We start from the raw sequence: 56,218 nt of genomic DNA, 5'->3' as shown, positions 1-56,218 counted from the left end.
CGCTAGTTGGCCTCAAGTGTGTGAACTACGCCGAAAACTTGCTCGCGCTGGATCATGCCCGGCGCTCCGGAGCGACGACTGCCCTCTTTCTCAATACCCACCGAGTGGTGTGTGAGGCGGCGACCGCCAATTTGTTCATCGTTTCCCGAGGCGTCCTCCGAACGCCATCGCTGAATTCGGGCTGTCTGCCGGGAACGGCTCGTGAGCGGGTGATGGAACTGGCGAGGATGCTGGGGATCGAAGCCGAGGAGGCGACCTTGAATTTGGATGACGTGGAGTTTGCCGACGAAGTGTTTTTGACCTCGGCCATTCAGGGCGTGGTGGCCGTGACGGAGCTGGATGGTCGGGCAATCGAGGCAGGCAGGGTCACCCGCAGTTTAAGGGAGGTCTTCAATGGAAAATAGTCTGAGCTGCATGGAAGATGTCGCATTTTAGGGGTCAAATATGGATTTTGCCGTGGTCTCGATGAAAGACCCAAGACTAAGCTCACGCATCCTTTTTCAACCAAGCAACCCATAGAAATCATGCCACGTCCTGTTACACTTTTTACCGGCCAGTGGGCCGATATTCCGATTGCCGAGCTTTTGCCCAAGGTCAAGTCCATGGGCTTTGATGGAGTGGAACTCGCCTGCTGGGGAGACCATTTCGATGTGCAGGCAGCGCTCACTCAAGAGGACTACGTCGAGAGCGTCTGGGAGCTTTTGAAGAAGAACGATCTTGTTGCCTATTCCATCTCCGCCCACCTGGTGGGCCAGGCGATCTGTGATCCGATTGATTCGAGGCATCAGGCGATCTTGCCGCCGCATGTGTGGGGCGATGGCGATGCCGAGGGCGTGCGTCAGCGTGCCGCGCAGGAAATGATCGATACAGCAAAGGCCTGCCGCAAGTTTCTCGATGCCGGGAAAGCCTATATGGCTGACAAGCCGGCGGGCACCGGCAAGGCGGTGGTGAACGGATTCACCGGTTCGTCGATCTGGCACGCGCTCTACGCCTTTCCACCGACGAGTCAGGAGTATCTGCAGGCGGGATTTGATGACTTTGGGAAACGCTTCGCTCCGATCCTTGAGGCGTTTGAGAAAGAGGATGTCTACTTTGCGCTCGAAGTGCATCCGACCGAGATTGCCTTTGATATCGCGAGCGCCGAACGCGCGATTGAGGCGGTCGGTGGCCACCAGCGCTTTGGCTTCAATTATGATCCTTCGCACCTAGGATATCAGGGCGTGGACTACGTGAAGTTCATCCGCCACTTCGCCGAGCGGATTCATCATGCGCACATGAAGGACGCCTGGTGGGGACACGGAAACGGTGACGTCGGAGTGTTCGGCGGGCACACGGATTTCTGTGACGCGCGGCGCTACTGGGACTTCCGTAGCGTGGGTCGTGGTGACGTGAACTTCGGAGAGGTGATTGTTGCGCTCAATGACATCGGCTATGCCGGACCGCTCTCGATTGAGTGGGAGGATGGTCGAATGGACCGCTTCCACGGTGCAACCGAGAGCTGCGCTTACGTCAAGGATCTCGACTTTCCCGTGAACCAGGCGGCGTTTGATGCCGCCTTCGACCGCGCCAACCAATAATTATGAAGCCGACGTTGATTCTTCCTCTGGCCTGTTGTGTGGCGGCGGCCTTCCTCGTGGCTGCCAAGCCAAAAGGCGAAACCCTGCCACCGGGTGCCGGCGAAAAAATCGCTGAAGCTTTGCCCGAAAAGGCCTATGCCGAGCCGAGCAAGAAGCGGACGGTACTGGTCTTTTCCAGAACGTTGGGTTTCCGCCACGCTTCGATCATCACCGGCAAGCTGGCGCTTTCCGAAATGGGTAGGGAAACCGGGGCGTTCGAGGCGGTGGTCAGCGACGATCTTTCGAATTTCGAGCCGGGAAAGATCGAGCAATTTGATGCGATTGTCTTTCTCAACACCACTCAGGATGTCTTCAAGGGCAGCGACAAACCCGAGGTGCTGCAGCAGAGCCTGATGGGATTCATCAAGGGTGGGAAAGGTTTTATCGGCATTCACTCTGCCACCGATACCTTCTACAACTGGCCGGAATATGGAGAGATGATGAATGGCTACTTCGACGGTCACCCATGGGGTGCCGGAACACGCGTCCACATCGACATCGAGCCGGGCAAGGCCCAGCACCCGCTGGTGGCAATGTTTGAAGGCAAGCCGCTCGAATTCAAAGAAGAGATCTATCAGTTCAAGGATCCCTATGATTCGAAGAAGGTGGAGATGCTGCTGCGTCTTGATCCGGCGAAGAGCGGCAAGGGCAAAAATCCCAAGCGCAAGGACAACGACTACGGCGTTGCCTGGGCGCGACATTGGGGTGATGGCCGCGTCTTCTACTGCTCGATTGGCCACAATCACGAAATGTTCTGGAATCCGAAGATCCTGAAGCACTACCTCGCCGGAATCCAATGGGCGATCGGCGACTACGATGTCGAAGTCTAGAAGTAATGCCCGGGTTCTGATACGGACCCATTGATCGAATCAACCAATAACGATAACCCCAAGAAATACCATGTCCCCAAGACCTCTTAAAGTCGCCATGATCGGTGGCGGAGCCGGAGCCTTCATTGCCAATCCGCATCAGAAGGCCATTCACTTCGATGGCACGCGCAAGGTGCATTCGGTTGCCCTGCATCCGGATCCCGAAATCGCCATGAACGAGGCCAACAACTGGCCCTATCCGGTGAAAGGCTACGTCTCATATGACGAGTTGTTTGCCGACCAGGCCAGGCTGCCCGAAGACGAGCGCGTTGATTACGTCCTGATTGTCACGCCAAACTTCGTCCACTTCGATCCGGCGATGAAAGCCCTAGAGCTTGGTCTGCCGGTGATGTGCGAGAAGCCGCTCACCGTTGATCTGGAGCAGGCGGACAAGCTGGTGGCAAAGGCCCGCGAAAAGAAGGTTCCCTTTGCCGTGGCCCACACTTATCTCGGTCACTGGTCGAGTTGGTTCAGCCGCTTCATCGTGCAGAGCGGTTTGATCGGAGAAGTCCGTTGGGTGGATTCCTACTACATGCAGGGTTGGCTTGCCGACAAGCTTGAGGACTCCGGCCAGATGCAGGCTTCCTGGCGCACCGATCCGAAAAGGGCAGGTGGCAGCGGCTGCGGTGGTGACATTGGAACCCATGCGCTGATGCAGTTGCGCTTTGTCACCGGACTCGACGTGGAGAAGGTTTCGGCGCGTCTTGAGATGTTCGTTCCGGGTCGTCCCATCGATGACCATTTCACCGTCTACGGAGAGCTGAGCAATGGTGGCAAGTGTCTGGTTCGTGCCTCCCAAATTTGCATCGGCCACAAGAACGATCTCGGCATCATGATTGCCGGAACGAAGGGAGCTCTCAAGTGGAGTGCGGAGGATCCTGAGAAGGTCACCATCCTCTTGCAGGATCAGCCCGATCGCACCTATTGGCGTGGAGCGGTCAGCGCCAACGATGGATTCCTCGGCGATGTGCCGGATTGGTTGCTCAAGGAGCCGACGATTCCCGCCGGTCATCCGGAGGCTTTCCACGATGCCTACGCCCGTCTTCACCGGGAGTTCGAGAAGGATGTCCGCGCTTTTCAGGCTGGTGAGGCATGGAGCTGCGATGGAAGCAAGTATGCCAATATCGATGACGGCCGGATGGGTCTTTCCTTTATTGATGCCTGCCTGAAGTCCAGCGCCGCCGACGGTGCCTGGGAGCCGGTCAGCAAAGGCTGATTCGGGATCACTCCATTTCAGGGCGTGGCCGGAGTCGTTCGGTCGCGCCTTTTTTTCGGGTCGAGACCTGCTGCGAATGACCCCTTGCTCAGTTGGCCGGCGGCATCACCACTCGCTTGCGGGGCCCCTTGGTTGGGTTGGCGTTCGAGGGTTGGGTTGCCGGCGGGGAGGTCGCGCCACGTGGTGGTGAAAGTCCGGGCATGTTGGCTCTTCCCGCAGCGGCTTCTTTCAAAAGTTTCTGGTCCATGCCTACCGTTCGGAGTTGGTAGGTGGGGTCGAGTGTTGCGACGGCTTTTCGCAAGGCGGCGAGCATACTAGAGTTGCCGTAGAAAGGGCCGGAGCCGGAACCGCCACCGGTGTGGGTTTCGATCAGTGCCAGTTCCCCTTTGCTGAGGAGAAAGCTGGGATTGCCTGAGTCTCCTGAAACCAACTTCTTCGATTTCGATGGATCGAGGTCGGTGTCGTAGCGGAAGCCGAGACCGGAGCCGAAGACGAGGCCGATCTTGTGGAAGAAGAGTCGACGGTGCTGGTCGGTGATCAATGCGTGGGCGCCTGCGAGTTCGGGGGGTTGCTCGTCCTTGACCTCCAGGATGGGGTAGTTTCGGATCGATTCCGGGAGCGGGCGATCCAGCAGCCCGACGGCGACATCGCTCTGCAGACCCACCTCGGAGGTCGGGATGATTTTGATCACCGTGCGTTGATGGGCTTTGCCCCTTCGATCGTGAAAGACCGCCGTGCTGCCGACTTTTCGTTGATAGTGATTTGCCATGACGACATGGCGCGGAGTGATCGAGGTGGCGGTGGTGGGCTGGTCCCAGGCGATGCCGGTGAGATCGAACATCCACGGCCAACTCTGGTTCCAGCGAACGGGTCCGTTGGGGTTGTAGGAAAGGAAGACGTTCGGGTTGGTATCTCCGCTGCGCGCGGTTCCCGCCAGGCTGAGGTCCGGATGGTGGAGGGAGGGGGCCGAAGGTGCGGCGCATGAGGCGAAGAGAAACGCGAGGAGGCTGAAGCGAAGAGTCACGTGGAAGACTCCGACACCTTGGCGCGGATGTCAAATCGGGAGAGGAGCTGGGAAGATGGACAGGATGTCCATGAGCCGCAGCGTTCAGGATGAACGCGCTCCGTGTCCCTACTCCTCTTCGATGACGATTCTTGGAAAGACCGGCTTCGGTTTGCCGGTCTGGTGGCCGTCGGGGATCAGGCCCCACTCGAGTTGGTCAAGTTTCATGTCGAGCAGGCTGTCGAGGCGGAGCTGGTTGGCGAGTCGCGCTGCAGGCTCGGGAAGGAAGGGGGAGAGGAGCAGTGTGAGTTGGGCGAGGCTTTCGACGAGATGGGCGAGGACCGTTTCCAGACGCTGCTTTTGCTCGGGATCCTTGGCGAGGGCCCACGGAGCATTCTGCTCGGTGTAGGCATTGCAGTGGGAGACGTGGGCGTTGATCGCTTTCAGGGCGGCTGCGGTGTCGTAGGCATCCATCGCCGTGCGGTAGGCCGCGGTGGCGTTGACGAGGGATTCGCGCAGCTCGAGGTCGGTCGGCGTGGGCTCGTGGTTGGTGGTGACGGTGCTATTGCAAAAGCGACCCGTCATGTTGAGGGCGCGGTTGCAGAGGTTGCCGAGTTCGTTGGCGAGCTCCTGATTGTAGAGCATCACGAGCCGCTCGAGATCGAAATCGGAGTCGCGGCCGATGGTGATGTCGCGGACGAGGTAGTAGCGCAGGGCATCGACGCCGAACTTGTCGGCGAGCTCGTCGGGATCGACGACGTTGCCGAGGGATTTTGACATTTTTTCGCCGCTGATGTTCCACCAGCCGTGGACAAGGATTTGCGGGATCTGCTCGTCGGTGAAGCCGATGGCGTGAAGCATGCAGGGCCAGTAAACGCCGTGGGCGGGAACGAGGATGTCCTTGCCGATGATGTGCAAGGGGCGGGCAGTGTTGCCGCCGGGCTGGGGCCAGAGCTTTGAGAAATCGGGAAGCCCTGAATCGGCGACGGCCTTGTAGCCGGCGAAGGAGATGTAGTTGATCAGGGCATCGAACCAGACGTAGGTGACGAAGGCGGTGTCGAAGGGCAGTTCGATGCCCCAGCGAAGCCGCTCCTTCGGGCGTGAGATGCAGAGGTCCTGTTCGCCGGCGCGGTCGAGGGCTCCGATGAGTTCGTTCCGGCGGAAAGAGGGGACGACGCAGTCTTCGGTACTGGAAACGTAGTTTTTCAGCCAGTCGCTGTGCTCGGTGAGCTTGAAGTAGTAGTTCTCTTCGTCGCGCTCCTCGACCTGACCCCACTCGGCACCGAATTCGCCGTCCTCACCACGTTCCTTGTCGGTGATGAACTGTTCCTGGCGAACAGAGTAGTAGCCCTTGTATTGCTTTTTGTAGATCTGGCCGCGGTCGAAGAGGTCCTGAAGGATCGCCTGGACGCAGGCCTTGTGGCGCTCGTCGGTGGTGGCGGCCCAGCCGTCGTATTGGAGGCCGAGTTTTTTCCACAGGTTGAGGAAAAGCTTGGTCTTCTTGGCGGCAAAGGTGGCGGGGTTGATGCCTTCCTTTTCTGCGGTCTGCTGAACCTTCTGGCCATGCTGGTCGACCCCCGTCAGGTAAAAGACCTCGGCTCCGAGAACGCGCTCATAGCGGGCGAGGACGTCGGCGAGGACCTTTTCATAGGCATGCCCGATGTGGGGTGCGCCGTTGGTGTAGTCGATGGCGGTGGTGATGAGCATGGCTTGTTAAAAAAGCTGAAAGCTGAAACGCTGAAATACTGAAAGGCGATGTCGGCGGGGTCAGGCGTCGCGGACGACCTTGCCGCCGAGTGAAAGGATCCGGGCGTTTGCTTTGGCGGCTTCGGCTTCGGGGATGTTGCCGTCGCGGACATACATCTGCGAGAGGGAGGTCCAGGCGAGAAGGTCGTTGGGACGAAGGGTAACGGATTTCAGGCCGCAGCCGATGGCTTCCTTATACTCGTCGAGCTTGAGCAGTGCCATGCCGAGGGCGTGCCAGCCATCGAAGAAGTCGGGATCGATTTCGACACAGCGGCGATAGAGCCCGGCGGCCTCTTCAAGTTCGCCGAGCGCGAGGGCTCCATTGGCGTCGTCGAAGAGATCGTCACGTTCGGACATCGGAGTGATCAGCTTTTGGTGAGGTCGCGAACCTCGGCGTTCTTGAGTTGCTGGGTCAGCCAGGCGTCGAAGGCGCGGTTGGCATTGTCGGTGGCCAGCCGGTTCATGGCGGCGTCGATCTGCTGTCCGCGATTGTCGTCCTTGATGATCAGGCGCTTATTGACGCAGAGAATGATGGCGCGGTCCGCGGTGTAGATCGGCTTGGCGATTTCACCCGGATTGACCGTTGAGGCGGGGGTGAATAATTCACTCGCCGTGAAGCCGTCGCTGAGGGTGTCTGAGGGGCCAAAGGGACCCAGGTCGGTCACGCTCAGACCTTCCACTTTGGCGGCTTCGGTGAAGGTTTTGCCGTCAGCCATTAATTCCTTGAGTGCCGTGATCTCGGCCTCGATATGTTCCTTGAGGACTTCGTCGGCCTTTTCGTCGATGTAGCGCTGGGTGATCTCCTCCTTTGCTTCTTCGAAGGTCTTGACGCGGGGTTCTTCGAGTTCGTCGAGGCGGGCGAGGAGCCATTGGTTTTCTCCGACGGCGATGGCCTTGGAGAAAGGTGCGAGGGCATCGGGTCCAGTGGTGAGAGCGAAGAGCTGATCGACGACCGACTTGCCGGCGGATGTGGCACGCGGCTGGATCTTGAGAGCTTCGGGCAGGGTCGAGCGGGTGAACCAGTCGGTGGTGACGAGCTCCCAATCGCTTTCCTCGATGAGGGTGTCAAAGTTGGCGCCGTCGGCATCGGTGAGGGTATTGAGGAAGCTGTCGACTTCGATGGCGAGTTGCTTGTCGGCAGCCGCTTTGGCTTCGATCTCTTCGGCTTCCTTCGCAGCCTTGGCGTCGGCAGCGGCTTGCTTCTCTTCTTCGGTCTGCTCCTTGTCTTCTTCGACTTTCTCTTCGGGTGCAGGCTCCGGGTAGGTGGGTGCGGCGATGAAGTAGCTGACCTTGATGCGTTGGTCGGTCATGTAGCCGTCCTTCACTTCGTCCCAGAAGGACTTGAGTTCTTCGTCGGTCGGCTTGATGGCTTCCTTGAAGGGCTTGGTTTCGAAGGACACGACGCTGACTTCAACTTGCTGGGCGTTGACGATTGAAGTGGTTTCGGCGAAATCGCGGCTGACGGTCAGGCCATCTCCGATGATGTTGCGCAGCTTGCCGGTGGCGATGACGTCCCTCACGAGCGCCTGCAGATCGCTTTCCTTGAGCCCGAGTCGACCGATGAAGTTATCGATGAAGTTGTTGTAGGCGACCTGATCGAACTCCCCGGTGGTGGATCCCGGTGGGGATCCGGGGGCGGGACGGACCTGGAAGCTTGAGAGCCCTTTGATGAATGCCTCGATTTCTGCCTGAGACGGATGGACACCGAACTGGTCGAAAGCTTCCTGAAGGATCATGCGCGAGGCGAAGAAGTTCTGGGCGGCGGCTTCTTCGGTCTGGGCACCCGACATCAGGGTGCTGGTGAACTGCATGATCTCGATGCCATTCTCGTCAAAGCTGCGGATGCTCTGGGCGAGGTTCATGGGGTTTTTCCCGAGCTTGTTGAAGTCGGACTGGGAGTAGTTGCGCCCGTCGATCTGAATGAAGTCGCCTCCACCGCCTGCTCGTTGTGTGAACAGTCCGCTGGTATCCATGAAGATGAAGCCAAGGACGAGGACAACGATGACGACGATGATGAGGCCGGTGTATTTGCGGATGTTCTCGATCATGAAAAGACAGCCCGCTTGCTCGCGGGCGCGGAAGTAAAGGGAGCCGCAAGGTCTCCATCAACCCTTATTCGCGCAAGAATTGGGGTGTCTCGTCCGACGGCGGGTCGAGGCGTTTCGGGCGCGGCTGCCGATTGGCCGGATGAATTCGCCGGTGGTCCTGATTCTGACGACCGGAGAAGCTTGGATTCGGGCAAAAAAATGCCGCCGAGGAGCACCCACTCCCCGACGGCGAAGCTGTCCACCCAAACGACCCGAAAGCCGAGAAAGTTGACAACTGCTGTTCACCCTTACATGAAAACTGCACTTTCGCGCTGCTTTCAAAAGAGTCTGACCTGTGCGGAGGGGCTTTGTTCAAAGAATTTGGAAGAATTCTTGAGAAAGCGTCATTGGGAGCTTGCGGGGATCGCCGGGAAACGTGTGGTTTGTCGGCGTGACGGGACGCGAAATCCGCGAGGCGCTTGAAGAGGCGGGAGTGCGGCCGAATCGGCAGCTGGGTCAGAATTTTCTGGTCGATCCGAACGTGTGTCGTTGGATCACCGATCAATTGGAGGTCGAGGAGGGCGATGCGGTGGTGGAAGTGGGGCCGGGGACGGGTGCCTTGACCTCGATGCTGCTGGGGAAAGTGAGACGGCTGATTTTGATCGAGTTCGATTCCCGTTTGGTGGCGTGGTTGAAGGAACACTTCAAGGACGAGCCGAGCGTTGAGATTCACCATGCGGACGGGGCGAGATTTGATCCTCGGGTGCTGTGGAAGCATCGCCCGCTGAAGTTTTTGGGCAATCTTCCCTATTCGTCCGGCGGCGCGATCATGCGCAATTTTCTGACGAGGCCGCATCCCTTCGAGCGGGCGGTGATCATGCTGCAGAAGGAGGTGATCGATCGCTTGGGAGCAGGGCCGGGGACCAAGGATTACGGGATTCTTAGCTTACGGATTCAGAGTGGGTGGAAGGTGCTTCCTCTCAAAGTGGTGCCGCCTCAAGCTTTTCACCCTCAGCCAAAGATTGATTCATCGGTGGCGGTCTTGGAGCCTTTGCGAGACGAGCTTCCTCTGTTTGACGGGAGGCGTTTCGACGAGCTGATCCGCCGCGGTTTTTCCCAGCGTCGCAAGCAATTGGGCAAGCAGCTTCCGGCTGATCCGGCATGGTGCGGGGTGGCGGAGAAACTCGGGCTTTCAGCGCAGGTGAGGGGGGAGGAACTGACGCTGCAGCAATGGGTCGCGGTGACACGCGCCTACGATCTTCATCCGCTCAAGGACGTGCCTCAGAAAGGCGGGGAGTTGTTTGATGTGGTGGATGCGGAGGATCAGGTGACTGGGACCTCGACCCGGGCCGAGGTGCATGCGAAGGGCCTGCTCCATCGAGCGGTGCATCTTTTCGCGATCAATCGGCGCGGGGATCTGTTGCTGCAGAAGCGTTCCCGGCTCAAGGATGCGCATCCGGGCGTTTGGGATTCCAGCGTTTCGGGTCATCTGGATGCCGGGGAGGACTACTTCGACGCGGCCCGCCGGGAGATGGAGGAGGAGATGGGCATTGAAGGGGTCGAGCCTGAGGAAATTGCCCGGCTGGGTCCCAGCGAAGCGACCGGGTGGGAGCACGTTCGGCTTTATATGGTGCGCTGGGATGGGACGCCGAAGTTTCCCTATTCTGAAGTGGAGTCGGTAATGTGGATGCCTGCTGCCGAGATCGATGCCTGGATCGAACGTTGCCCTGAAGATTTTGCGAGCGGCTTCATGGAATGCTGGAAGGCTGCTCGCGGAAGGGATTGAGCCCGTTTCGATGCTTAAGCGAGCTTGATAGTCTGAAGTTTCTGCTTGTCCGAGCTTTCGGGGTGCCTATTTTGAAAAGGCTTCCCCGGCAACAATCAACCTGAATTCAGCCATGAAAACATTCATGCGCGCCGGGAAGCTCCGACCTTGTCGGAGATTGGAGCTCGCGCGCCCTTTTCGATCCCGTCGTAGCCTTGGCCTGAGTCTCGTGGAGATGTCGGTCATCATTTTCGCGCTTGTTCTTTTGGCGACCCTTCTTCTGACGACGGCGCGAGCGTGGCTTCAAGGATCGGACCGCGCGATTTGCATCGCCAACATTCAGGCGGTCCAGAAGGGAGTCCGGGGATTCGCGAACATGTCAGGTCTTGGGCCCGGAGAAACGGTGTCGGGTCTTGAGGCGAAGGTGGTGGGCGCTGGGAATTTTTTTGTCGAACTGCCTGTTTGTCCCGCCAGCGGGACCTACACCTTGGGGGGGGATCAAATTCCAGATCTGGGAACGCTCTACATGACTTGTTCGTTCGAGCCGACCTTGAATCACGTGCCCGAGGATATTATCGGCTGGTAATGGTTTCTTCGCGGAGTTGTTGGAGGATGGAGGCAGGTTTTCGAATCGAGGGTTGATAGATACTTAAGTTTAGTTAAGATTCGAGCTGATTCGTTGAAGCATGAAACGCGCGACTGCCAGGCCCTCGGGCTTTCTCCCGGGGATCACTTTGATCGAAAGTGCGCTGGTGCTACTGGTGCTCCTTTCCCTGGTGTCGATTCTCTTTGTTTCATCGCGCCGCTGGAAGGAGGGATCGGATCGGACTTTGTGTGTCTTGAGCCAGCAGCAGGTCCAGCAGGCGGTGCGAGGTTTCGCGAATCTCCACGGTCGGGAAGAAGGGGATGAGGTGCCGGGACTGGCTTTCCTGATTTTCGGTGAAGGGAAATACATCGAAAAGACTCCGAAGTGTCCTTCCGGAGGCCTCTATTCCTTCGGCGGAAACGAGGTGCCGCCTCGAGGTTCCCTGTACATGAAATGCTCGTTGGCCGAAACCGGTGGGCATCTTCCCGATCAGGCCGCCGGATGGTAGGCCGAACTCACAGAATATCTCGTATTGCAGGTGCTGCGGTTAGGGTGGATGGTCTCGCCCATTCCAAGGATGAATCCTCCCGCCGCCATTGAACGAAGCGACGCCCGACTTTGGTTGTCGGCGGTGCTGGCGTCGGTCGTGCTGAATATCCTGCTCGTCGTGATTTATTTCGAAATCGAGCCGCTGCTTGTTCATAGAACGCCTCCCACTCCGGCAAAACCCGAGGCTCGCTCGGTCATGATTGTGCCGGTAATGCCGGCGGCGGAACCGGTTCCCGAGCTTGAACCTGAGCCAGAAAGCGCGAGGTCCTTTGCTCGGTCGAGTCCAGATCAGGCGTCCGAGGCTCCCGAGAATCCTTCGTTCATCGGCGAGCGGGATACGATGGCGACCAGTGATGCGACGCCCGATGCGAGCGCGCCGGAGATGCCGAGCCAGAGTGGGATCAAGCCCGAGTATGGCGAGGTGGAAACGACCGAGAGCAATTACCAGGACGGGGATCTCGCTCACGATCGTGAAGGCGCTCCGGGTGAGGCACCTTCGCCTTTGATGAGGGAACAGGCCGAGCAGGTGGAGGCGGTGGCGACTGAAGAGGCGGAAATCGGAGGAACCAACGAGATGGTGGCGAGGGAGGATGATCCCGCGCCACCGGCTGAGACTTTGGCAGAGACGCCTTTTCCTGTGGAACGACCGGTGCTGCCGATGAAGACGGAGGAAGAGCCGAAGTCGGCACCGGAAGAGATTCGGGAAACGGCTGAGAAAACGGAGAAGAAAGAGGAGGTCGCCGAGAAGCTCAAGGAGGCTCAGGCGTCTTCCGCGGGCGATCAGGGTTTCAGAGGACACCAGCGCAAGACCGAGCTGAAGGGTTCCATTACACGAGGTGGTCGCGCCGCGCTCGACATCAAGGCCGGCGCTCTCGGGAAGTACCACGCGGCGATTAGTCGAGCGATTGAGCAGTCGTGGCAGCGCAAGGTGGTGCAGAACCTCGACTACATCAAACCGGGGGTGATCCGGGTGAGGGTCGTGCTTGATCCGAAAGGCAAGGTGCGCTCGGTGGGGACGGTCGATGAGTTCGGGATCGGGGCGATCCAGAAAGGTTTTACACACAGTGCGATTTACGATGCTCCCTTGCCGGCGATGCCCGCCGAGGTGAAGCGCGAACTCGATGGCGAACCGCTTGAGTTGCTTTACAACTTCATTTTCTAACTCTTACTAAGGCCCGACTTTCCATCATGACCGAAACCGTTTCCCTCATTCTGGCCGATGCCGCACCAGGCTGGTTCGAACACACCACGCTCTTCTTTAAAGAGGGCGGGGTCTTCATGCTGTTGCTGGCACTGACTTCAGTGGCCGGACTGACCGCGATTCTGTTCAAGTTCCTGTCGCTCACCCGGAGTCGCGTGATCCCCGATGAGCTGGCGGGCAAGGTGGAACGCTTTGAGGAAACGATTGCCAACGGTGGTGCGGAACCAGTGCTGGCGGAGTTCGAACGAGGGCAGAGCGCTTTGGCTCGACTCTGCGCGATCTCTGTAGGTCAGCGGGGGAGACCACAGTCGGAGATTGCTGAAGCGGTGCAGGCCACGGCGAGACAGGAAATCGTCCACCTGCAGGCGGGAATGACCGTTATTGATGTGGTGATCGCCGTGGCTCCCTTGCTCGGCTTGCTGGGAACCGCCTCGGGATTGGTCGTGGTCTTCTCCGGTCTGGAAGCGGAAGCCGACCGGGTGACGATCGCACTCGGAATCGGACGTGCCTTGAAGACGACGATCGTGGGGCTGGCCATCGCGGTGCCCGCGATCATCGCGCATGGCTATTTCCAACGACGGATCGACATGCTCGCGGCACGGCTCGAAGTGCTGCTGACGAAGCTCGCGCACGTTTGCGAACGCACGGCACGACCTGAAAGTGGATCACCTGTTCTGGCACCCAAAGGCTGATGGAATTCGACCGTCCCATGCAACGCACGCGACAGGTGCCGATCGTTTCCTTGATCGACATCCTCTTCATCGTGCTGATTTTCTTCATCGTTTCTTCGGAGTTCAAGAAGAAGCGCGAAGTGCTCAAGATCGAACTGCCGACGGTGCGTGATGTGCCTTCGCAAACGATCGTCGACGAGCGTTCGGTGCTGGCGATTGATCGGGACGGGACCATCCGACTCGACAATCTCACGGTGCCGGATCTCACCTTGCTCGATGCGTATCTTGAGGCCTTCGTGAAAGAGAATCCGAATCGCAAGCTCGAGCTGGAGCCCGACAAGGAAGTCTCCTTGGAGAAATTGATGGGGATTTGGGATGCGTTGACCCGTGCGGGGATTGAAGTTAAGGACGTCCCGGCCCGCATCCAGTTGCCGGCTGAAACCCCGTCCTCCGAATGATTTTAGACATTGTCCAATATGGTCACCCCGTGTTGCGCGAGCGCTGCAAACCGGTCGAGAAGATTGATGACGAGCTGAACAAGCTGGTGGCGGACATGCTGGAGACAATGTACGACGCCGAGGGGGTCGGACTTGCCGCACCTCAAGTCGGCGTCGCGCTGCGCTTGGCCGTGGTCGATGTCTCACACGATCCGGAGTGCATCAGTTTTCTGAAGGTGAACGGCGAGAAGGCGGAACTCTCCTCGATCATGCCGCTGGTTTTCATCAACCCGGAGCTGGATCTGGGCGCGGAGCGGGAGAAGGATACGGAGGGCTGCCTGAGCATTCGTGACGTGAGGGCCGATGTGAATCGTCCGATCAGCCTGAAGGCCAGCCTGCCACAGATCGATGGTTCGACCCTTGAAATCGAGACCGATGGACTGCTCGCGCGGGCGATTCAGCATGAGACCGATCACCTGAACGGCGTGCTCTTCGTCGACCGCGTCTCACCGGCGACGAAGCTGAGTTTGAAGCGGAAACTCCGGCGTTTGGCGGCGGAAGGGTGAATTGAAGGTTCTCGTGCACAGTGGTCCACTTTTGACTTGTGAACTGCTCATTTCTAAAGTGCCAAGCTCAGGCGTCTGCCCAATCCTGCGCTGTCCCGGGCGGGCTTTAGATTCCATTTTCAGGCAGCACATCAGTTCTTCACCTCGGCAGGAAGCACGACTCGTTTGATCATCGCGCCTTGGTCTTGTCTGGCATCCGCCTTTCCTCGGAGGGATGAAGGATCTCCAGTGGTGGCGATTTTGTGTGAATCGAGGCTTTTCATATTTCCTTCGATTGGCAGCATTTCTCCATGGGCGATATCGCGTTTCCTTGGTTCGAAAAAGCCGTCAACCTGCAGTACGGGCTTCTGACTCGGATGAGTGCGATGAGAATATTTTCAGCGATGTTTTCGTTCTGGTTGTGTTGTGCATGCCTGTGGGCTCAAGACTACCGGGAGCCTGCTCCGGGTCTGTTCAAGATCGACATCGACTCGGTGGGACTAAGCCTCGAAGAAAGGGCCCTTTTGGCAACGAATCTGGCCGAGCAGTGTCGCAATTTCACAAAATATGAAGCGCCGGAAAATGAGTTCTGTTATCGAGCTCTGAGTTTGGCCTTCCTTCTCGATCCGGAGAATCGGGAAGCGATCGTGGCCGACTCAATTTTGAAGCGCAAGGCGTATAAGCCAGTCGAACGTCCCATCCCGCTTTCTTCCAATTGCATCAAGTATGCGAAGAAGCTGCTCAGTGGAGGTCAAGAAGATGAGATCAGGCTGGCCGGATACCTGATGTCGATCGCCCTTCGAGCGGATCGAGGAAATGAAGATCTCATTTACGAGACCAGTATTTTTGGGAAGAAGCATGGGGAGGTGTCCTGGGATGCCATCGACCTTGGTGGGGTCGCCGGGGATGACGGTCCCCGGATCCAGAGAGGAGTCCACCCGGCCTTCCGAAACAAGCCAAAGGAAGCGACAAAGGATCTGGCGAGTGTCAATGCTCTGGTCGTCTCAAATCATCTGGACGGAAGTATGCTGGGAAGCACTCTTGAAGTCATTGGGACGATTGGTTCGACTGGCCAGGACAATGCGATTTGGCGAATTAAGGATGGAGCTGAGATCGGAAGGGAGATGATGGTTGCGATTGAAGAGGCGATCCGGGTGAAGAATGTGCGGTATCCCGTTGTGCCGAGTGGGTCGAAAATTGAATTCAGTTTTTCAGATAAATACACTCCCAAGGATGGTGGTTCGATCGGATTGGCTTTTGCTATTCTCCTGCTCGCCCTGTTCGACGAATTCGAGGTGGATGACAAGGTCGGGGTGACTGGCGATGTGACGGTCGACTGGAAGACGCGAAAGATTGGAGGAGTTGTGGAGAAGGTTATGGGGGCCATTTCATCGGATCTGGAAATTGTTATTATTCCGGAAGAGAACGCGAGTAACGTAGATGATTTGGTTGTGCTTCATTCTGTTGATCCGCTTCTGGAAGTAAGTATCTTTTCTGCGAGCAATTTGGAGGAAGCGCTCGAGATCGTGAGAACCGACCGAACTGAAGGACTCGAGGAAGGGCTCGGAAGGTTGGCAAAACTCCAGAGGGAGCTGAAGAGCAACTACGAGCAAACTCGTAGGGCGGAGTATTTGGCGGAGTTGAATGAACTCATCGAGCTCATGCCCAATAATCTGTCTGCCCAGGCGCTTCGCAAGAGTTTGAAGGGAGAGGCTCCAAAGATACTGAGCCTTCACAAGTCAACTGAGGAGATTTTCACCAAATCGAGTAGCTTGAACGAGCTGCTGCCGAAAAACCCAGCCCAGAGGATGGACCGCTATTCTTTGGAGGAAATTGGGGAAACAAGGCGGAAAATGAAGGAAGTCAAGCCGCTGCTGGATGCCGATACGCATGATTTGCACACTGCTCTCGTGGAAATGATCAACGCATCTGAAGAATACCAGGTGTACAACAAGAAAGTGTACGCTAAGAGGGTGACTCCCACTGACAAGGAGGCCAGAGAGCTCGCCAGGCTATTTGAGGTGGTCAGGAAACTGAATCTCGAACTTGAGAGAGATCTGGTCGAACTCATAAAGAAGTTGAGCGAATAGAAGGGAATCAGAGGCCGTGCTTTTCTGGGAAATTCGAAGCGGCAAGGTCGGTGACTGCTCGGGCGGATTGGCGTCGGGGTGGAGACACGGGTGGAGTCGCTGAGTAATCTTGGTCGAGCTGCCAGCACGATCATCACGAGGACAGTGGTGGTGGCAGTGGTGCCGGGCTGTCCGGGATTTGGCGCGATGAAGCCGTGGATCGAGCCATCCAGCGATTGATTTCGGAAAGTCTGGTCCGCGTATTTCATCGATCTGACGCAGGCTACGCCTGCTAAGAAAGCTGAACAGCGTGCTCTTCGTCGACCGCGTCTCACGGGCGACGAAGCTGAGTTTGAAGCGGAAACTCAGGTGATTGGCGGCGGAATGGTGAATTTGTTGATTTTGGAGGCTAGACTTTTCACGTAGATTAACGTAACTCCAGCCAACCCCGCGAATGACCTCCCCAACAACGACCTCTCTGGATCAATGAGTAAAGACAAAGGAATTTTCGAACCGAAGGAAGGATTTGCTTCGGAGCCGCCTGCCCGCAGCCCTTTCGCCATCGATGATGCTGCGGAGAGCCCCTTTGCGTCCTCTCCGGAGAGCAGCAAGTCGCCCTTTTCAATGGATGATGACGAGGCGACCCGTTTGACACCCGGTGGTGCGGGAAATTCGCCCGACAAGCGCAATGAGCCGTTTTCGACGGGCGATAGCAAATCACCCTTCGGCTACGAGCCACCGGTCGCGGGCTTTGGCGGCTCTCCTTTCGAGGGCTCTCCATCGCCAGCCGCCAGCAAGGATTCGCCATTCGCCGTGGCGGATACCGCGAAATCAGAGCCTGCTGCGGCATCTCCCTTCAGCGAAGCAAAGACCAGCGGGCCGTCCGACGCGGTGGCCGCCGCGGTGGCTGCTGCCGCAGGTGGGCCACCTTCAACTCCTGCCAGCACCCCGCCGCCTCTTGCTGCGACTCCTGAGCCGGCTCCTGCACCTGCTGCAACTCCAGCGGCGACGGCGACTTCATCCGAGGAGTCGGATTCGACATCGATTCGCCAGTTGGAACTGCGTGCCATCTTCGGTGTGGATCGCGAACTCAGTGAAAGCGAAATCCTGCAGCGCTCGCGTGGTCTTCCCGGCATTCGCCACCTCGGTCGCGTCGCCAGCGCGGATATCGGCATGATCGACGGCATCAAGCGGGTTCTCGCCAACCTCGATTTTGGTGGTGGGAAGGTCCAGCTCCAGTGCAACAACGCCCCAATTGAATTCATCCGTGAGGGTTCGGTGCTGCTGGCGGTTCAGACCGACGGAAGTTTCGCTCCCGGCGTGCGCGAAACGCTGATCATCGCCGCCCGCGAACTCGGCAAGATGTGATCACGATTTAGGAGATGAGGCGGTCTTCCGATGGTCGCGAGTATTTCGTGAAGGTGGCGATCGCCGGTGCTCCGGATTCCGGCAAGCTTTCGATACTCAAGGGTGTCGCCGAGCGCTATGGAGCGGTGCCGCCTCGCGAACACGAGATCGGGGATCTGCGGGTGCATCGCGCCACCTGGACCGACTATGATTTCCTGGGAAATGGCCGTGTCCTGCACGTCTCACTGGTGACGCTGCACGGCAAGGTGCCTTACAATGCAGCAGAAGAGTTGCTTGTTCGGGAAATCGACGGGGTCATCTTCGTCATGGACGTGGCTCCTGCGCGACTGAAAGAGGCTTGGGAAGCCCTGTTGCGGGTTTCCGACAACGTCCAGAGGAATGGTTACGAACTCAGGTCGATTCCGATGGCGCTGCAGTATCACCGGGCCGACCAGCACCGTGAGTTTGAACCGGCCAAGCTGGATGCCTGGCTTGGTGTTCCAACGGGCTCGGTGCCACGCTACGTGACTTCTAGTAGTTCGCCGGATCTCGAAGGGATGGCGTTCGACACGGTGCTTGCGCAGATCAGGAAGCGGCTGGGTGAGATCGGAGTGGCGGCATGAGCTCCGAGATGTGCTGGAAGATCCGGGTCGATACGGGTGGAACCTTCACGGATGCCTGGTGTCTGACGCCTGAGGGCGAGGAACGACGCTGCAAGGTGCTTTCCGACGGCCGGATGCGGGTCCGGATTTCACAGGATGACGAGGGCTGGTGGCGCTTGGAGGATGAAGTCCCGGATGGTCTGCTGGTCGGCTGGCGTTCGGAGCATGGAGCGGTGGTGATCGAACACCGGGATCGGCAATTGCGGATCGAGGGTGGTGTCGAAGCTGGGATTCTGGAACTCGATGGCGGTGAGGAAGCGCCGGTGGTGGCGGCGCGATGGCTGACGGGGACGCCGGCGGGAGATGATTTTCCGCTGATGGACTTCCGGGTGGCGACGACTCGCGGAACGAATGCTTTGCTGGAGCGGAAAGGGGCGAGGCTGGCTCTTTTTGTGACTCGGGGATTTGAGGATTTGTTAGTGATTCGTGATCAGCGGCGCGATGCTCTTTTTTCGCTGAAGCAGCCGCTGTGTGAGCCGCTGGCTGAGCGGGTAATCGGCATTGGTGGACGCTTGGCGGAGGATGGCTCGGAGTTGCTGGCGCTTGATGAGGCCGGGGTGAGAGCCTCGGCGCGTGAGGTGCTTGGCGAGGGGATGACGACGGCGGCGGTAGCACTGATGCACTCCTGGAAATCGCCGGAGCATGAGCAATTGGTAGGACGATGGTTGAGGGAGGAAGGCTTCGAGCAGGTGACCCTTTCTTCAAAGGTCGCACCGATGATCCGGCTGCTGCCTCGGGCCGAGACGGCGGTGAGCGATGCGTTTCTTGCGCCGGTGATGCGGCACTTTATTGAACGGGTAAGCGAGCCGCTGGGCGGATCGAATCCATGGTTGATGACCAGTGCCGGGGGGCTGATGCCTGCTGATCGCTATCATCCGAAAGACTCGTTGTTGTCAGGTCCGGCGGGAGGATTGATCGGTGCCGCGGAGTTGGGAAGGGCGGCGGGATTTCCCAAGCTGATCACCTTCGACATGGGCGGGACCAGCACGGATGTCGCGAGGATCGACGGTCCATTTTCCTATCGCGAGGAACAGCAGATCGGTCCGGCGCGGGTGGTGGCCCCGAGCCTGAAGATTGAGACGGTGGCGGCGGGTGGTGGTTCGATTTGTCGCTGGCATGATGGTCAGTTGAAGGTTGGACCGGAAAGCGCCGGGTCCGATCCGGGACCGGCGTGCTATGGCAGGGGTGGTCCATTGACGCTAACAGATGTCAATTTGCTGCTCGGCCTGATGGATGCCGGAAAAGCGGGGATTCCCCTGGATGAAGCGGCAGCGCGATTGCGATTTGAGGAGCTGGTCGCAGCGATGCGTGTCGAGGGCGAGTTGGTGGAAGATGAGGGCACCTTGCTCTCGGGTATTCGGGCGATTGCGGTGGAAAAGATGGCCGAGGCGATTCGCTCGGTGAGTGTGAGTGAAGGGGTGGCGATCGAGGATCACGCGCTGCTCGCTTTCGGCGGTGCCGGACCTCAGCATGCCTGTGCGATAGCCGAGAGGTTGGGAGTATCGAAGGTGCTTGTACCTGCGGATGCGGGCTTGCTCAGTGCCTGGGGTTTGGAGCGTGCTTTACGTCAGGAGCAGTCTGTTAGACAAATGCTTGAGCCGTTGACTGGCTGTAAGCTGGATGATGTTTGGAAGGAAATGGTCGATGAAACGTCGACGGCTTTGGGGGTCGCGCAGCCGAGCGTGCGCCGGATCGCGGGGCTGCGGTTGATGGGACAGGATTCAACGATTGATGTGGAAGTCGATGACCGTGGTGATGCGGGTCTGCGTGAGGATTTCGGGGAGGCCTATCGCCGGATCTTCGGCTACTCGCCATCGGCGGCGAAGGAGATCGAGGTGGTGAGTCTACGGGTCATTGCCGAGGATCGGGCGACGCCTCTGGAGGAGGAAAGTTTTGCCGAAGATGCCAAACCGGGCCCGACTTTGTTGCAGGATCGGTTTTCCACCTGTGTGGTGCCGGCGGGATGGTCGATTCGTGATGGCTCGCGTGGGACACTTCTGATTGAAAGGACGGAATCATTGACGGAGGAAATTTCGGAGGTTTCCCCGGCGGTGATCGCCGGGCTTTTCCGGAGTCGCTTCGAAGGGATCCTGTCGGCCATGGGCGAGGCACTGAGGCGCACGGCGCTATCGACGAATGTGAAGGAGCGCCTGGATTTTTCCTGTGCGCTGCTGGATGTCGATGGTCGTTTGGTAGCCAGCGCGCCGCATGTTCCGGTGCATCTTGGGGCCTTGGGCGTTTGTGTTCGAGAGACGCGGGCTCGCCTTGAAATGGGGCCTGGCGATGTGGCGATCACCAACCATCCCGGTGCAGGCGGATCTCATTTGCCGGATGTCACGCTGATTGCACCGATTCACGATGAGGAGGGAGTGCTGTTAGGCTATGTGGCGAATCGCGCGCACCATGCCGAACTGGGGGGTAAGGCACCGGGTTCGATGCCGGCGGATGCGCGTTGTTTGGCGGAGGAAGGGGTGGTGATTGCGCCGATGCTGCTTGTAAGGAATGGCGAGCCGCAGTGGGACACTTTGGAAGGCTTGCTGAGAGGGGCGGTCTATCCTTCGCGGCGACCCGCCGACAATCTGGCGGATGTGGAGGCGCAGTTGGCCTCCTGCCATATGGGGCGTGAGATGATCAGGAGCTTGGCGCAGCAGCATGGATCCGGGCTGGTGCGCGCGCAGCTTGCGCGGATCATCGACCACTCGGCAGTGCTGATGAAGCGCAAGCTGGGGGATCGGAGGATGGGGCGGAGGGTTTCGACCGAGCTTGACGACGGGACTCCGCTGGTCGTGACGGTCGAGGTCTGCAATGGCCGGGCCCGGATCGATTTCAGCGGGAGCGGTGCGGTCCATCCGCGGAACCTGAATGCCACCCCGGCGATCATCCGGAGTGTGACGCTCTACGTGCTGCGTCTTTGGTTGGATGATGATGTGCCTTTGAATGAGGGGCTGCTGGAAGCGATCGAGATCGTCATTCCTCCGGGATTTCTCAATCCGAAGTTCTATGCCGATCCGATGAAGGCTCCGGCGGTGGTCGGGGGGAATGTCGAGGTCAGCCAGCGTGTGACTGATATTCTGTTAGAGGCCTTTGGTTTGGCAGCCAACGGGCCGGGGACGATGAACAACTTCCTCTTTGGGAACGAGGATTTCGGTTATTATGAAACTCTTGCGGGTGGCAGTGGTGCGGGTCCCGGATTTGCCGGTGCCAGCGGACGGCATGTCCACATGACGAATACCGCGCTCACCGATCCTGAAGTGGTCGAACACCGCTATCCGGTGCGGGTATGGCGGCATGAAATCCGCAGGGGATCGGGTGGCGAAGGAGAGTTTCACGGAGGCGACGGGATCATCCGTGAGCTGGAATTCCTCGCGCCCTTGACCGTTTCCTTCCTGACCCAGCGCCGGACGACGAGGTCCCGTGGAATTGAAAAAGGAGGAGACGGGAGCCCGGGCAGGCAGATCCGGATCAAAGCCAATGGGGTTTCCGAGCGATTGAGTCCGTCGACGACTTACTTGGCTCAACGTGGAGAGCGCGTGATCATTGAGACGCCGGGGGGCGGGGCTTGGGGAGAGCCGAGCCATAAAGCTCCTGAATTTCCTCAAGGCTGAAGCCTTCTTTCAGGAGAAGCTGCTGCTGTTGCTCGGCGAAGGCAGGCCAATCGGCGAGCCATCGCTTCCATGGAGTCTTCCTCTTCGTCGGCAGATCAACGGCATCCATCTTCGTCAGATGCCCGACCGCCAGGCAGTGATGGCCAAAGCGATGCCGCCAATGACCACGCTTGCGAGGACGATCAGGGCCGCGAGGAGGTAGTTGAAGGATGCCAGCAGGACCGCCATCAAGACCATGCCAAGGGCGGCCAGGGTGAAGATCCGGGTTTTTGGCATGGTGGTTCCCTGGCTCAGACCATTCCCAACTTCATTTTTCCTTCCTCGGAGATCATGTCCTGATTCCAGGCAGGGTCCCAGACGAGTTCGACCTGGGCGTCTTCGATGCCGTCGATGGTCATGATCTTCGACTGGGCATCGGCGGCGATTGCCGGGCCCATGCCACAACCGGGGGCGGTGAGGGTCATCTTGATGGCGACGGTCTTCTTTCCGTCCTCCTCATTGATCGCGCAATCGTAGACGAGGCCGAGGTTGACGATGTCGACGGGGATCTCGGGGTCGTAGACTTCCTTGAGTTGCGCCCAGACCTGTTCTTCGACCGGGGCATCCTTGAGGCGTTCGGCTTCAGCCTGTTTCTCCTTGTGCTCCTCAAGGTCAATTCCGAGGGCGTCGGCGTCCTTCGATGAAATGCGGGCGAGACCGCCCGAAGTGGCAACGGTGAAGGTGCCTCCGAGGCGTTGGGTGATGAAAACAGGTGTCCCGACCGGCAGGGTCAGGGTGTCGCCACTGGGGATCTGGATGGCCTCGACGTCGCGGGCGAGTTTGATTTCCTCTTGCATGGGTGGCAGTGTAGTCTGGAGCGGCTGCGGTGCAAGCGGCTTGCGGCGAACTCAGAATCGAGCATGCTGTCGGGCATGAGTCGCAGAGCAAGACGCCGCCGTGGGGTGGCGAAGACGGGCAAATCCTGGTGGATTCGAGGACTGTTGGTGCTGGCCGCCGTGGTCGTCATGGCGATGGCGGGAGGCTACTTGTGGTTGCGGTCCTGGCTGCACAGCGAGGACTTCCGTGTGATGCTGTCGAATGCGGCAGGTGAGGGACTTGGCGCCAAGTCGGAGTTCGGGAAATTCCGCTGGGACGGGACTTCGGTCAGCACCGAGTCCTTTGACGCGATGGGCGAGGGATTGGTCGAGGAGTTGCATGCGGACGGGATGAATCTCGGTATTGGCCTCGGAAAAGTCAGTTCGGGGGTGGTTCAGGTGAGTGGGGCGAGGCTGAATCATCTGGAGGTGGTTCTCGACTTGAGTGCCGAGGCCAAGGTCGAGCCCTTGCCGGGGGAAATCGAGGGAACGCCGCGGTCGGTCGAGGTGATCGAGAAACGTTCCGCCTGGTATTCGGAGCTACTCCCGAGCGAGGTGGTCCTGACTGATCTGGAGGTGGTCCGCTCGTCTCTTGAAGTCAAACTCAAGGCGGGAAGAGCGGTCTTTGGGGGAACCCGCTGGACCGTACGTCCCGAGGTTTCCAATCAGAGTTATCAAGTCGAGGCCAACGGCGGTCAGGTGCGACTGCCATGGGATCAGGTGCCGCCATTGGAGCTGCGTCAGGCTCGGATGCGGTATCAGGATCTGAGGGTCTATTTGACGGATTCCGAATTCTCCGTTTACGAATCCGGACGGCTGGCACTCGTGGGAGAAGCCTCGCTGACAGGTGAAGGATTCGCCTTCGGTGGACGATTGCGCGATGTGATGGCGGCGGAGGTGCTGCCGGAAGACTGGAAGCAGCGGCTTGAGGGGAGGATCGAGTCCGAGTTTTCCGTCGGTGACTCGGGAAGTGGTTTGACGATCGATGGTTCGCTCGAAGTGCTCAATGGTACCCTGACGGCCCTGCCCGTGCTGGATCATCTGGCCGCCTACGGTGGCAATCCGCGTTTCAGGAGGCTCTCGTTGAACGATGCGCGGACGGATTACTACTGGAAGGATGGTAGTTTGACGGTTTCGAACCTTGAGCTCGGGAGTGATGGATTGGTTCGTCTTGAAGGCATGCTGAGAATGGATCCTGATGAGCGGATCGACGGGCGTTTCAGGCTGGGTCTCGCTCCGGGGACGCTGGCCAGGATTCCCGGGGCCGAGACGAAGGTTTTTCTTCCCGGGGAAAGGGGATTGCTGTGGACGCCTTTGAGAATCACCGGGACGCTTGACGATCCGAAGGAGGATCTCACCGACCGTCTGATCGATGCAGCTGGTGAGCGGATGTTCGAACTCCTTCCTGAAACCGGGGACAAGGTGCTTCGCTTCACCCGTCAGGTCGTATCCGGGGATATGGATTCGGCCCTTGAGGACGGGAAGGCGGTGCTTGAGCAGGGGAACGACTTGCTGGATGCCGGGAAGCTGCTCTTCGACGGGGACGGCACCTCTCTTGACCAAGCAAATGACGTGATTCGTCAGGCGGAGGATGTCGCGAAGGGGGTCGGGTCCCTCTTTGATTCGATCCGGGGGAAAGCCGAACCCGTGGCTCCGGAGCCCAAGGAGGAGCCGGAGTAAGCCTGAGTTGCCCCCTTGATTATTTGATGGTCAGCTTGCGGCCCTTGCCGCTTTCCCACGCCTTTCTTAGGCTGCCGTAAAGGGCGGAGAGATCACGTTTGTCGAGGATCCGAAATTCGATGGTCCCGGCATGGGTGGTCGTTGGGTAGGTCTTCTGCGCCATGTTGTGGGCGTCGGTTCCGGCTTTCTGTCCGGCGCGGTCGAGCAGTTCCCGACCCCGATCCACCACGCGTGTGATTTCGTCCCGCCCTCCCGCCTCTGAGAGGGGAGCGATGTGATAGAATCGGGCGAGGGCACGACCCGTGGTATCAACGGTCACTTCATTGATGATCAGTTGGCCATCGAGCAGGTATTCGTGCATGCTGATGTTGGAAATTCGGTCGAGTGCGACCATGTAGTGTCCGCTTGGCAGACTTGCCTGCCAAAAGCGCCGAGGACCGTCGCTTTCCGTCGCGGTGGTTTCCTCATTTCCAGTTTCGTTCGGGTTGTTCGTATTGCCACCATTCTGTTGGGCTTGAGCAGGAATGGCGACGAGGAGAGCGACGAGCGCGAAAATGGCGGTGATGGATTTCATGATGAGGAATCAAACACCACGAATCAGGGTCTGACCAGCGCGTGATTGTAATGGTTCAGTAAAGTTAATGATTGAGAATGGCACTGAAAATGCCTACCATTCCGCCGTGGTTCGTTTCCGTCCGAATGTCGCCGCCCTGATTACCCGTGGAGAAGGCCAATTGCTCATTTGTGAGCGATGGACGATTCCTGGTGCCTGGCAGTTTCCGCAAGGTGGTGTGGACGCGGGTGAAACGCCGCTTGAAGCCCTCTACCGTGAGGTGAGGGAGGAGGTCGGTCTGAAGCCGAAGGAATACGATGTCATCGATCAACGGGAAGGATATCGCTATCTCTACCCTGAGGAAGTGCGCCGCAAGAAGGCACGCAAACACGGCTGCCAGGGGCAGGAGCAGGTTTACTTCCTGTGCCGACTCAAGTCGAACGAGGCGAAGATTGACGTGAGCCGGGAGCCGCGTGAGTTTTCCGGGTACCGCTGGATCCTGCCGGATGAGTTTGACCTCGACTGGCTGCCGTCATTCAAGCGCGACGTGTATCGCGACGTGCTGAATGACTTTTTTGGAGTGCCACTTTAGGTCTTCCGCAGTGCCCGAGAGTTTCGGTGCATCTGCGGATCGAGCCCGGCGTTCTCAGACCAGTTCGGGTTCCCAGCCGGCGCGGTATTTGCGTTTCAGATAGGCGTCCACTTCGGGGAGTCCTCGTGCCTTCATCTGGTCAGAGTCCCAGTCGATCTTCTTGCCGAGACGGACGGCGAGATTTCCAACAAGGACCATTTCCGTGAGTGGTCCGGCATGGTCGACAAAGTTCGAAACTGGTGCAGGTCCATCACCGCGGACGGCTTGGCAAAGTTCCTGAGTCGGCCCGCCGATGACACGTGGATAGACGCGCTCGATCTTCCGTGCTTTGGTCATCAGTTCCTTCGGGAAGGCCTGTGGTGTCGCCGAGCAGTAGGCGTCGGGAACGTAAATGACGCCTTCGGTTCCGACGAACACCTGACCGAAATCTGAGGGCAGCTTGAGGTCCTTCGGGATGCCCGGTGGGCGGAGGAACTCCTTGTCGGTGTTCGGGTCTCCAACACCGTCCTGCCAGATGATCTTGACCGCTGCCCGATCGCCTTTTGCCGGGAAATCATAGGTGATGGTCGAGCGCTTGGGCGCGATGTTTTCGTCGAAGGGTGAGACCTTGCTGGCTTCGACGACAAAGTCACCATTGAGATCGAGGGCCCAAAAGGCGGAGTTGAAACTATGGCAGCCGATGTCGCCGAGCGCGCCGCAGCCGTAGTCCCAGAAGCCGCGCCAGGCGAAGGGGTGGATGCGCGGGCTGTAGGGTCGGTCGGTGGCGACGCTGCCTTGCCACAAATCCCACTTGAGGTAGTCGGGAACCGGCTCGCTGGGAAACTCGAGGCCTGGGCCCTGCGGCCAGATTGGCCGGTTGGTCCAGTAGTGGACTTCGGTTACATCACCGATCAGGCCGGCTTCGATCCACTCACGGAGCAGTCGGGTGCCGGAAGTAGTGGCTCCCTGATTTCCCATCACGGTCAGCACACCCTTTTTCCTGGCATACTCGCCGAGCTGTCGGGTTTCCCAGATGTTATTCGTCAGTGGTTTCTGAACCATGAGTGGTTTGCCGTGGCGAATGGCTTCGACGGCAATTGGGAAGTGCATGTGGTCGGGTGTCGAGACCGTGACCACGTCGATTTGGTCCGCCATTTCGGCGAACATTTCGCGGTAGTCGAAGAACTGCCTGGCATCCGGATAACTGTTGAAGGCATCCCCGGCGCGCTGGTGATCCACATCGCAAAGTGCGATCATCCGATTGCCCGGCGAGATCTCGGAAATGTCACTCCGGCCTTTGCCACCACAACCGATGGCGGCGATGTTGAGCTGTGAAAGGGGTTTGTCTTCGCCGAGCAGAAGATTGGGTGCCCAAGTGCTGCTGGCGAGTAGAGCGGACGATTGAAGAAAGCGGCGTCGGGATAGAGAAGTCATGATGGTTTGCATAAAATTGCCCATCTGAGGCGAGGTGGCAACTAATTTGAACCAGCCGCAAGTCGGCGGGCCATGCCGGGAAAAAGCAGCCAATGGAAGGGCAGCACCGAGAACCAGTAGAGCCGACCGAATAGACCCTGAGGCCGGAAGGTGGCAGTCTGCCGGAGGCGGCCGTTCTCGATCGAGAATTCGAGCCACGCTTCGCCTGGAAGCTTCATTTCCGCATAGAGCATCAGGCGTCCCGCAGTGCGATCAGCGACCAGGACTCTCCAGAAATCCAGTGGGTCACCTGGTCGGAGTTTGGAAGGATGGCGTCTGCCTCGGCGCAGACCGGTCCCTCCGCTGAGCCGGTCAAGCACTCCCCGGATCTTCCACGCCCAGTTCATCGATGGCCAACCGTTCTGACCACCGATCGACCAGATCGCGTTCAGGACTTCTTCGCGCGATGCGGTGAGATCGACCTCTTGGTTGTCGCTGTAGACTCCATGTTCAGGAACTCGAATCGCATTGATGAAATCCGGGTCCATGGTTCCTGCCTGCAAGGAATCCGCCCAGCGCGAAGGCACCCGGTTTTGGGCGATTCTCGCCAGCGCAAGCTCCACCGCATCGTGATAGCTGATCAAGGGAAGCGGGATCACTTCCCGGATCGCTTTGTCACGGCAGACGGTTTCATTCTTCATCGACTGAACCAAGGCCCTCGCCAGCGAGAAGGTGGTGGATGTCATCACGTAGAGCCACCAGGACGAGAGACTTGGAGAAAGAAAGGGGACTGGAATGAACAAGCGCTTCAAGCCGCGCACTTTGGCGTAGCCTTCGAGCAGATCCCGATAGCGCAGCACCTCGGGGCCTCCGATGTCAAAGGTCCGATCAACGGTGTCGGGGTGATCGAGCAAACCTGTTAGGTAGTCGATGACGTTTCTGATCGCGATCGGCTGACAAAGCGTTCCGACCCAGCGGGGGCAGATCATCACCGGAAGCTTTTCCGCCAGATCGCGCACGATCTCGAACGAGGCAGAGCCGGAACCGACGATGATCGATGCACGCAGGACCGTCAGCCCGGCTTTGGCGGAATCCAAGAGGGCCTCCACCTCCTGACGGGAGCGGAGATGGACGGATAGTTCCTTGTTCTGATCAACGAGGCCACCGAGGTAGATGATCCGGCGACAGTTGGTCTGATCAAGGGCTGCGACGAAACTCTTCGCCACGGCTTTCTCCTTTTCGGCAAAGTCTCCACCGCCCCCCATCGAATGAAGAAGGTAGTAAGCGGCATCGATTTCTTCTGGAAACCCAGGCAGGCTTTCCGGCTTGAGGAAATCGCCTTCGAGGATCCTGAGTCGATCCTCTGATTTGGGAAAGTCCGCGAAGGGGAAGCGTCGGCGATCCCGAACCACAGCGGTGACCCGGTGCCCGGCTTCCAGCAGAGCGGGGATCAGCCTCAAGCCAATGTAGCCGTTGGCGCCGGTGACGAGTAGATGCACTTCTCAAGCTGTCACGGCCTCCCTTTTCCGCCAATGATTATCGTGGTCAGGCCTGAGTCCTATCTTCCCTTCTTCCCCAAACCTTTCAAGAGACCATCGAGATCGCCGAGATCGGGCATGCCACCGCCGCCACCGCCGAGTCCGGGCATGCCGCCGCCCATGCCGGGCATGCCGCCCATTTGTCCCATCATTTTCTGCATCTTCTTCGGCGAGCGCATCATTTTGCGCATGTCACCGAATTGCTTCAGCAGGCGATTGACATCGACCAGGGTGGCGCCGGAGCCAGCGGCGATGCGCTTGCGTCGCGAGCCCTTGATGATCTCAGGACGGCGGCGTTCGTCGGGAGTCATCGAAAGTACGATGGCTTCCGTACGTTTCATCCGCTTGGGGTCGAAGGCGGCATCGGGCAGTTGCTTCTTCATCTTGTTGAAGCCGGGGATGAGGGACATCAGACCCTTCATGTCGCCGAGCTTGCTGATCATCTTCATCTGATCGAGGAAGTCATAGAAATCGAACTTGCCGGCGGCCATCCGCTCCATCGACTTCATCGCGTCCTTCTCGTCGATCCGGCCGGCGACTTGTTCGACCATGCCGACGACGTCGCCCATGCCGAGGATGCGGTCGGCCATGCGGTCCGGGTGGAATTCAAAGAGCTGATCGAGTTTCTCACCTTCACCGGCATACTTGATGGGTTTGCCGGTCACGGCCTTCATCGATAGCGCCGCGCCACCACGGGCATCGCCATCAAGTTTGGTCAGGATGATGCCACTGATGCCGACGGCTTCGTTGAAGTGCTTGGCCACGCTGACCGCGCCTTGGCCAGTAGCAGCATCGGCGACGAGCAGAGTTTCGTGGGGTTCGAGGAAGGCGTGGAGGGTCTTGAGTTCTTCGACGAGTCGTTCGTCGATTTCCTGGCGGCCGGCGGTGTCGAAAATGATCACGTCGCCACCCTGCTCTTCCGCCCACGCGAGGGCTTCCCTGGCGACCTTGACGACGTCGGTCTCGGAGGCGTCCGGCGTGTAAACAGGAACGCCGACTTGCTTGCCGACGGTTGCCAGCTGGTCGATCGCGGCCGGGCGGTAGAGGTCGCAGGCGATCAGCAGTGGCTTCCTGCCTTCGCGCTTGAGGCGGTTGGCGAGCTTGCCGGCGGTGGTGGTTTTGCCGGCGCCGTTCAGGCCACAGAGGAGGATGCGGCTGGTTCCTTCAAGATTGAGCGGGACCTGATCCCCACCCAACAGTTCGGCGAGTTCGTCGTGGAAAATTTTGACGATTTGTTCGCCGGGTTTGATCGACTTGAGCACATCGGCACCCACCGCCTTCTCCTTGACGTGAGAGATGAATTCCTTGGCGACGCTGTATTCGACGTCGGCTTCGAGCAGTGCCACGCGGATTTCGCGCAGGGCATCGGTGATGTTCTTTTCGGAGATTTTCCCGACACCTCGGAGGTTGCGGAAGGTTTTTTCGAGGGAGTCACTGAGTGATGAGAACATAGTCGGGAATTTGGAAAAATTGGAGTGGGTTCGGGAAGCCAGATCAAGGCATGGCCCAGTTGATGAGCGTCTCAGTTCTGCGGCACGTAGGCGGCTTCTTGATCGATATTGAAGTTCCAGCGCAGGGGGACTTCGGGGGCCTTGCCTTCAGGATCCTTCCAGCTGATCCGCACCTGCAGGCCAGGTGAACGAAGGTGCCGGTTGACCTGCCAGGAGACGGTGCCTGTTTCTTCGTCGAAGGTGGCGGGGACCTGGCCGAAACCTCCGACGCTCATGACGACGGATTCGGGGTCAATCGGACCGGCATCTGATAGATCCGCGGAGATGAGTGGCAGGCGTTGGTCGATCATGCGGCCAGGTTCGGGCTGGACAGGGAAGGGTGTGGTCTGAACCAGATCGCTACTACCTCGTGAAGGGTTTCCCGGGGTATCGTTGAAAGCGGTGGCCAATTCGAAGATATGATCGTGGGTCCCGAGGATGATATATCTGGGCAACGAGTGGTCGGGGGTGTCGCGGCGAACCTTGCCGGGCAAAACAGTGAAGAGGTGTCCGTAACCGAACTCGTCACCGAGCGTGAACATTTCCTGAGTTTGAAAACCTCCGGGATAGGCGTAGCTGGTGACCGCTTTGCCAAACTTCGATTCGAGGAAGCGTTTGGATTCGCCCATCTCGTTCCGTAGAAACTGGTCGTAGGCATCGGGACCTTCTTTTCGGTGTTTCTTCACTGTAGCGGGATAGGGGTGACTGACGGAGTGGCTGCCGATGGTCGCGCCATGCTCCATCATCTCTTTGATCATCGGCGTGGTGAGCGCGCGGCCACCGCCGTCGACGTAGGACTTGTAGAGGAAAATGGTGAAAGGGTAACCGAGTTCCTTGAGGATGGGGAAGGCTTCGTCGTAGACCGATTTCCAACCGTCATCGATGGTGATCATGATGCTCTTGTCGGGCACTGACCGTTCGCCGCGCTTCCAGGCCTGGAAGTCCTCCATCGAGATGACGTTCAATCCGAGGTCGCGGATGGCTTCCATTTGCCGCCGAAACTTCGAGGTCCGGATCTTCATCTCGGTCTCGTCGTCGGATTCGGAGAAGTCGTGGTAGCCGAGGACGGAAACCCGGACACTCTCGTCTGCCGCCGAAGCCATGAGGACCGGGAGGACGAGTAGGATGCTGAGGATGCGAAGAATCACAGAGGGATCCTAAAGCCAAATTGCCGAATGATAAATCCCGAACTTTCCGGGATTCCTCACCAAACCGTCAGCCAGGAGGCCATTTGAGCGGGCGTCCTGCCAGCAGGTGAACGTGAAGATGGGGCACCGCTTCGCCGCCATCCGGGCCGTTGTTGATCACCAGGCGAAAGCCGTTATCTGAGAAGCCTTCGTTTTTGGCGATCTGTGAAGCTGTCAGCAGAAGGTGTCCAAGCACGCTCTGATCTTCGGGGCCGGCTTCGCCAACCCGGGGGATTGGCTTGCGGGGGATCACGAGGTAATGGATTGGAGCCTGAGGAGAGATGTCCTTGAAACAGACGCAGAGATCATCCTCATGGACGATCGCGGCCGGGATCTCCTTGGCGCAGATTTTTTCAAAAAGCGTGGTCTCTGCCATGGCGAAGAAGGTTTATAGGGCCTTGGAAATCAATCGATTCGTTCACCTTCGACGTGGAATCGCAGCGGTCGGGCGACTGCCTGATAGTCGCGGCCCTGATTCCCGAGGAAGCTCCGGACTTCGTTGAGGAGCTGATCGCATTGGACATCCCAGGTATCCTTGCCGCGCAGCATCTGGACGGATTCGCGGAGTCCCGTGAAGCGAATTTCTTCGGCCCCGGCCCCGCGCAGCTCTTGGAGTTCCGCTCGCAAGCATTGAAAGAAGGCAAGTTCGTAACCGTTTCCCGCACGTCTTGCGGCATGGGTTAGTGAAAGGGTGACGGGTGGGGCGAGCGGCTCGAGTTGCTCGGCGATCAGATGGCAGCCGATCTTTTCGAGCATCTTGCGCATCCGCTCGTAAAGCGTTTGAAGCGGAAGCAGGCTCAGGGAGCATTTGGTCTCGAGATATTCTTCGACGCCTTGGCGGATCTCTTCGAGAAACGGAAAGTCATGCCGGTCTGCAGCAGCAGCGGCACGCTCGAGGGCATGAGCGAGCCAGACGGTGTCGTAGTCATAGACCTGGTGGTTGCCAACTTGGATGGCGGGGCGGTTGCCGATCAGTGCGATCACTCGATTGAATCAGGAAATGGTTGGTTAGTTAAAAGGAGGAGGCTTGAAAAATGGTATCAGTCCTTGAAGAGGCGTCGTTGCATCGGATCACGGGCGGCTCGCAGCTCGAGTGCCTGGATTTCGCGGATGAACTCGCCGACATCTTCGAACTGACGGTAGACGGAAACGTAGCGGACGTAGGCCACCGGATCGATCTGATGAAGTTTCTCCATCACCTTGATGCCGATGTTGGAGGAGGGGACCTCGCTGACGTGGTCCCGGTGAAGTTCGGAAAGCATTTCGTCGACGGCTCGATCGATGCGATCCATCGAGACCGGTCGTTTCTCGCAGGCCTTGATCAAGCCATTGCGGATTTTTTCGCGGTTGACCGCCTCGCGGGTGCCGTCCCGTTTGACCACCCGCAGTTCGGTCCGTTCGATCTGCTCGTAGGTGGTGTAGCGGTAGTTGCAATTCAAGCACTCGCGCCGGCGCCTGATAGTGGTGCCATCCTTCGACATTCGAGAGTCGAGGACCTTGGCTTTGAGGGAGGCACACTGCACACATCGCATAGGTTGGGAGACCGATGCGCGAGAGGCTACGTCATCATGTAGGGGGGTCAACGCGAAAACTATGACAGATTTAGTGGCTGACTTCCGATGATCGGGATCGGTGAAGGGGATTTTTTAGAAGAGTCTGCAGGCAAAAGAGTGCCCGGGCGTTCTTTCGAGCCGACGGACCCGCATGCGCTGGACGCTTTTCGATGCCGGACTTCCGAAGGTCAATTGAGTGACTGCCGCTTGCTTTCGATCAGCCCCGGCACTTGTTGAGCAGCGACTCAAGGAAGCGGGTGATCTGGTGGAGTGCCTGGCTGTACTCGCTGTCCGGGAGGCCGGAAAGGTCGGCACGGCAGGAATCGAGCATGCCGATCGCGGTATCAACCGCAGACTCGATGGCACCTTCATACTCGGCGATACCGACGAGAACCGTGAGATCGAGCGGTTCCTGTTCGATGATCCGCTTGTTGAGCTTGGTGCGCTGACTTTCAGAAGCGGACTCAAGGAGGTTGAGGATGGGAAGGGTCAATTTGCCCTTCTCAAGATCGGTGCGGAGCGTTTTACCAACCGCTTCCTCGCTACCAACAAGGTCGAGGCAGTCATCGTAGATCTGGTAGACAGTCCCGAGCTTGAGGCCGTAATTGAACATGCGTTTTTCGGTTTCTTCATCGGCACCGGCAAGGGCGGCTGAAATCCCCGAGGCGGCGGCAAAGAGCGCGCCGGTCTTCATTTCAATGATTCGGAAGTAGTCGGCTTTGGTAAGTCCAAGGTCGAAACGGCGCTGAGTCTGAACGATTTCACCTTCGCAGACTTCTCGCGAGGCGCGTCCGACTTTGCGGCAAATCGTAATCTCATCAAACTCGGTGGCCAATGCCAGAGCGTGGGAAAACAAGGCGTCGCCCAAGAGCACGGAGAGCCCGGCACCCCACTTGGCATTGGCGGTGGGCACCATGCGACGGGTGACTGCTCCGTCGATGATGTCGTCATGGACCAGGGTGGCCATGTGGATCAGTTCGAGAATGACACCGATCTTGTGCTGGTTTTCATCGAGCTTGCCCAGGGCACCGCCGACGAGAATGGAGAGGGCGGGGCGGATCCGCTTGCCCGAGGTGTTGCAAACGTAGCTGACGTAAGGCTCAACTGCGGGATCAAAGGCGCGGACCTGATCACGGATGGCGGCCTCGACGATCTCCAGCTCAGGACGGACGAGATCAAAAGGGAAACGGTCGCTTTGGGAGATGGGAAAGGTGGTAGTGGCCATGGCGCAGAGGCTTGTGAAATTTTTCACAATCTCGTGCAGGCCGCAACCCCCATGTCGTAATCCTTGGTGGAGGAAGGCCCGAAGCGAGCTTGTGCGTAATCCATGGACGGGAATTGCTGACGCGCAAGGGCCAGCTTTTCAAGGATCAGCGGGGACCTCTACGAATTTGCCGGGTAATTGGAATTGCCCGTGCTTCGGGATTCCACGTAGCCTCTGCGCCAGTTATGAGAATATCCCGAACGTGGTCTGTGTTGTTGCCTGTTTCCGCCCTGGTTTTTGGGGCATGCAAAAAGGAGGAAGTGGCGAAGGTCGTCGAAACGGTGGATCAGGCGGTCGACGAGGTCGTGACCGGTGGAGATGCTGCCACCGCGGCTGAACGGGCGGCGAAGCTGGGATTTGTTGGCCATTTGTCCTCGGACACTGAGAGTGTGATGGCGCTTTACGACGGCAAGGGCATGGTCAGCAATTTACGAAACCTCGACGCCTGGAAGTTTTTGCTCGGGGTGATTGAGGAAGAGGAAGGCATGAATCCTGAGGAGGAGATCGCAGCTCAGGCGGACATGGCCGGCCAGTTTCTCGGAAACGAGATGTTTCTCGCGACCGGCAAGGGGACCGCGGAGCAGACGAAGTCGCTGCAAGTGCTGAATGCCAAAATGGGCTACTACCAGATGCGCGCGATGAGTCGTGCCATGGCAGAGGGTGTCGAAAGTGGTGATTTGGATGACGCCATGATGGCCCTTGGGAACGAGGAAGCTTGGTTGACGGATATGGTGAAGGACATCGGGCAGTACATGCCGCTGATCGAACGCGCGGAGATGCCGCCGGTATTGGCGGGCTTGAAGGTTCCTGATGAGGATTCGATGGCCATGGCGGAAGGTCAGATTGAGGAGATGCTGGGCGGCGTGCCGCCGGAAATGGCGGAAGTGATCGAGTTCGAGAAAGCGGGTGCGAGTTTCAAGGGGGTTCTACTGAAGGGCGAGACCTTGGCTGCGCTCGTGGAAGAAGATCGAGAGGAAGCCGACTCGACCCTTGGTAAGGAAAATACCGACAAGATCCTCGCCTCGCTGAAGACGAAGTCGCTGGTGGTCGCCACCGGTAAAATGGACGACTACCTGCTTTTGTATATCGGCGGTAGCATCGAAGCCTGCCCGATTGCCGAGAATCTTGAGAGTTCGCTGGCTGCGAATGATGCGATTTCCTTCGTGGATGCCCACCTGAGTAAACCCGTTCACGGTTTTCTCTACGGTAGCAATGACTTGATCGGTGCTCTCAACGCCGGAGGTTTCAAGGAGATGGCGGCAGGAATCCGTGACGGCATCTCATCGGTCGATGGTTTTGGAAACGAGAGGGAGCTGGTCGCGCTGCTTGATATGATTGGCGAGCGTGAAGACGCCCTGATGGAGTTGATGGACTCGAGCACCTTCGGTGGTCTGATCACGATTGATGGTGGTGCGCGCTTCGACACCTTTGGCGGAATTGATAGCGGAGGCATCAACTACGAGGCGGAACACAAGCTGGCTTCCCTCGGTGAAGGCGACAATGTGCTGCTGTTCGGCAACTGGGTTGTGGATGAGGAGTATGACCAACGTGCCTCAGCCATGATCGAGGTGATGGTTGAGTCCGCTTACGCCTTGACTGGGAAATTGATGGAGCTCGACATCGAAGAAGGGGAACTGGCTGAGTTCAAACAGGGATTCGAGATGTTCGACGAGCTCTTCAGGGAGGACTTGCTGAATCTCTACGACGGTCTTAGTACCATGAGCGAAGGTCTGGGGAATGAAGGTGCGATGGTGATTGATATGAATGCCGCGGTTCCTCCGTTTCCCGGCGTGCCCCAGGAGCTGGTCGAAGGAGGTCGCTTCATCCGCGCATCCTACGTCGCCCCCGTGACGGACCGTAGCAAGCTGGGCGATGCCTGGAAGCAGTCGGATCTTTCGATTCGCGCGATGCTCAAGTCGGCGAAGGACCTTGGCGCGGGAGATATCAACATGCTCGTCCCAACGAGTTCGGAGAAAAACGACGTGGTGACCTGGTATTTTGACGCAATGGCCTTTTCCGATGATGTGAAGCCATCGGTAACCCTGAGCGACGACTGGTTCGTGGCCTCAAGCTCCAGAACCCAGGCGCTTGATCTGATGGCTCGTGCAGGTAGTGAGGCCACGAGCTCCCGCAAGGGGGCCTGGTTCGAACTGGATCTCGATACACTGCGCGAATATGCCGGAGAGACCCTCAGTCTTCTCGATGAGAATGCCGAGGTGATTCTTGGTGACAACGCGGAGGAGTTTCAGGAGGAGCTACCACGGATCATGAAGGGGCTGGAGTCGCTGAGACAGTTCGATGCGATCACCCTGCATGACCGTGAAGAAAGTGGAACTCGCCAAATTACCCTTCGTTTCCAGACCCGCTAGGTTTCTCTGGCATGTCCAAGTCGCTTGTGGTGAATTGGTGGGGTCAAAAGCTCCATCATGCCCCAATTGATTATTTCGCCTGAAAGCCCCGATGAGCTGCATGTCTCTGAGCATGCGGCGCAGTTGGAGATCTTGATTGCACGTCAGCGGCGGGTCGACTCGATCCAGTCGGTGATCGTGGCATTGATCATCATTGCGCTGATTGCCGGCATCCTCTATCTCATCTCGCTGCAACTGGCCTACAGACAGTCCGAAACGATTGTCACCTACGCTCCTCCGCCGGTGGAGGAGGAAAATCCGGTGGATCGTCCAGACATGGCGCTGGGAGCCAAGCCCAAGCCCACGAGTGCCAGTTCCTCGATGGCCAGGGTGCTTGCCGCAGCGATGGAGGCACCGGTCAGTGTGCCGATGCCCGAGGAATCGAATCCGACGACCTTGTTTGGCATTGATGATGATTTTACCGCCGGATTCGGGGCAGGTGACGGCGATGGTGATGGCGGTGGCGGCTCGTCCTTTTTTGGAACACCAAGGTCCGGAAGAAGGATCGCCTACATTGTCGACTTCTCCGAGTCGATGAACACGGATGCAAGTGGTGGCACCCGGCTCGATGCGGCGAAGAAGGAATTGATCCGTTCGATCAGTGCGCTCAAGCCCGGAACGGCCTTCAATGTGCTGTTCTTCGCAAGGACGGCATGGACGATCGAAACGCCCGGTCCCAATCATGAGGACAATGGCTGGAATGGCCTCAACGAGGTGCCCCCGATCGCATGGCACCCTGCAACCGATCAAGTCAAAGCGGCCTTCACTCGTGAAATCGGTAAGATGAGTGTCGGGCGTGGCACGGTATGGTCCTCGCCGCTCAAGATGGCTTTATCCATGTCGCCGGCTCCGGACACGATCTATCTGCTCTCCGATGGTGAGCCGTCGGACCTCGACTACACCCTCAACAGGATTGACGGCATGAACCCGTCATCGATTCCGGTCGATACGATCGCGCTTGAGAGTCCCGGGTCCGCTGCCGATGCGATGAACGATTTGGCCAATGAAACCGGTGGACGCTTCACGCTGATCCTTGAGGGCAAGCCGATCAGCGGCCTGGCGGTCGAGAAATACCTGACTGACGACTTTGACGATTGAAGTGTGGTCTCAAGCTGGCCGGATTTCGGCGAGAGCCTCATTGGCAGGAGTGAAAAGGATCGCGGCCACTTGTTGGACTTCGTTTGAGGTCACGGCTTCAATCACCTGAATGGCTTCCTGTGGAGTGATGACTCGCTCGTGTTGCAGCAGGCATTCGCCGATCCACTCGGCATGCGTCGCGGTGCTCTCCATCGCTGCTCGCGAAGCACTGGCACAAAGGCGTTTGGCTCGCGCGAGTTCCGCTTCGTTGGGCCCGTGCTTCGACAGGCTCTCAAGGTGACGGTGGATGCAGGCGAGTGCTTCCTCACGGGATGCGGGATCGAGTCCGGCATGGATTTCCAAAGCTCCGGTGTCTTCGAAGAGGGTGACCTCGCATCCGACCTGGTAACAGAGCCCACGTTCTTCACGAAGCTCCTGGAACAAGCGTGAACTCGCTCCTTCACCGAGGATCATTCCCAGCAATCTCAAGGCATGACGTCGTGAGTCTCTGCGGCCGAAGCAGGCGTAGGCAATGGCCAGTTGAAGCTGTTGGGTGTCGCGTGCTTCGATTTCCGAACGGCGCGGATCATCGGATGCCCGGTAAAGGGTGCTGGCAGAACTGGAAGTGGTGGCGGGGAGGTGGACTTCAAAAAGTTTCAGGACTTGCTCTTCATCAAAGGGGCCTGCGACTGAAACCACCACGTCTTCGCGGAAATGATGTCGCCTCGCGAATTCCTGCAGCGCCGAGCGGTCGATCCGCTTGATGCTTTCAAGCGACCCGGAAATCGACTCTCCAAGGGGATGGGGGAACCACAGGGCCTTTGAAATCAGATCGCCGATGTGGTCGGAAGGGGATTCCTGATACATGACGATCTCTTCAGCGATGACGTCACACTCAAGCGCGATCTCATCGGCAGGAAAGCTCGGTCGCCAGACGATGCTGGTGAGAATGTCGACCAACAAGGGAAGGGTTGAGGCATCGCCGCGCGCTTCGTAGACCGTTGAGTCTTCGGAAGTACAGGCATTGAGTGAGGCGCCGACGTCCTCGGTCTCGAAGCTGATCTGGCGGGCATCGCGTGTCTCGGTACCTTTGAAGACCATGTGCTCGACAAAATGGGCTAATCCGGAAAGGCCTGGTGGATCGTCGCGACTTCCGGCCGGGATATGGATGGAGACGGCGGCACATTCGCTCTCGGGAATGCTGGCCAGACCGATGCGGATGCCTTTGGAACTTCGAAGCTCGTGGTAGCTTGCCTGCATTCACGAGAGAAGTGCTTCCGCCAGTTGGATGTCGGAAGGATGAGTGATCTTGAGATTCGGACCCTTCGAGTGAATGAGCTTGGTGGTGATGCCCATCGATTCGACAACCGAGACCTCGTCTGTAGCAAGAACGCCTTTCTCGTCGAGTCCGGCATAGGCCCGCTTCAGGGTCGAAGTCCGGAAGGTCTGGGGGGTCTCGGTGTACCAGAGGGAGGTACGATCGATTCCTTGAAGACTGAAGTTCTCATGATCCGCCTTCTTGATGGTTTCGGTCACGGGTCGGGCCAGGGCCGCGGCGCCGCACTGGCGGGCTTGCTCGATGGTTTGCTGAATCATTTCGACGGTCACCAGAGGTCGCGCACCATCATGAATTGCAACCATCATGTCGGACTCATCGAGAACGGCGAGACCGGCTTCCACCGAGTGCCGACGCTCCTTTCCTCCATCGACCCGGATGAGTGGTTTGGGGAAGTCCCCGAAGAGCAGGGTGTCGAAGCGTTCTTGGGGACAGACGACGATGACCTTATCGATCCCTGGAGCTTCCATGAAGGTGTTGACCGTGCGCCGCAGGACGGGGATGTCCTTGATGGGGGCGGCGAGCTTGTCGAAACCCATCCTCCGACTTAGGCCGGAGGCGACGATGATGGCGGCGCAGGGCATCAGGCGAGGCGTTTGGCGACTTCTTGAGAGAGGGTTTTTCCGTCGGCCCGGCCGGCGACTTTTTCCTGCACGAGCTTCATGACTTTGCCCATGTCGGCCTTGCCACTGGCACCGGTCTCGACGATGGCGGCTTCGACGATGGCGATGACCTCGTCGGCACCGAGTTGGGCTGGCAGGTAGGCTTCGAGGATTTCGATTTCCGAGTCTTCCTTGGCTGCCAGTTCATCGCGGCCGGCGGATTTGAACTGCTGGGCCGAGTCCTGGCGTTGCTTGACCTGCTTGCGGACGATGGCGGTCGACTCGGCTTCATCGAGTTCGGTGCCCAGGCCGCCTTTCTCGATGGCGGCGTTGGTCATGGCGGTCTTGAGGGCGCGGATCACACCAAGGCGGAGGCTGTCCTTGGCCTTCATGGCGTCCTTGAGATCCTGCTGCAGTTGTTCGGCGAAAGTGCTCATGCTTCTTTCGTAGACCGCGAAGGGGGTTCGTGAAAGGGCAAAGCGCGGCCGATGACCCACCAGACGGCCAGCGCCAGTCCGCCGCCGCTGATCAGATCAACGGCGTAGTGCTGTCGCAGGGCGATGGTGGACCAGAAAATGCCGAGGACCCACAGCCAGGCGAGCACCTTGAGGGGAAAGTGGATTTTCCGGGATCGACTGGCAGCCAATCCGGCGAGGATGGAGAGCGAGGCGTGGAGTGAGGGGAAGGCGTTGCGTGGTTCGTCGGCAAGGGCCAGCCATTGATAGGCGATGGGGGCCGATCTGGCATCGATCGCCTCGCGGGTCACGCCATTCGGAACGAGCAGAAAGACGAGATGGGAGAAGAAGGCCGTCCAGGCCACGCTAAGGATATAGCGTCGATAGACAGCGTCTTCGACGCCGAGGCCAACCCAGCCGAGCAGGCCGTAGAAGGAAAAATAGAACCAGAGGCTATGGAAATTGACCGGCACCGCGAGGTCAAAGCCGCTTGGCGTGACCCAGAGCACCTCCCGGATGGCGATCTGTTGGAGCAGGCCGTAAGGAACGATGATCCAGAGGACGGCAAGACCCCCGCTGAGCGCCCGACGCTGAATGGTTTTGAGAAGATCGAGCGGCATGGGGAACTCCTTGTGGGTTGCTCGCTAAACCGTGTCGAACCATTATGCGGGCCAAGGAATCGGCGGTTCTTGTTTGCTGGGAGGGATTCGGCATTGGCTTGTCCGGGGTTCAAGGTCTATGGGGGAGCGGTATGGCGAAACGGAACACCGGGGCAAGGGTCTATCTAACCATCATTGGCCTGATGCTGGCTTTGGCTGGGGGCGTGTTCACCTGGCTGATGTGGAGGAGCTTTTCGCGCGCCCGCGCCATCGATCACTGGCCGAAGGTCCCCTGCGTGATTCTGGAGTCGACCATGGCCGAACGTCAGATTGATCCGGGTCGTCCGATGGAGGTGAGTTTTCAGGTGCTTTACTCGTATGAGTGGGACGGTGAGGAGTATCAGAGCAAACGCTACCGCTTGCGCGGGAGTTCGTGGAGCAGCCGCATTGATGAGGTTGAAATGCTGATGGATCTCTATCCCGCGGCGTCCATTCAGGAATGCCAGGTCGATCCGAATCAGCCTGAGCTTGCGGTGCTTGCCGGGGAGTCCAAGGCCCCGGGCTATTCGCTTTGGTTTCCGGTCATCTTTTTGGTCGGCGGACTGGGTGTGGTGGTGGGTGCGTGGCGTCGCTAGCCCCCATCCAATTCGGCGGCAGCTCTGGAGTCGACAGGCGGAGCTTCGATGGCTATTTTCGCGACTTATGAAAAACTCATCGGTGGCAATTCTGGTTTTGGGGGCGATCGGGGTGACGGCTGGAATTCAGGAATGGAGGATCGCCAAGTTGAAGTCGGTTCCCGCTGTGATGGAAGCGCCGGAGGTTCCCGCGCGGGTGACACCCAAGCGCGTCGTGAGCAGGGATGCTCAGGAGATTCCCCTCCAGAGAGCCGGCAAGGGAGGGAGCGTTGAGGAAGGGGAGGAAGTTCAGGGCTTTTCAAAAAACATCCGCAAGATGTGGGACAGTCCGGCTGGCAAGTCGATGATGGGCCAGGGCGTGAAGATCGCCGTAGCCATGATGTATGAGGACTACATCGAGACCCTCGACCTGAGCGATGAGGAGGCGAAGCATTTCCGCGAGCTGCTCGGTGGTGAGATCGCGAGCCAGCAGGAGTTCGGGATGAAAATGATGGGAGCCACTCCGGAGGAGAGGAAGCAGCTGGTTGAAGAGATGGAGGAGCGCAACCGGCAGAATGAGGAAGACATCAGGACCTTCCTCAACAACGACGAAGACTTTGAACGATTCAAGGACTACAAGGATCGCCTTCCCGAGCGTCAGCAGCTTGAAGGTGTCCGGGCCGCCATGGTGGCCAGGGACGCGGAGATGGATGAAGAGACCGAATCACGACTGGTCGAGGTCATGCACCAGGCCCGGACCCAGCCGGGGCTTCCGGATTTTTCGCAAAAGGCGGCCTATTTTGAATCGCAAGGTGAGGACATGGTGGGGCGCTTCGAAGAGACTTGGAAAGCCCAGCAGGATTTACTGCGTGAAGAAGTCGACTTCCTCAGCGACGTCCAGCAGGAAGCCTTTTTCGAGCATCAGCAGCAGCTCAAGGAGTTTCAGCTTATGGGTCTCAGGATGGCCGACAAGATGATGAAGGACGACGGCGAGTAGCGCGCTGCTTGTCGAGTCCCTACTTGTTAGAAAGCACGATCCGGTAGCGGGCCTTGCCTGCCTTCAAGTGATCGAAGGCCTCGTTGATCTCACTCATGGGGAAGACCTCCACTTTGGGCTGGATCTGATGAAGACGCGCGAACTCGAGCATCTTTTCGATCGTCGCCGGGCTGCCGACGGGTGAGCCGGAGATCGACCTTTGAGCCATGATGAGCGGGAAGACCGCCACATCGAGGGGCTCGAGGGTGGCACCGACGAAGTGCAGCCGTCCCTTGGGCTTGAGGGTGCCGATGTAGAGGTCCCAGTCCAACTTCACGTTCACGGTGGAAATGATGAAGTCGAAGGCCCCGGCGGCTTTTTCGAGTTCCTTTGGATCACGGGAGTTCAGGGTTTTGTGGGCACCGAGTTCGATCGCTTCCTTCTGTTTGGATTCGCTCGAAGTGAAGGCCGTGACTTCGCAGCCCCAGGCATTGAGGAATTGCAACGCGATGTGACCGAGGCCTCCGATGCCAATCACGGCCACTTTGTCGGTGGATTTCACGTCGAACTGGACCAAGGGATTGAAAACCGTGATGCCACCACAGAAGAGCGGGCCGGCTGACTCCAGATCCACTCCTTCGGGAATGGGCACCACGCTGGAATCTTGAGCCCGGACCTTTTCGGCGAAGCCTCCATGATGAGAGACGATCGTCGGCTGCGCATCCGAGCACAGATTCTGATCACCCGTCTGGCATGGCGTGCAGTGACCGCAGTAGCCACTGTGCCAGCCCAGCCCAACGGTTTGGCCGGGCTTGAAGCGTTCGACCTGACTTCCAATCTTGGCAATTTTCCCAACCACCTCATGACCTGCAATCAGCGGGTAGGCAGAGATACCCCACTCGTTGTCGACCATGCTGAGGTCGCTGTGACAAACGCCGCAGTAGTGGACGTCGATCTCGACTTCATCAGCTCCGAGCTCTCCGACTTCATAGTTGTAGGCTTCGAATTTTCCGCCTGCTTCGTGGACGGCATAGGCTTTGATGGAATCACTTTCACTCATTTCGTGCCTCAGTTACATCAGCTCACCAGGGAAGCGAGGAGTTTTTCGGAGCATGGGCAGATGAGCTGGCCTGATTTCCGAGTGGGGCATTTCGAAGTTTTATCTATGATGTCCGAGAGATCGGAGCGAGAGTGGGGAATGACCACCTATGTGTATGAGACCATTCCGCAGAACGCCGATGAGGTTCCCGTCCGCTTCGAGGTCAAACAAGGGATGAACGATCCCAAACTCACCGAACAACCCGGAACGGGCAAACCGGTTCGGCGGCTCGTTTCTGGAGGATTCGCTCTCCTGCGTGAGCCGCTCCAATCGGTGGGCTCGGTGACTGATCCCTCTTTCCACCAGAGGGATTGAGAAGTTTCCCAGGGTCGATGCTGAGGCCTCGTTTTCCGTGCGGTGTCCTTTGACTCCCGCCCTGGACTGGGGGCTTCAGTTGATGCGACTCATTTCATTCAGCGTAAATTCGGCGACGGCGCCCTCGGTGGCCTTCACGTAGGCGGCGAGGTGGGGAGTATCCATATGTGCCTGCCACAGCTCACGCGATTCCCAGTTTTCGTAGAACATGAAGTGGTTGGGATTCTCGTTGTCCTGATGCAGGTCGTAGTTGATGCAGCCGGGATCTTTGAGGCTGACAGCGATCAGTTTGACCAATTCGGCTTTGACCAGTTCGATCTTGTCAGGGTGGGCGTGAATGTTGGCGACGATGGTCAGTGGTTGGCTCATGTTGGATGGTTTGATGGGTGATTGCGTTGTGAGGGAAAGCTCGGCTTGAGTCTGGTGTGGGTTTGTCCGCGATACCTACAGCGACTGGAGCATGGCGATGGACTCGGCGAGTTTCTCGTCGGGCTTGGTGCTTGTCAGGCGGGGGAAGCGGCGGCCTTCGAGCATGATGTAGTCGCCGTTGCGCTGGAGCATGAGACGCTGGCCCTTGATCTCGACGGAGGAGACGCCGCGGGCTCCGGCGATGAGGCGGAGGCGGGTGACGTCGACGAGGTTGGCGGCGGGTTCGGGAAGCTTGCCGAAGCGGTCGGCCCAGCTGGCGGCAAGTTTGTCGAGGTCCTCGACGGTGAGGGTTTCGGCAAGTTCGCGGTAGGCGGAGATGCGCAGGCGGGTTTCGGAGAGCCAGGTGGACGGCATGTAGGCGGGGAGGAGATCGGGGGAGATGTTAGATGGTGGATTGTGGATGGAAGATGGTGGAGTAGCGGCTGCGCCGGATTTTTCAGACGCTGGGCGGGACGCCCGCGCTCCCCTGTATTCATTTTCGGAGAAGGCGACGAAGTCTGAGCGGAAGGTGGTTTCGACGCGTTGTTTGGGAGTCTTGCCTTGGAGGCGGTCGACGCTTTGGCGGAGCAGTTGGCAGTAGAGATCGAAGCCGACGGCGGCGATCTGGCCGGATTGTTTGGTGCCTAACAGGTTGCCGGCTCCGCGGATTTCGAGGTCGCGCATGGCGATCTTGAAGCCGGAGCCGAGGGCGGTGTATTGTTTGATGGCGTGGATGCGCTTGCGGGCGTCGCCGGCGGTGGCTTGGTCGCGGGGGAGGAGCAGGATGGCGTAGGCTTTTTCGCCGGCGCGGCCGACGCGGCCACGGAGCTGATAGAGATCGGCGAGGCCGAAGCGGTCGGCGCGGTCGATGAGGATGGTGTTGGCGTTCGGGATGTCGATGCCGGTCTCAATGATGGTGGTGGCGAGCAGGATGTCAGCTTCGCCGTTGACGAACTTGCGCATCACGACTTCGAGTTCGTCTTTATCCATCTGACCGTGGCCAACGAGGATGCGGGCTTCGGGGACGAGTTCCTCAAGCTTGCGGCGCATCATTTCGATGGATTTGACGCGGTTGTGGAGGAAGAAAATCTGACCGTCGCGCTTCATCTCGTGTTCGATGGCATCGCGGATGATGCGTTCGTCGTACGGAGTGACGGAGGTGTGCACGGGAACGCGGTTCGGCGGTGGGGTATCGATGGTCGACATGTCGCGCGCGCCCATGAGGGCCATGTAGAGCGTGCGCGGAATGGGGGTGGCCGAAAGTGTTAGAACGTCGATCTGGCGGAAGAGCTCCTTGAATTTTTCCTTATGTTTGACGCCGAAGCGTTGTTCTTCATCGACGACCGCGAGGCCGAGGTCTTTGTAAGCGACATCGCCGGAGATGAGGCGGTGGGTGCCGATGACAATGTCGACGGAGCCATCGGCGAGGCCTTTGAGGGTGCTGCGGATCTCGGCGGGGGAGCGGAAGCGGTTGAGCAGGTCAATGCGGATCGGATAATCGCTCATTCGCTCGCGGAAGGTCCGCCAGTGCTGCTCGGCGAGGACGGTGGTGGGGCAGAGCAGGGCGACCTGTTTGCCGCCGGTGACGGCTTTGAAGGCGGCGCGGATGGCGACTTCCGTTTTCCCGAAGCCCACGTCGCCGCAGACGAGGCGGTCCATCGGGCGTGGGGATTCCATGTCGCGCTTGGCTTCCTCGATGGCGCGGCGCTGGTCGACGGTTTCAGTGAAGTGGAAAGAGTTCTCAAATTCCCACATCCAGCGCGAGTCGGGCGGGTGGGCGAAGCCGGGTTCGGCCTGTCGCTCGGCCTGGATGCGGAGCATGACGGCGGCGTAGTCGAGAATGGTTTTCTCGGCGGTCTTGCGGACGTTTTTCCAGGCGGTGCCGCCGAGTTTGGAAAGGATCGGGGCCTTGCCGCCGAGTCCGACGTATTTGCCGATGAGGTGGGCCTGATCGATGGGGACGGAGAGCAGGCCGCCATCGCGGTATTCGATGGTGATGTCTTCTTCATCTTCGCCTTGCTCGATGCCGACAAAACGGCCGATGCCATATTCGGAGTGGACGACGAGGTCGCCTTCGGAGATGTCGTCGAGTGAGGCGCGGGCGCTGGCGACGCGTTGTCGATTAAGCCGACTGCGGCGGGTGGCGGCGGGGTTGCGGTAGCGGCCGAAGATTTCGCTGGAGGAAATGAGGGCGAGCTTGGCCGACGGAACGGTGAAGCTTTCCATCAGTTCGCCGCGGAGCGATGTGAATCGGGTGATCTCGTCGGCGAGTTCGGTGAAGCGCTCTTCTTCGCCCTTGTTGGCGAAGACAATACCGACCAGCCAGTCGTCGTGGTGCCAGTCGGCGAGCTGGCGGAAAAAGTGGTCGCGGCGCGATTGCTCTAGGACGAAGTCGCCGGCTTCGAAACGGCCGAGGGGGTTGGCGAAGCAGGCGGTGGAGAAGTCTTCTACGGTATTTGTCGTAGCGGCGTTTTCGGTGATTTGGATGTGGGGGATAAGGTCGTCAAACGCACCGATCGCGATGACGAGGTCGTTGGGCCGGCGGTAGGACTCGACGGTGGCGTCGTTCTCGGGGTCGCCCAACAGGAGGTCGGCCTTGCTGACCTTGCGGATGGAGGCTTGGGAATCGACATCGAACTCGCGGATCGATTCGACGTCGGTATCGAAGAACTCGATACGAAAGGGTGCGGCGGCTTGCCATGGGAAGACGTCGAGGATGCCGCCGCGGACGGCGAACTGGCCGCGGCCCTGGACGAGGTGGGAGCGTTCGTAGCCGTGCTCGGCGAGATTGGCGGCGAGTCTCTCGGGGTCGTGGGTTTTTCCCGGGCTGAGGACGATGCGCCCGGCGCTGAGGGTGGCGGGCGAGGGAGCCGGATCGGAAAAGGCGGCGGGGTGGGTGAGGATGGTGAAGGACCCGGCGGCGGCGGCTTGATCGAGAGTGTCGATGCGGTTGGCGGCCCCTTCCGCATCGGTCAGTTCGCCTTCGGTTTCCAGCGGAGGTTCGCTGAGCATCAGGGCGGCGACTTTCCAAAGCTCGAGTTCGATCGCGAGGCGTTCGCGGAGTTTTGGCGAAGGGGCGGTGACCCAGACGCGTTTGCGGCTGGTGATCGTGCGTCGGATGACGACGATCATCCAAGCGGTGGCCGCTTCACTGACGTGATCGAACACAGTGGTGCCCCCGCCTGCGGAGGCTTGCTCCAGGCGCTGCGCGAAGTCTGGCTGGCGGGAAGCCCGGTTCAGCCAGGGGGTGGGGTCATGCGCCGGTTTCGGCACGGCCGGAAGTTGGCGGGCTTCTGCGGTTTTGGCAAGATGGGAGGGTTCTCGGTAAGTCGTCTGGTTTCGTCGCTTCACCTTGGGCTGTTCCTGTGCTACGGAGAGCGCATGAAATGGCCTTTGGTTCTGCCTTTTGCGGCACTTTCCCTGGCGGTGTTTTCCTGCATGAAGGTCGGGCCGATCGGTGGGTATGAAGATGCATCGGTTCCGATTTGGGGCAGTGGAGCCAGGGGTGGGACGACGAGCGTAAACACCTCGACCAGTGCTGCGGCATTGATAAGGCAGGTGAACCTGAAGGTCGACATGGTGCCGAAGGGAACCCACGGGCGGAGAGTGGTGCGTCCGATGAAGCCGCGCTACATCACGATCCATTCGACGCAGAATTACTCGGCCGGTGCCGAACGTCATTCGTTGGCACTGAAACGCGGGGCGCTGCGGGCGAGCAAACGCCGGGGTGGCAACCGGATTGGCTACCTGATCTGGCATTACACCGTTGATGAAAAAATGGCGATCCAGCACATGCCGACCAATGAGCAGGGTGAGCACGCGGACTTTGATGGTCCGGGAAACCGCTACTCGATCGGGATCGAAATGTGCGAGGAGCGCGGGTCCAATATCAACGCGACGATTGATCGGACGGCGAAATTGACGGCTTACCTGATGCATAAAAATGGCATTCCGCTGAGTCGCGTGGTGCCTCACTATCACTGGCCGAGGAAGGGAACGAGCAGGCCGCATAAGAACTGCCCGCACTTTCTTCTGGATAACGGTCGGCCCGGTCGGAAATGGAAAGCCTTTCAAGGGCGGATCAACAGTTACTACAAGCAGATCAACTCCCAATCGGTCGCGAGTCGCTGATGAGTGCCGAGCATGGAAGCCCCGGGAACCGGGAGGTCTATCTTGATCCGGATACCTTTTATGTGTGCCAGCGTTGCACGAAGTGTTGCAAGTGGCCGGGCGATGTCCGTCTGGAGGACGACGAGGTTTCGCGAATTGCCGGCTATCTCGGGATGAGCGAAGCGGCCTTCCTTGAGAAATACACCCGTCTGAGAACCAATCGTCAGGGCTTGTCACTGATCGAGAAGGACAATCACGAGTGCATCATGCTGAAGAAGGGTGGTTGCCGTATCCATGAAGTGAAGCCCGCGCAGTGTGCCGGATTTCCGAACAAGTGGAATTTTCCGGACTGGCAGAAAGAGTGCGAAGCCGCGCCAATGCCAATGGAGGAGGCGCGCCGGGTGGGGCTGGCGTAGTTTCCAATAAAGCGGGCCATTTCAGGGAGCCAAGCAGGCAGGAGGAGGTGGCTGCCTGGCCAATCCCGAGGTTTGGGAGGTGCTTTGAAGGATTGCCGCTTGAGTTTCGGTTCATCGGGAGCCAATTTGCCCCGAATTCATGAAGCAGATTTTTCCCGTTCTCGTCGCCCTCGTCGCTCCCGCTGCCATCGCTGCCGATGTGCCGAAGGCTTTGGCATTTCTTCCCAAGGACGAGTTTGTGAAAGGGGCGATCACCGTCGTGATTCCGCCAGCGGATCTCGACAAGTATGTGGCCAAAGTCGAAGCCGCTGCTCTGGAGCATCCAGAATGGTTCAAGGAGCATTCGAAGAAATCTTCTCCAGGCGTGCCACTCCCTTATGATCCCAAGCTCGGGCTGACTGAGGCCGAGTATGAGGAGTATCTCAAACTCTGGGATGCCCGCGAATTCAAGCCAGTCGAGGCGGTGATTTTGCAACTCAAGGAGTCCGGCGACGGCCTATGGTCGATCACTGCTGCTGTCGGCGGCGGGCAGGAAGGGGGAGGCTCGATCCCGATATCCACTCTCAAATACAATGCCGAGAAGGATGTCTTCACCTCGCCGAATGGAACGCTCAAGCGTCTCGAAGATGTATCTGCGGACAAGCGCAGCATCCTCGGTGAGTGGTCGGGTCACGAGTGGCGCTTTGAAGAGGAGACTTCGCTGGGGAAAACCAAGGAAAACTTCGCGATTGGTAAGACTGGTGATGGAAAGTGGGGCCTGATTATTTATCGGATGCAGGAAATTTCCAGCGAAGGCACGCGGATTTACGACAAGAGCTTGGTGCTGCGTTATCCCATGGGGGAGGCGGGGATTTTGAAGCCGCCGGCTCCAACCCAGAAGTAGTTCAATGAACCATCGGCGGCATGGCTATCCTCGTTGGTGCCGCCGCACTCTGAAGGTGGTGGCGGGTCTAATCGGGCTGTTGGTGCTCGGCTTTCTGCTGCTTCAGGCATTGCTGGCCACATCGTGGATACGTGCGAAGGTGGCGACGAAGGCGTCGCAGCGGCTTGGAGGCTTGCCGGTGAGCATTGAGGCGATCGGCTGGACCCCTTGGTCGGGTGCTTCCATTCGCGGACTGAAAGTCGGACAGCCGCAGGCCCTTGCGGATGTCCTGGCGGAGCCTTTGTTGGAGGTGGATCGAGTCCACGCGTGGCCTGACTACGAGTCGGCGATGAACCGCGAGTGGCGGGTGCACGAACTGTCGCTCGAAAGTCCGCGGTTCCACGTCAGTGTCGAAATGCTGGCAAGCGTGGTGGCGGATGCGATTCCCGAGGTGGCGGCACCGGTGACACCGATGGTGGTGGCGGAGGTGGCGAGAGAAGAGGAGCTTTTTTCTCCTGCGCTGACCCCGATCCCCGGGCTTGATTTCGAACCGGTGGATCCTGGTCCCATCACGCCACCGATTCAGGTCGAAGTGCCGGACTTGCCGGATCCCGGTGAGGAAATCCCAGTGGAGCCCGAAGTTCAGAAAGTCGAGGAGGTGCCAACCATTGAGCCGGATGAAAAGGCCGTCAAAGAAGCGCCGGAAGACGTGCAGTCACCCCCTCCGGTCGTGAAAGCGGTGCCGGTAAAGAAAGAGAAGCCGAGGAGGCTTCGAGTAAGGATCGACGACGGGTCTTTCGAGTTGGTGCGGGTAGGAGGTCCCGAGCCTCTGCTGGCTTTGCGTGGCATTCAAGTGGACCTGCCATTGTTCGGCGCGCAAGAGGAGACCGACAATTCGCTCGGCTTGTTAGAAATACTGGGAGCGACGCTTGAGGAGAACCTGTTGTTTCAAGTCGAGCGGGCCGAGTCGAAGCTCGTGGTGACGTTTCCCGACGATGAAACCAAAGATTCCAAGCTGTCGGGAAGTGTTTTGCTGAACCCTGTGTTGGGTCTTCCATTTCAGGGGGAGCTCAACTTGCGGATGTCATCGATCGGTCCCTTGAAGCCGGGTGGGGGTGCATTATTGGAAGGAGAAGCCTTCAAAGCGCGGCTACTTGGCAACGGCTGGTTGCTGGCGCCGGGTTCGCTGACGGGGGTGGCGGAATGGAGCTTGGATGGACTGAAAGGAAGTGTGGCGGGTCAGGAGCTTTCCTTCGACTCCGCGTCGGGTTCGCTTCAGTTGTCCAGTGGCCTGATTCAGTCTCCGGACACCCGTTTGATCAGTGACAATGTTTCCCTGCTTGGAAATGGGTGGCTGACCGCTCGCGAAGGGGCGGCGGTGCTTCGTGTTGTGGTGCCGTTTGCGAGTGTGAGCTTCATCAACGCGCAGTTCGGGAAGAGGCAGCCGCAGGGGCGTTTTTCCTTCAAGCCCCTGCAACCGGACAACCGCTGGTATTCTGATGTGCTGCTGTGGCGGGAAGCACCCGGGTGGAGTATTCAATTTGGCGATGGAGGCTCGGTCGTTCCGCTGGATCAGTTGTGAAGGCGCAGTCCAAAGTGAGGGCTCCGATTCAGCACTCCGGGATTGCCGGATGGGCCGGGGAGTGGCAATGAAGCAGCGATGAGGATCATTGCGGGAAAGGCGGGCAGGATTGCGATCAAAGTGCCCAAAGCAGTCACGCGGCCGACAACGGACTTTGTCCGTCAGGCGGTGTTTTCGATTCTCGGGGTGCGGGTTCAGGACTCGCGGATTCTCGACTTGTTCGCGGGTTCGGGAGCCCTGGGTCTGGAAGCGTTGAGTCGCGGGGCGACGAGCTGTGTCTTTGTCGATGAGCACCGGGCCGTCGAGAAGGTGTTGCATGAGAATCTGGCCAAATCGAGGTTGGAAGGTGGCAGGGTGGTGAAGGCGGATGTGCATGCCTGGGTGACTCGCGATGTTGGCAGCTATGATTTGATTTTTGTTGATCCACCCTATGCGAAATTTCCCTCCGACCGGGATCACTTGAAGGAGCTGTTTGCGAAAGGCGCTTTGGCGGAGCGTCTGGCTGAGGAAGGACTGATGGTGATGGAGCAATCGATTGGTGAGCCGGTTCGCGAAGGGGAAGGATTCACGTTTCTGGAGCGGCGCGAATACGGCAGCAGCGCCATCCTGCTTTACGCCAAGGCCGTCCCTTCCTAGCCTCACTACTGATGTCGCCCTCGCTCGCGCTCTACCGCGTGCTGCTCCCGATTTATGTGGTGGTGGCATTGCCTGCTTGGCTTTTGAAAACGGTGCGTCGTGGTGGCTTCGGGAGCGGTCTCGGGGAGCGTGCTTCGATTTACGGCGAAGAGCTTGAGTTCGAACCCTGCGGTGCGGTGCATGTCCATGCGGTCAGTGTCGGCGAGACGCTGCTGGCGATGAAGCTGATCCGCGCCTGGCGTGAGCGGGATCCGGACGAGGTCTTTGTTTTGGCGGTGGGGACGGCGACCGGTCAGGCGGTGGCGGTCGAGGCGGCGATGAAGGCGGTCCGAGTTGTCTACCAGCCGGTCGACTTCCGATGGATGGTGCGGCGCTACCTTGATCGATTCCAGCCGTCCCAGATCGTGCTGGTTGAGGGGGAGATGTGGCCGAATTTGATGCTTGAGAGCGCGAAGCGCGAGCTGCCGGTGCGGCTGGTGAATGCCCGGATGTCGCCGCGTTCGAAGCGCCGCTACCGCAAGCTGGCGGATTGGGTGCGGCCGATTTTTTCCAAACTCGATTGGGTGGCAGTTCAAGAAGCCGCGGATGCTGAGATATGGAGGCAATTGGGTGTCGATGAAGTGAAGGTCACCGGCAGCATGAAGTTCGATCCTGGTGCGGGCGCGCTACCGACACGGCGTGAGGGCTTTGCCGCGATGCTCGATGCCTGTGCCCTGGGACGACCGGTGGTGCTCGCCGCCAGCACGCATGTCGGTGAGGAAGAATTGATTGGTCGGGCGGTGCGAGAGGCGGGTGGCTTTTATCTCTGCGTCCCACGTCATGCGGAGCGCCGTGCCGAGGTGAAGGCGGCGCTGGAGCATGAGGGATTCGAAGTGGTGTTGAGATCAGATTTTCGAAAGCCGAAGGACGCCGCGGCATGTGCGTTGGTGATCGACAGCACCGGTGAACTCGGCGATTGGACGGCCTCGGCGGATGGGGTGGTGATTGGGAAAAGTTTTCTCGGGGTCGGTGGTCAGAATCCCGCGGAGGCGATCATTGCCGGCAAGCCCCTCGTTTTCGGGCCCCACATGGAGAATTTCGAGCCGCTGGCCAGTCGTTTGGTGGAATCTGGCGGCGCTCAACGGGTCGCGGATGAGGCCGAGTTGGTGGAGTGCCTGAAGAAATGGGGCAGGCAAGGTGAGGCGTCGACGGAAGGGGTGGCGAAGGCAAGGGCCGTTTTGGACGGTCACCGGGGAGCCACGGGCCGGATTCTGGATTTATTGACGCTGAAATGAATGCCTAAGCGGGGGTTTGTCATTTGGAAAACGCCCGCTAGGGTTGCGCCCGTGAGTGACGCCCCTGACAAGCAGAGTCTGCTTTCCGCATTTGATCTCGGACCCGCATGGGCCCGCGACGACACACCGGTAAAAAATTACGACAACCATAAGGGCGACGACCGCGACAAGAAGCGCGGTGGCGGTCGACCCGGTGGCGGTCGCGGTTTTGAAAGACGTGATGACCGTGGCGGACAGCGCGGCGGTGGTGCTCCGCGTGGTGGCGGACAACGGGGAGGGAGTGGACCGTATCGCGGTCGCGACGACCGGCAGCGTCATGATGGCGGGCGGGATCTTCCGGCTCCGGCGCCTGGAGTGAAAGTGACCATTGGGCCAGCGGTGGAAGCGGTGCGACTCGTGGTGAAGGAAATTCATCAGGTCGCTCGTGTCTATTCACTTTTCGACATCGCCCAGATCCTTCTCGATAAGCGCGATCGTTGTACGCTGACGATCACCTCGGATGAAAAGCGTGGGCCGGTGATGTTCCGCGGGCTGAAGGATGATTCCCTGTTCGTTACGAAGGAAGAAGCGGTGGCTCACTTCTGGCAGGCGGGTCCGATCGAAGAGTTGTATGAGGTCGAGGACACCGAAACGGATCCTCCGAAAGGGAACTTCCAGGTCGTGGCGAAGTGCGGACTCTCGGGTGAATGGCTGGGCCCGCCGAATTTCCATGCCTACCAGACGACACTTCGTCGTCTTCATCGCGAGAATTTTTCTAACATGGACTTTGATCGCTATGCCTCGCGAGTGAAGACCGAGCGGGGTGAGGAGGCGGTCAATGCCTGGCTTGAAACGATGAAGAAGCGCCGACGCTGGCGGGTGAAGGGGGGATCGGACGAGGACTGGACCTTCGATCGCGGCGTCGTCGAGCGCGACTTCGCGACCAAACATTTCGGCGAAGCTTTCAAGGAAGTTCGTGAGACCGAGTTGCCGGGTGATGTGCCGCCGACGAATCTCTCGATCGGGTTGCTGGCGGCGATTCGGATTGCCGGTTCGAATACCCGGCGACATCCGGCGATGCTGATTCCGACCATTTGCCGAATTCTGGAAACCGAGCATCTCTCGGTCTTCAAACGTCAGGGCAAACTTTTCAGCGGTCCTTCGCGACCTCACCCGATTCCGGAGGACACCAAGCTGGCGGATCGTCCGACGAAGATTGTCGAGTGGGTCGACGCGCAGGAAAAGCCGACGCTTGGAGACTTGTGGAAAGCGCTCTTGCCGGAAGACAGCGAGGAAGCGCCCAAGGAGTGGCTCGTCGATATGTTCTGGCTGCTGACCCAGGGTCACCTGCTGCTTTTTTCCGATGATACGCTGGTGCTGCCGAAACGCCGTGCCCAACCCCCTCAGGCCAAACCTGCAGCGGGTGGAGCCAAGAAGCGGAAGCGGAAAAAGAAGAAGCGCAAGGTCTTCAAGGCCCGCCACATCAGCCCGGGGAAGATCACCCGCAAGATCAGTCGATTGAAGCCCGGTGGCGTGCGAGTGCTGCGCGGGAAATCGAAGCTCATTGCCCGCCGTTTGGTGAGGCTCGGTCGAATCGAGTCGATGGTGGAGGAGTAGGCGCTTCGCCATGAAACCCATTTCCCCATCCTGCCATGAGTGATCAAGGAAACAGGAATTACTGGTTCCCTGCAAAGCGCTACGGCTGGGGTTGGGGGGTGCCTTCGAGCTGGCAGGGTTGGGTGGCGACCCTGCTCTACCTGTTGGTGATCGTGGGGCTGGCCTTCGTGTTTGATCCAGCTGCCAGCGTCGTGCCCTACTTGGTCTCGGTCTTTGCTGCATCAGCGGTATTATTGATCATCTGTTGGAAGAAGGGCGAGCCGACGAAGTGGCGTTGGGGAGTTGACGACAATAGCCGTTAAGGTGGCCTTTGGGCTCGCTGGGCGATGTTTCGAAAATGATCTCGCGCTTGCCATGGAAGGGGTGGGCGGGCATTGCTCTTGTAAGGCCAGTGGAGGAAGAAGAGAAGTCATCGTGGAGTCGGCGATTGGGCGTGTTCGGCGATCTGCCGACCCGCCTGCTGATGCGTGGCTTGAAGGTCTTGCCGTGGTTCCTTGAACCGCTGCTGATGTCGATCTGGACGCTGGTGTTTTTCGGGGTGGCGGGTGAGCAGCGGAGAGCGGTGATTTCGAATCTGACGGCAATGTTCCCTGAATGGAGCCGAATGCGCGCGGGCTTCGGAGCTTATCGGGTGTTCTGGAATTTTGCGGGCACCTACGTCGATGCGCTGCGCAGTGAAACGGGCACGGGTGAGGTGGACTGGGTGATTGAAGGCATGGAGAATTTCGAGCGGCTGGCGGCGCATGAAGGCGGTTGCCTCATTCTAACAGCACACATGGGCAACTATGATATGGCCGCGCCTTTGTTTTCGTCGAAGTTCGGGCGCACCGTTTACGCGGTGAGGGCCAAGGAGCGTGAGGCGGAGATGCAGGCGATCAAGGAGGCGGAGTTGCGGGAGAAGGAGCGACTCAATCCCTTTTTCAAGACGCTCTACAATGATGGCGGCGAAATGCTTGGCGTCGAACTGGCACGACTGCTCAATGAGGGGAATATCGTGGCGATTCAGGGAGACCGTGTCGTCTTCGATGTCTCGCCGGTTGAGGTGGAGGTGAAGCCCGGCCTGATGATGACGCTTCCAAAGGGTCCTCTGTTTCTAACAAGGATCACCCGGGCCGAGTGCTTTCCCTTGTTCATCATTCGCGATGGCTGGCGTCGTTATCGGGTGAAGGTTTTCCCACCGGTGGCCCTGCCTCCACGGAAGCGGGGGCCGGGTGAGGACCCCGGGCTCAAGGTGTGGACCGAGGCGCTGCTCGAGGGCGTCATACCGCACTGGAATCAGTGGTTCGTTTTTGAACCGGTATTCCGTCGTCGGGAAGGAGGCGGCGAATGAGGCGCGAGACGATCAAGAGTGGCGACAATCGGGCGGCATCGCCTTTTTTCCGGGTTTTTGGCGGTCGCCTCAAAGTTCCAGATGGTGATGCAGTGACCATGGGATCTTTCCCGGGCAGCCATCGTCTGGAGTGGCTTGTGCTCGGGGGGATTGTTCCGCTGGTGGTGGCCGTGGCGGTATTCGATGGGTTGTGGCGACTTGGCGGAGCCTGGACCGCGGGAATCGGTGTCTTACCGGTGAGCTTCATCGCACTGCATGGCTTGTCGTTTCTTTTGGGAGCGTGGTCGCCACGTGTCACCTTCTTGATCTGGACGGCGTCCCTGGCTGCCTGGTCCCTTTCGATCCTGCTTTGGGGAGGTCAAACCCCGGTGAGCTGGATTGCGTGGCTCTGGTTGGGTTTCGCGGGGCTGCAGGGAATCGGGTTGATTGCGATGCTGTGGCGCCGGCTGATGTTGATTCAGGATTCGGCGGGTACCAGAACCCGCATTGCTTTGGCGGTGCTGATC

Annotated in this window: 54 protein-coding genes and 1 pseudogene (1 of these 55 cut by a window edge); 32 read left to right on the top strand and 23 right to left on the bottom strand. The window is 58.9% G+C overall.

All coding sequences use genetic code 11. From position 1 onward, the window contains the following. The 4 genes from WBG04_RS03240 to WBG04_RS03225 form a co-directional block, all read left to right on the top strand. On the top strand, positions 1-404 hold the 3' portion of the coding sequence (locus tag WBG04_RS03240) for an aminotransferase class IV (RefSeq protein ID WP_424312923.1). 394 nt of this gene lie to the left of the window's left edge; the window shows 404 of its 798 coding nt (coding positions 395-798); its start codon lies off the left edge, out of view; its stop codon occupies positions 402-404. A 120-nt stretch (positions 405-524) separates the two neighbouring features. Continuing rightward, positions 525-1,577, top strand: coding sequence for a sugar phosphate isomerase/epimerase family protein (locus WBG04_RS03235; protein WP_424312922.1), 1,053 nt, complete (start codon positions 525-527; stop codon positions 1,575-1,577). Positions 1,578-1,579: 2 nt separating this feature from the next. Further along, positions 1,580-2,446, top strand: a complete 867-nt coding sequence (locus WBG04_RS03230; protein WP_424312921.1) for a ThuA domain-containing protein — start codon at positions 1,580-1,582, stop codon at positions 2,444-2,446. A 70-nt stretch (positions 2,447-2,516) separates the two neighbouring features. After that, a complete protein-coding gene (locus WBG04_RS03225) occupies positions 2,517-3,701 on the top strand; it encodes a Gfo/Idh/MocA family protein (protein WP_424312920.1) in 1,185 nt (394 codons plus the stop codon). Between the two features lie 88 nt (positions 3,702-3,789). On the opposite strand, the gene WBG04_RS03220 is transcribed toward WBG04_RS03225, so the two are convergent. From WBG04_RS03220 to WBG04_RS03205, 4 genes are all read right to left on the bottom strand, one after another. Then, positions 3,790-4,725, bottom strand: a complete 936-nt coding sequence (locus tag WBG04_RS03220; RefSeq protein WP_424312919.1) for a hypothetical protein — start codon at positions 4,723-4,725, stop codon at positions 3,790-3,792. Positions 4,726-4,833: 108 nt separating this feature from the next. Further along, entirely contained in the window at positions 4,834-6,411 is a 1,578-nt protein-coding gene (gene metG, locus WBG04_RS03215) for a methionine--tRNA ligase (RefSeq protein ID WP_424312918.1), read from the bottom strand. Between the two features lie 60 nt (positions 6,412-6,471). Beyond that, the gene (locus WBG04_RS03210) at positions 6,472-6,807 is read right to left on the bottom strand and encodes a tetratricopeptide repeat protein (protein ID WP_424312917.1); all 336 of its coding nucleotides are present in this window, start codon (positions 6,805-6,807) and stop codon (positions 6,472-6,474) included. Positions 6,808-6,815: 8 nt separating this feature from the next. Further along, positions 6,816-8,498 (bottom strand): SurA N-terminal domain-containing protein, encoded by a 1,683-nt coding sequence (locus WBG04_RS03205; RefSeq protein WP_424312916.1) that lies wholly within the window; start codon positions 8,496-8,498, stop codon positions 6,816-6,818. A gap of 430 nt (positions 8,499-8,928) precedes the next feature. Between WBG04_RS03205 and rsmA the strand changes: the two genes are divergently transcribed. From rsmA to def, 7 genes are all read left to right on the top strand, one after another. Continuing rightward, complete coding sequence (rsmA, locus tag WBG04_RS03200) at positions 8,929-10,263, top strand: 16S rRNA (adenine(1518)-N(6)/adenine(1519)-N(6))-dimethyltransferase RsmA (protein ID WP_424312915.1); 1,335 nt, start codon at positions 8,929-8,931, stop codon at positions 10,261-10,263. A gap of 112 nt (positions 10,264-10,375) precedes the next feature. Further along, the gene (locus tag WBG04_RS03195; RefSeq protein ID WP_424312914.1) at positions 10,376-10,828 is read left to right on the top strand and encodes a hypothetical protein; all 453 of its coding nucleotides are present in this window, start codon (positions 10,376-10,378) and stop codon (positions 10,826-10,828) included. 100 nt (positions 10,829-10,928) lie between these two features. Continuing rightward, positions 10,929-11,336 (top strand): hypothetical protein, encoded by a 408-nt coding sequence (locus WBG04_RS03190; RefSeq protein WP_424312913.1) that lies wholly within the window; start codon positions 10,929-10,931, stop codon positions 11,334-11,336. A 69-nt stretch (positions 11,337-11,405) separates the two neighbouring features. Beyond that, positions 11,406-12,539 carry a hypothetical protein gene (locus WBG04_RS03185; RefSeq protein ID WP_424312912.1) on the top strand — a complete coding sequence of 378 codons (1,134 nt, stop codon included), beginning with the start codon at positions 11,406-11,408 and terminating at the stop codon, positions 12,537-12,539. A 26-nt stretch (positions 12,540-12,565) separates the two neighbouring features. Next, the gene (locus WBG04_RS03180) at positions 12,566-13,270 is read left to right on the top strand and encodes a MotA/TolQ/ExbB proton channel family protein (protein ID WP_424312911.1); all 705 of its coding nucleotides are present in this window, start codon (positions 12,566-12,568) and stop codon (positions 13,268-13,270) included. 17 nt (positions 13,271-13,287) lie between these two features. Next, positions 13,288-13,707 carry an ExbD/TolR family protein gene (locus WBG04_RS03175; RefSeq protein ID WP_424312910.1) on the top strand — a complete coding sequence of 140 codons (420 nt, stop codon included), beginning with the start codon at positions 13,288-13,290 and terminating at the stop codon, positions 13,705-13,707. Further along, positions 13,704-14,252, top strand: a complete 549-nt coding sequence (def, locus tag WBG04_RS03170) for a peptide deformylase (protein WP_424312909.1) — start codon at positions 13,704-13,706, stop codon at positions 14,250-14,252. The genes WBG04_RS03175 and def overlap by 4 nt, the downstream gene beginning before the upstream one ends. 131 nt (positions 14,253-14,383) lie before the next feature. Here the strand turns inward: def and WBG04_RS03165 are convergent, their stop codons facing one another. Further along, positions 14,384-14,515: a hypothetical protein gene (locus tag WBG04_RS03165; protein ID WP_424312908.1), complete on the bottom strand. Its 132-nt coding sequence runs from the start codon at positions 14,513-14,515 to the stop codon at positions 14,384-14,386. A 27-nt stretch (positions 14,516-14,542) separates the two neighbouring features. Here WBG04_RS03165 and WBG04_RS03160 point away from each other — a divergent pair, with 27 nt between their 5' ends. The 4 genes from WBG04_RS03160 (at position 14,543) to WBG04_RS03145 (ending at position 21,914) form a co-directional block, all read left to right on the top strand. Continuing rightward, positions 14,543-16,321, top strand: a complete 1,779-nt coding sequence (locus tag WBG04_RS03160; RefSeq protein WP_424312907.1) for a S16 family serine protease — start codon at positions 14,543-14,545, stop codon at positions 16,319-16,321. Between the two features lie 465 nt (positions 16,322-16,786). Beyond that, complete coding sequence (locus WBG04_RS03155) at positions 16,787-17,668, top strand: hypothetical protein (RefSeq protein ID WP_424312906.1); 882 nt, start codon at positions 16,787-16,789, stop codon at positions 17,666-17,668. A gap of 14 nt (positions 17,669-17,682) precedes the next feature. Then, on the top strand, positions 17,683-18,270 hold the full coding sequence (locus WBG04_RS03150) for a hypothetical protein (RefSeq protein WP_424312905.1): 588 nt from the start codon (positions 17,683-17,685) through the stop codon (positions 18,268-18,270). Further along, a complete protein-coding gene (locus tag WBG04_RS03145; RefSeq protein ID WP_424312904.1) occupies positions 18,267-21,914 on the top strand; it encodes a hydantoinase B/oxoprolinase family protein in 3,648 nt (1,215 codons plus the stop codon). Before WBG04_RS03150 ends, WBG04_RS03145 begins: the two co-directional genes overlap by 4 nt. 114 nt (positions 21,915-22,028) lie before the next feature. Here WBG04_RS03145 and WBG04_RS03140 read toward each other — a convergent pair whose 3' ends face one another. Together WBG04_RS03140 and sufT are read right to left on the bottom strand one after the other, a co-directional pair. Beyond that, on the bottom strand, positions 22,029-22,190 hold the full coding sequence (locus WBG04_RS03140) for a hypothetical protein (protein WP_424312903.1): 162 nt from the start codon (positions 22,188-22,190) through the stop codon (positions 22,029-22,031). Between the two features lie 14 nt (positions 22,191-22,204). Then, the gene (gene sufT, locus WBG04_RS03135; RefSeq protein ID WP_424312902.1) at positions 22,205-22,750 is read right to left on the bottom strand and encodes a putative Fe-S cluster assembly protein SufT; all 546 of its coding nucleotides are present in this window, start codon (positions 22,748-22,750) and stop codon (positions 22,205-22,207) included. A gap of 75 nt (positions 22,751-22,825) precedes the next feature. Here sufT and WBG04_RS03130 point away from each other — a divergent pair, with 75 nt between their 5' ends. Continuing rightward, positions 22,826-24,448 (top strand): hypothetical protein, encoded by a 1,623-nt coding sequence (locus tag WBG04_RS03130; RefSeq protein WP_424312901.1) that lies wholly within the window; start codon positions 22,826-22,828, stop codon positions 24,446-24,448. 19 nt (positions 24,449-24,467) lie between these two features. Here WBG04_RS03130 and WBG04_RS03125 read toward each other — a convergent pair whose 3' ends face one another. After that, the gene (locus WBG04_RS03125) at positions 24,468-25,022 is read right to left on the bottom strand and encodes a hypothetical protein (protein WP_424312900.1); all 555 of its coding nucleotides are present in this window, start codon (positions 25,020-25,022) and stop codon (positions 24,468-24,470) included. 106 nt (positions 25,023-25,128) lie between these two features. Between WBG04_RS03125 and WBG04_RS03120 the strand changes: the two genes are divergently transcribed. Next, entirely contained in the window at positions 25,129-25,593 is a 465-nt protein-coding gene (locus WBG04_RS03120; protein WP_424312899.1) for an NUDIX domain-containing protein, read from the top strand. Positions 25,594-25,647: 54 nt separating this feature from the next. Here WBG04_RS03120 and WBG04_RS03115 read toward each other — a convergent pair whose 3' ends face one another. From WBG04_RS03115 to WBG04_RS03080, 8 genes are all read right to left on the bottom strand, one after another. Beyond that, positions 25,648-27,006, bottom strand: a complete 1,359-nt coding sequence (locus WBG04_RS03115) for a Gfo/Idh/MocA family protein (RefSeq protein ID WP_424312898.1) — start codon at positions 27,004-27,006, stop codon at positions 25,648-25,650. A gap of 41 nt (positions 27,007-27,047) precedes the next feature. After that, positions 27,048-28,484 (bottom strand): SDR family oxidoreductase, encoded by a 1,437-nt coding sequence (locus WBG04_RS03110; protein WP_424312897.1) that lies wholly within the window; start codon positions 28,482-28,484, stop codon positions 27,048-27,050. Between the two features lie 59 nt (positions 28,485-28,543). Then, on the bottom strand, positions 28,544-29,974 hold the full coding sequence (ffh, locus tag WBG04_RS03105) for a signal recognition particle protein (RefSeq protein WP_424312896.1): 1,431 nt from the start codon (positions 29,972-29,974) through the stop codon (positions 28,544-28,546). Positions 29,975-30,045: 71 nt separating this feature from the next. Beyond that, positions 30,046-31,161: a polysaccharide deacetylase family protein gene (locus WBG04_RS03100; RefSeq protein WP_424312895.1), complete on the bottom strand. Its 1,116-nt coding sequence runs from the start codon at positions 31,159-31,161 to the stop codon at positions 30,046-30,048. A gap of 67 nt (positions 31,162-31,228) precedes the next feature. After that, positions 31,229-31,576 carry a histidine triad nucleotide-binding protein gene (locus tag WBG04_RS03095; protein ID WP_424312894.1) on the bottom strand — a complete coding sequence of 116 codons (348 nt, stop codon included), beginning with the start codon at positions 31,574-31,576 and terminating at the stop codon, positions 31,229-31,231. A gap of 29 nt (positions 31,577-31,605) precedes the next feature. Next, positions 31,606-32,184, bottom strand: coding sequence for a hypothetical protein (locus WBG04_RS03090; protein WP_424312893.1), 579 nt, complete (start codon positions 32,182-32,184; stop codon positions 31,606-31,608). 56 nt (positions 32,185-32,240) lie between these two features. Next, a complete protein-coding gene (gene nrdR, locus WBG04_RS03085; protein ID WP_424312892.1) occupies positions 32,241-32,732 on the bottom strand; it encodes a transcriptional regulator NrdR in 492 nt (163 codons plus the stop codon). 238 nt (positions 32,733-32,970) lie between these two features. Continuing rightward, a complete protein-coding gene (locus tag WBG04_RS03080) occupies positions 32,971-33,978 on the bottom strand; it encodes a polyprenyl synthetase family protein (protein ID WP_424312891.1) in 1,008 nt (335 codons plus the stop codon). A 224-nt stretch (positions 33,979-34,202) separates the two neighbouring features. Here WBG04_RS03080 and WBG04_RS03075 point away from each other — a divergent pair, with 224 nt between their 5' ends. Together WBG04_RS03075 and WBG04_RS03070 are read left to right on the top strand one after the other, a co-directional pair. Continuing rightward, positions 34,203-36,386, top strand: coding sequence for a hypothetical protein (locus tag WBG04_RS03075; protein ID WP_424312890.1), 2,184 nt, complete (start codon positions 34,203-34,205; stop codon positions 36,384-36,386). 57 nt (positions 36,387-36,443) lie between these two features. Then, the gene (locus tag WBG04_RS03070) at positions 36,444-37,523 is read left to right on the top strand and encodes a vWA domain-containing protein (protein ID WP_424312889.1); all 1,080 of its coding nucleotides are present in this window, start codon (positions 36,444-36,446) and stop codon (positions 37,521-37,523) included. A 9-nt stretch (positions 37,524-37,532) separates the two neighbouring features. Here the strand turns inward: WBG04_RS03070 and WBG04_RS03065 are convergent, their stop codons facing one another. From WBG04_RS03065 to WBG04_RS03050, 4 genes are read right to left on the bottom strand one after another with little or no spacing between them, the layout of a single operon-like run. Next, positions 37,533-38,762, bottom strand: coding sequence for a M16 family metallopeptidase (locus WBG04_RS03065; RefSeq protein WP_424312888.1), 1,230 nt, complete (start codon positions 38,760-38,762; stop codon positions 37,533-37,535). After that, positions 38,763-39,422, bottom strand: a complete 660-nt coding sequence (gene ispD / locus WBG04_RS03060; RefSeq protein ID WP_424312887.1) for a 2-C-methyl-D-erythritol 4-phosphate cytidylyltransferase — start codon at positions 39,420-39,422, stop codon at positions 38,763-38,765. Continuing rightward, the gene (locus WBG04_RS03055; RefSeq protein ID WP_424312886.1) at positions 39,422-39,877 is read right to left on the bottom strand and encodes a GatB/YqeY domain-containing protein; all 456 of its coding nucleotides are present in this window, start codon (positions 39,875-39,877) and stop codon (positions 39,422-39,424) included. The genes ispD and WBG04_RS03055 overlap by 1 nt, the downstream gene beginning before the upstream one ends. Beyond that, positions 39,874-40,515, bottom strand: coding sequence for a phosphatase PAP2 family protein (locus WBG04_RS03050; RefSeq protein ID WP_424312885.1), 642 nt, complete (start codon positions 40,513-40,515; stop codon positions 39,874-39,876). The genes WBG04_RS03055 and WBG04_RS03050 overlap by 4 nt, the downstream gene beginning before the upstream one ends. 44 nt (positions 40,516-40,559) lie before the next feature. Here WBG04_RS03050 and WBG04_RS03045 point away from each other — a divergent pair, with 44 nt between their 5' ends. Continuing rightward, positions 40,560-41,129, top strand: a complete 570-nt coding sequence (locus WBG04_RS03045) for a DUF3592 domain-containing protein (RefSeq protein ID WP_424312883.1) — start codon at positions 40,560-40,562, stop codon at positions 41,127-41,129. 67 nt (positions 41,130-41,196) lie between these two features. Then, positions 41,197-42,105 (top strand): hypothetical protein, encoded by a 909-nt coding sequence (locus tag WBG04_RS03040; protein WP_424312882.1) that lies wholly within the window; start codon positions 41,197-41,199, stop codon positions 42,103-42,105. A 19-nt stretch (positions 42,106-42,124) separates the two neighbouring features. Here WBG04_RS03040 and ahr read toward each other — a convergent pair whose 3' ends face one another. Next, positions 42,125-43,144, bottom strand: a complete 1,020-nt coding sequence (gene ahr / locus WBG04_RS03035) for an NADPH-dependent aldehyde reductase Ahr (RefSeq protein ID WP_424312881.1) — start codon at positions 43,142-43,144, stop codon at positions 42,125-42,127. A gap of 105 nt (positions 43,145-43,249) precedes the next feature. Here ahr and WBG04_RS03030 point away from each other — a divergent pair, with 105 nt between their 5' ends. After that, positions 43,250-43,498 (top strand): zinc ribbon domain-containing protein, encoded by a 249-nt coding sequence (locus tag WBG04_RS03030; protein WP_424312880.1) that lies wholly within the window; start codon positions 43,250-43,252, stop codon positions 43,496-43,498. 75 nt (positions 43,499-43,573) lie between these two features. Here the strand turns inward: WBG04_RS03030 and WBG04_RS03025 are convergent, their stop codons facing one another. Both WBG04_RS03025 and mfd read right to left on the bottom strand, forming a co-directional pair. Next, on the bottom strand, positions 43,574-43,867 hold the full coding sequence (locus WBG04_RS03025) for a putative quinol monooxygenase (protein ID WP_424312879.1): 294 nt from the start codon (positions 43,865-43,867) through the stop codon (positions 43,574-43,576). A 75-nt stretch (positions 43,868-43,942) separates the two neighbouring features. Beyond that, on the bottom strand, positions 43,943-47,257 hold the full coding sequence (mfd, locus tag WBG04_RS03020; protein WP_424312878.1) for a transcription-repair coupling factor: 3,315 nt from the start codon (positions 47,255-47,257) through the stop codon (positions 43,943-43,945). Positions 47,258-47,287: 30 nt separating this feature from the next. Between mfd and WBG04_RS03015 the strand changes: the two genes are divergently transcribed. The 10 genes and pseudogenes from WBG04_RS03015 to WBG04_RS02970 all read left to right on the top strand — a co-directional run. Beyond that, positions 47,288-48,037 (top strand): peptidoglycan recognition protein family protein, encoded by a 750-nt coding sequence (locus WBG04_RS03015; protein WP_424312877.1) that lies wholly within the window; start codon positions 47,288-47,290, stop codon positions 48,035-48,037. Continuing rightward, positions 48,037-48,432 carry a YkgJ family cysteine cluster protein gene (locus WBG04_RS03010; protein WP_424312876.1) on the top strand — a complete coding sequence of 132 codons (396 nt, stop codon included), beginning with the start codon at positions 48,037-48,039 and terminating at the stop codon, positions 48,430-48,432. Before WBG04_RS03015 ends, WBG04_RS03010 begins: the two co-directional genes overlap by 1 nt. A 139-nt stretch (positions 48,433-48,571) precedes the next feature. Next, positions 48,572-49,315, top strand: coding sequence for a hypothetical protein (locus tag WBG04_RS03005; RefSeq protein WP_424312875.1), 744 nt, complete (start codon positions 48,572-48,574; stop codon positions 49,313-49,315). A 4-nt stretch (positions 49,316-49,319) separates the two neighbouring features. Then, positions 49,320-50,876: a hypothetical protein gene (locus tag WBG04_RS03000; RefSeq protein WP_424312874.1), complete on the top strand. Its 1,557-nt coding sequence runs from the start codon at positions 49,320-49,322 to the stop codon at positions 50,874-50,876. Between the two features lie 78 nt (positions 50,877-50,954). Further along, entirely contained in the window at positions 50,955-51,512 is a 558-nt protein-coding gene (rsmD, locus tag WBG04_RS02995) for a 16S rRNA (guanine(966)-N(2))-methyltransferase RsmD (protein WP_424312873.1), read from the top strand. Between the two features lie 11 nt (positions 51,513-51,523). After that, on the top strand, positions 51,524-52,786 hold the full coding sequence (locus WBG04_RS02990; RefSeq protein ID WP_424312872.1) for a 3-deoxy-D-manno-octulosonic acid transferase: 1,263 nt from the start codon (positions 51,524-51,526) through the stop codon (positions 52,784-52,786). Positions 52,787-52,837: 51 nt separating this feature from the next. After that, positions 52,838-54,382 carry a hypothetical protein gene (locus WBG04_RS02985; protein WP_424312871.1) on the top strand — a complete coding sequence of 515 codons (1,545 nt, stop codon included), beginning with the start codon at positions 52,838-52,840 and terminating at the stop codon, positions 54,380-54,382. A 35-nt stretch (positions 54,383-54,417) separates the two neighbouring features. Then, entirely contained in the window at positions 54,418-54,684 is a 267-nt protein-coding gene (locus tag WBG04_RS02980; protein ID WP_424312870.1) for a hypothetical protein, read from the top strand. A 35-nt stretch (positions 54,685-54,719) separates the two neighbouring features. Further along, positions 54,720-55,712, top strand: coding sequence for a hypothetical protein (locus tag WBG04_RS02975; protein WP_424312869.1), 993 nt, complete (start codon positions 54,720-54,722; stop codon positions 55,710-55,712). 98 nt (positions 55,713-55,810) lie between these two features. After that, positions 55,811-56,218 (top strand): annotated as a pseudogene (locus tag WBG04_RS02970) (hypothetical protein); the annotation flags it as partial.

The organism is Haloferula sp., from assembly GCF_049672945.1.
In the GTDB taxonomy this organism is placed as follows: Bacteria; Verrucomicrobiota; Verrucomicrobiia; order Verrucomicrobiales; family Akkermansiaceae; genus Haloferula.
Note: the sequence above shows the minus strand (reverse complement) of the source record. Positions and strands in the feature narration are given on the sequence as shown.

Coding starts and splice junctions, on each gene's coding strand:
- WBG04_RS03185 (WP_424312912.1), top strand. CDS start 11,406: ATGAATCCTCCCGCCGCCATTGAACGAAGCGACGCCCGACTTTGGTTG.
- def (WP_424312909.1), top strand. CDS start 13,704: ATGATTTTAGACATTGTCCAATATGGTCACCCCGTGTTGCGCGAGCGC.
- WBG04_RS03180 (WP_424312911.1), top strand. CDS start 12,566: ATGACCGAAACCGTTTCCCTCATTCTGGCCGATGCCGCACCAGGCTGG.
- WBG04_RS03050 (WP_424312885.1), bottom strand. CDS start 40,515: ATGCCGCTCGATCTTCTCAAAACCATTCAGCGTCGGGCGCTCAGCGGG.
- WBG04_RS03065 (WP_424312888.1), bottom strand. CDS start 38,762: ATGCAGGCAAGCTACCACGAGCTTCGAAGTTCCAAAGGCATCCGCATC.
- WBG04_RS03045 (WP_424312883.1), top strand. CDS start 40,560: ATGCGGGCCAAGGAATCGGCGGTTCTTGTTTGCTGGGAGGGATTCGGC.
- rsmD (WP_424312873.1), top strand. CDS start 50,955: ATGAGGATCATTGCGGGAAAGGCGGGCAGGATTGCGATCAAAGTGCCC.
- WBG04_RS03005 (WP_424312875.1), top strand. CDS start 48,572: ATGAAGCAGATTTTTCCCGTTCTCGTCGCCCTCGTCGCTCCCGCTGCC.
- ffh (WP_424312896.1), bottom strand. CDS start 29,974: ATGTTCTCATCACTCAGTGACTCCCTCGAAAAAACCTTCCGCAACCTC.
- WBG04_RS03055 (WP_424312886.1), bottom strand. CDS start 39,877: ATGAGCACTTTCGCCGAACAACTGCAGCAGGATCTCAAGGACGCCATG.
- WBG04_RS03205 (WP_424312916.1), bottom strand. CDS start 8,498: ATGATCGAGAACATCCGCAAATACACCGGCCTCATCATCGTCGTCATC.
- WBG04_RS03160 (WP_424312907.1), top strand. CDS start 14,543: ATGGGCGATATCGCGTTTCCTTGGTTCGAAAAAGCCGTCAACCTGCAG.
- WBG04_RS03070 (WP_424312889.1), top strand. CDS start 36,444: ATGCCCCAATTGATTATTTCGCCTGAAAGCCCCGATGAGCTGCATGTC.
- WBG04_RS03145 (WP_424312904.1), top strand. CDS start 18,267: ATGAGCTCCGAGATGTGCTGGAAGATCCGGGTCGATACGGGTGGAACC.
- ispD (WP_424312887.1), bottom strand. CDS start 39,422: ATGCCCTGCGCCGCCATCATCGTCGCCTCCGGCCTAAGTCGGAGGATG.
- WBG04_RS03010 (WP_424312876.1), top strand. CDS start 48,037: ATGAGTGCCGAGCATGGAAGCCCCGGGAACCGGGAGGTCTATCTTGAT.
- WBG04_RS03025 (WP_424312879.1), bottom strand. CDS start 43,867: ATGAGCCAACCACTGACCATCGTCGCCAACATTCACGCCCACCCTGAC.
- metG (WP_424312918.1), bottom strand. CDS start 6,411: ATGCTCATCACCACCGCCATCGACTACACCAACGGCGCACCCCACATC.
- WBG04_RS03115 (WP_424312898.1), bottom strand. CDS start 27,006: ATGACTTCTCTATCCCGACGCCGCTTTCTTCAATCGTCCGCTCTACTC.
- WBG04_RS03030 (WP_424312880.1), top strand. CDS start 43,250: ATGATGTCCGAGAGATCGGAGCGAGAGTGGGGAATGACCACCTATGTG.
- WBG04_RS03015 (WP_424312877.1), top strand. CDS start 47,288: ATGAAATGGCCTTTGGTTCTGCCTTTTGCGGCACTTTCCCTGGCGGTG.
- nrdR (WP_424312892.1), bottom strand. CDS start 32,732: ATGCGATGTGTGCAGTGTGCCTCCCTCAAAGCCAAGGTCCTCGACTCT.
- WBG04_RS03130 (WP_424312901.1), top strand. CDS start 22,826: ATGAGTCGCAGAGCAAGACGCCGCCGTGGGGTGGCGAAGACGGGCAAA.
- WBG04_RS02980 (WP_424312870.1), top strand. CDS start 54,418: ATGAGTGATCAAGGAAACAGGAATTACTGGTTCCCTGCAAAGCGCTAC.
- WBG04_RS03175 (WP_424312910.1), top strand. CDS start 13,288: ATGCAACGCACGCGACAGGTGCCGATCGTTTCCTTGATCGACATCCTC.
- WBG04_RS03210 (WP_424312917.1), bottom strand. CDS start 6,807: ATGTCCGAACGTGACGATCTCTTCGACGACGCCAATGGAGCCCTCGCG.
- WBG04_RS03165 (WP_424312908.1), bottom strand. CDS start 14,515: ATGAAAAGCCTCGATTCACACAAAATCGCCACCACTGGAGATCCTTCA.
- WBG04_RS03080 (WP_424312891.1), bottom strand. CDS start 33,978: ATGGCCACTACCACCTTTCCCATCTCCCAAAGCGACCGTTTCCCTTTT.
- WBG04_RS03095 (WP_424312894.1), bottom strand. CDS start 31,576: ATGGCAGAGACCACGCTTTTTGAAAAAATCTGCGCCAAGGAGATCCCG.
- WBG04_RS03000 (WP_424312874.1), top strand. CDS start 49,320: ATGAACCATCGGCGGCATGGCTATCCTCGTTGGTGCCGCCGCACTCTG.
- WBG04_RS03195 (WP_424312914.1), top strand. CDS start 10,376: ATGAAAACATTCATGCGCGCCGGGAAGCTCCGACCTTGTCGGAGATTG.
- WBG04_RS02990 (WP_424312872.1), top strand. CDS start 51,524: ATGTCGCCCTCGCTCGCGCTCTACCGCGTGCTGCTCCCGATTTATGTG.
- sufT (WP_424312902.1), bottom strand. CDS start 22,750: ATGCAAGAGGAAATCAAACTCGCCCGCGACGTCGAGGCCATCCAGATC.
- WBG04_RS03125 (WP_424312900.1), bottom strand. CDS start 25,022: ATGAAATCCATCACCGCCATTTTCGCGCTCGTCGCTCTCCTCGTCGCC.
- WBG04_RS02975 (WP_424312869.1), top strand. CDS start 54,720: ATGATCTCGCGCTTGCCATGGAAGGGGTGGGCGGGCATTGCTCTTGTA.
- WBG04_RS03190 (WP_424312913.1), top strand. CDS start 10,929: ATGAAACGCGCGACTGCCAGGCCCTCGGGCTTTCTCCCGGGGATCACT.
- WBG04_RS03235 (WP_424312922.1), top strand. CDS start 525: ATGCCACGTCCTGTTACACTTTTTACCGGCCAGTGGGCCGATATTCCG.
- WBG04_RS03075 (WP_424312890.1), top strand. CDS start 34,203: ATGAGAATATCCCGAACGTGGTCTGTGTTGTTGCCTGTTTCCGCCCTG.
- WBG04_RS03040 (WP_424312882.1), top strand. CDS start 41,197: ATGAAAAACTCATCGGTGGCAATTCTGGTTTTGGGGGCGATCGGGGTG.
- WBG04_RS03150 (WP_424312905.1), top strand. CDS start 17,683: ATGAGGCGGTCTTCCGATGGTCGCGAGTATTTCGTGAAGGTGGCGATC.
- WBG04_RS03225 (WP_424312920.1), top strand. CDS start 2,517: ATGTCCCCAAGACCTCTTAAAGTCGCCATGATCGGTGGCGGAGCCGGA.
- WBG04_RS03230 (WP_424312921.1), top strand. CDS start 1,580: ATGAAGCCGACGTTGATTCTTCCTCTGGCCTGTTGTGTGGCGGCGGCC.
- WBG04_RS03155 (WP_424312906.1), top strand. CDS start 16,787: ATGAGTAAAGACAAAGGAATTTTCGAACCGAAGGAAGGATTTGCTTCG.
- WBG04_RS03140 (WP_424312903.1), bottom strand. CDS start 22,190: ATGCCAAAAACCCGGATCTTCACCCTGGCCGCCCTTGGCATGGTCTTG.
- ahr (WP_424312881.1), bottom strand. CDS start 43,144: ATGAGTGAAAGTGATTCCATCAAAGCCTATGCCGTCCACGAAGCAGGC.